Annotated in this window: 53 protein-coding genes (2 of these 53 running past the window's edge); 27 read left to right on the forward strand and 26 right to left on the reverse strand. The window is 59.6% G+C overall.

Annotated elements, in window-relative coordinates; translation table 11 throughout:
- Positions 1-754, reverse strand: partial view of a glycine--tRNA ligase subunit alpha gene (gene glyQ / locus QMK47_RS00960; protein WP_320389671.1) — the 5' portion only. It extends 200 nt beyond the left edge of the window; only the first 754 of its 954 coding nucleotides appear in the window; it begins with the start codon at positions 752-754; the stop codon falls past the left edge of the window.
- Positions 755-835: 81 nt separating this feature from the next.
- Between glyQ and QMK47_RS00965 the strand changes: the two genes are divergently transcribed.
- The 6 genes from QMK47_RS00965 (at position 836) to QMK47_RS00990 (ending at position 6,112) form a co-directional block, all read left to right on the forward strand.
- Positions 836-1,393 (forward strand): DNA-3-methyladenine glycosylase I, encoded by a 558-nt coding sequence (locus tag QMK47_RS00965; protein ID WP_258690094.1) that lies wholly within the window; start codon positions 836-838, stop codon positions 1,391-1,393.
- A 43-nt stretch (positions 1,394-1,436) separates the two neighbouring features.
- On the forward strand, positions 1,437-2,324 hold the full coding sequence (locus QMK47_RS00970; RefSeq protein WP_253470585.1) for a lysophospholipid acyltransferase: 888 nt from the start codon (positions 1,437-1,439) through the stop codon (positions 2,322-2,324).
- Positions 2,325-3,178: 854 nt separating this feature from the next.
- A complete protein-coding gene (locus QMK47_RS00975; RefSeq protein WP_320389672.1) occupies positions 3,179-4,225 on the forward strand; it encodes an FAD-binding oxidoreductase in 1,047 nt (348 codons plus the stop codon).
- Positions 4,226-4,279: 54 nt separating this feature from the next.
- Complete coding sequence (locus tag QMK47_RS00980; protein ID WP_320389673.1) at positions 4,280-4,633, forward strand: VOC family protein; 354 nt, start codon at positions 4,280-4,282, stop codon at positions 4,631-4,633.
- Positions 4,634-4,796: 163 nt separating this feature from the next.
- Positions 4,797-5,585, forward strand: coding sequence for an SDR family NAD(P)-dependent oxidoreductase (locus QMK47_RS00985; protein ID WP_214511140.1), 789 nt, complete (start codon positions 4,797-4,799; stop codon positions 5,583-5,585).
- Positions 5,586-5,746: 161 nt separating this feature from the next.
- Positions 5,747-6,112, forward strand: a complete 366-nt coding sequence (locus QMK47_RS00990; protein ID WP_014335799.1) for an NIPSNAP family protein — start codon at positions 5,747-5,749, stop codon at positions 6,110-6,112.
- Positions 6,113-6,220: 108 nt separating this feature from the next.
- Here the strand turns inward: QMK47_RS00990 and QMK47_RS00995 are convergent, their stop codons facing one another.
- The 3 genes from QMK47_RS00995 to QMK47_RS01005 form a co-directional block, all read right to left on the reverse strand.
- Positions 6,221-7,345, reverse strand: coding sequence for a sensor domain-containing diguanylate cyclase (locus QMK47_RS00995; RefSeq protein WP_253470592.1), 1,125 nt, complete (start codon positions 7,343-7,345; stop codon positions 6,221-6,223).
- 241 nt (positions 7,346-7,586) lie between these two features.
- A complete protein-coding gene (locus QMK47_RS01000; protein ID WP_033062452.1) occupies positions 7,587-7,961 on the reverse strand; it encodes a lysozyme inhibitor LprI family protein in 375 nt (124 codons plus the stop codon).
- Positions 7,962-8,088: 127 nt separating this feature from the next.
- Entirely contained in the window at positions 8,089-8,646 is a 558-nt protein-coding gene (locus QMK47_RS01005; RefSeq protein WP_253470593.1) for a hypothetical protein, read from the reverse strand.
- A gap of 756 nt (positions 8,647-9,402) precedes the next feature.
- Between QMK47_RS01005 and QMK47_RS01010 the strand changes: the two genes are divergently transcribed.
- The 6 genes from QMK47_RS01010 (at position 9,403) to QMK47_RS01035 (ending at position 13,834) form a co-directional block, all read left to right on the forward strand.
- Entirely contained in the window at positions 9,403-9,750 is a 348-nt protein-coding gene (locus tag QMK47_RS01010; protein WP_320389674.1) for a DUF6124 family protein, read from the forward strand.
- A gap of 676 nt (positions 9,751-10,426) precedes the next feature.
- Entirely contained in the window at positions 10,427-10,786 is a 360-nt protein-coding gene (locus QMK47_RS01015; RefSeq protein WP_320389675.1) for a DUF6124 family protein, read from the forward strand.
- Positions 10,787-10,892: 106 nt separating this feature from the next.
- A complete protein-coding gene (locus QMK47_RS01020) occupies positions 10,893-11,048 on the forward strand; it encodes a hypothetical protein (RefSeq protein WP_320389676.1) in 156 nt (51 codons plus the stop codon).
- Between the two features lie 243 nt (positions 11,049-11,291).
- Entirely contained in the window at positions 11,292-12,149 is an 858-nt protein-coding gene (locus tag QMK47_RS01025) for a hypothetical protein (RefSeq protein ID WP_320389677.1), read from the forward strand.
- On the forward strand, positions 12,146-12,511 hold the full coding sequence (locus QMK47_RS01030) for a hypothetical protein (protein WP_320389678.1): 366 nt from the start codon (positions 12,146-12,148) through the stop codon (positions 12,509-12,511). Before QMK47_RS01025 ends, QMK47_RS01030 begins: the two co-directional genes overlap by 4 nt.
- Positions 12,512-12,754: 243 nt before the next feature.
- Entirely contained in the window at positions 12,755-13,834 is a 1,080-nt protein-coding gene (locus tag QMK47_RS01035) for a reverse transcriptase family protein (RefSeq protein ID WP_320389679.1), read from the forward strand.
- A gap of 1,425 nt (positions 13,835-15,259) precedes the next feature.
- Here QMK47_RS01035 and QMK47_RS01040 read toward each other — a convergent pair.
- From QMK47_RS01040 to QMK47_RS01050, 3 genes are all read right to left on the reverse strand, one after another.
- On the reverse strand, positions 15,260-16,033 hold the full coding sequence (locus QMK47_RS01040) for a MetQ/NlpA family ABC transporter substrate-binding protein (protein WP_253470597.1): 774 nt from the start codon (positions 16,031-16,033) through the stop codon (positions 15,260-15,262).
- Positions 16,034-16,112: 79 nt separating this feature from the next.
- Complete coding sequence (locus tag QMK47_RS01045; protein WP_003196204.1) at positions 16,113-16,787, reverse strand: methionine ABC transporter permease; 675 nt, start codon at positions 16,785-16,787, stop codon at positions 16,113-16,115.
- Positions 16,787-17,794 carry a methionine ABC transporter ATP-binding protein gene (locus tag QMK47_RS01050; protein ID WP_320389680.1) on the reverse strand — a complete coding sequence of 336 codons (1,008 nt, stop codon included), beginning with the start codon at positions 17,792-17,794 and terminating at the stop codon, positions 16,787-16,789. The genes QMK47_RS01045 and QMK47_RS01050 overlap by 1 nt, the downstream gene beginning before the upstream one ends.
- A 187-nt stretch (positions 17,795-17,981) precedes the next feature.
- Here QMK47_RS01050 and katE point away from each other — a divergent pair, with 187 nt between their 5' ends.
- The gene (gene katE, locus QMK47_RS01055) at positions 17,982-20,198 is read left to right on the forward strand and encodes a catalase HPII (protein ID WP_320389681.1); all 2,217 of its coding nucleotides are present in this window, start codon (positions 17,982-17,984) and stop codon (positions 20,196-20,198) included.
- A gap of 105 nt (positions 20,199-20,303) precedes the next feature.
- On the opposite strand, the gene QMK47_RS01060 is transcribed toward katE, so the two are convergent.
- The 4 genes from QMK47_RS01060 to zur are packed head-to-tail and all read right to left on the reverse strand — an operon-like array spanning position 20,304 to position 23,100.
- Positions 20,304-21,017, reverse strand: a complete 714-nt coding sequence (locus tag QMK47_RS01060; RefSeq protein ID WP_253470603.1) for a PA5502 family lipoprotein — start codon at positions 21,015-21,017, stop codon at positions 20,304-20,306.
- Between the two features lie 37 nt (positions 21,018-21,054).
- A complete protein-coding gene (gene znuB / locus QMK47_RS01065) occupies positions 21,055-21,843 on the reverse strand; it encodes a zinc ABC transporter permease subunit ZnuB (RefSeq protein ID WP_003196213.1) in 789 nt (262 codons plus the stop codon).
- The gene (gene znuC, locus QMK47_RS01070; RefSeq protein ID WP_018602784.1) at positions 21,836-22,618 is read right to left on the reverse strand and encodes a zinc ABC transporter ATP-binding protein ZnuC; all 783 of its coding nucleotides are present in this window, start codon (positions 22,616-22,618) and stop codon (positions 21,836-21,838) included. Before znuC ends, znuB begins: the two co-directional genes overlap by 8 nt.
- A complete protein-coding gene (gene zur, locus QMK47_RS01075; protein WP_018602776.1) occupies positions 22,618-23,100 on the reverse strand; it encodes a zinc uptake transcriptional repressor Zur in 483 nt (160 codons plus the stop codon). The genes znuC and zur overlap by 1 nt, the downstream gene beginning before the upstream one ends.
- A 66-nt stretch (positions 23,101-23,166) precedes the next feature.
- Here zur and znuA point away from each other — a divergent pair, with 66 nt between their 5' ends.
- Entirely contained in the window at positions 23,167-24,096 is a 930-nt protein-coding gene (znuA, locus tag QMK47_RS01080; protein WP_320389682.1) for a zinc ABC transporter substrate-binding protein ZnuA, read from the forward strand.
- A gap of 134 nt (positions 24,097-24,230) precedes the next feature.
- Here znuA and QMK47_RS01085 read toward each other — a convergent pair whose 3' ends face one another.
- A complete protein-coding gene (locus QMK47_RS01085; protein ID WP_320389683.1) occupies positions 24,231-25,181 on the reverse strand; it encodes a homoserine kinase in 951 nt (316 codons plus the stop codon).
- A gap of 59 nt (positions 25,182-25,240) precedes the next feature.
- Positions 25,241-25,528 carry a DUF2782 domain-containing protein gene (locus QMK47_RS01090; RefSeq protein WP_018602771.1) on the reverse strand — a complete coding sequence of 96 codons (288 nt, stop codon included), beginning with the start codon at positions 25,526-25,528 and terminating at the stop codon, positions 25,241-25,243.
- 74 nt (positions 25,529-25,602) lie between these two features.
- Here QMK47_RS01090 and polA point away from each other — a divergent pair, with 74 nt between their 5' ends.
- Positions 25,603-28,371, forward strand: coding sequence for a DNA polymerase I (polA, locus tag QMK47_RS01095; protein ID WP_320389684.1), 2,769 nt, complete (start codon positions 25,603-25,605; stop codon positions 28,369-28,371).
- A gap of 460 nt (positions 28,372-28,831) precedes the next feature.
- Here polA and yihA read toward each other — a convergent pair whose 3' ends face one another.
- On the reverse strand, positions 28,832-29,473 hold the full coding sequence (gene yihA / locus QMK47_RS01100) for a ribosome biogenesis GTP-binding protein YihA/YsxC (RefSeq protein ID WP_003196227.1): 642 nt from the start codon (positions 29,471-29,473) through the stop codon (positions 28,832-28,834).
- Positions 29,474-29,664: 191 nt separating this feature from the next.
- Here yihA and QMK47_RS01105 point away from each other — a divergent pair, with 191 nt between their 5' ends.
- The 7 genes from QMK47_RS01105 to QMK47_RS01135 all read left to right on the forward strand — a co-directional run bounded on the left by QMK47_RS01105 (position 29,665) and on the right by QMK47_RS01135 (position 36,995).
- Positions 29,665-29,955 (forward strand): c-type cytochrome, encoded by a 291-nt coding sequence (locus QMK47_RS01105; RefSeq protein ID WP_003177141.1) that lies wholly within the window; start codon positions 29,665-29,667, stop codon positions 29,953-29,955.
- A 46-nt stretch (positions 29,956-30,001) separates the two neighbouring features.
- Entirely contained in the window at positions 30,002-30,613 is a 612-nt protein-coding gene (locus QMK47_RS01110; RefSeq protein WP_214511152.1) for a c-type cytochrome, read from the forward strand.
- Between the two features lie 198 nt (positions 30,614-30,811).
- The gene (locus QMK47_RS01115; protein ID WP_214511153.1) at positions 30,812-31,453 is read left to right on the forward strand and encodes a thiol:disulfide interchange protein DsbA/DsbL; all 642 of its coding nucleotides are present in this window, start codon (positions 30,812-30,814) and stop codon (positions 31,451-31,453) included.
- Between the two features lie 15 nt (positions 31,454-31,468).
- On the forward strand, positions 31,469-32,347 hold the full coding sequence (locus QMK47_RS01120; RefSeq protein WP_003196237.1) for an endonuclease/exonuclease/phosphatase family protein: 879 nt from the start codon (positions 31,469-31,471) through the stop codon (positions 32,345-32,347).
- On the forward strand, positions 32,344-34,422 hold the full coding sequence (locus QMK47_RS01125) for a diguanylate cyclase (RefSeq protein ID WP_320389685.1): 2,079 nt from the start codon (positions 32,344-32,346) through the stop codon (positions 34,420-34,422). The genes QMK47_RS01120 and QMK47_RS01125 overlap by 4 nt, the downstream gene beginning before the upstream one ends.
- A gap of 104 nt (positions 34,423-34,526) precedes the next feature.
- Positions 34,527-35,306 carry an N-acetylmuramoyl-L-alanine amidase gene (locus QMK47_RS01130; RefSeq protein ID WP_320389686.1) on the forward strand — a complete coding sequence of 260 codons (780 nt, stop codon included), beginning with the start codon at positions 34,527-34,529 and terminating at the stop codon, positions 35,304-35,306.
- A gap of 75 nt (positions 35,307-35,381) precedes the next feature.
- Entirely contained in the window at positions 35,382-36,995 is a 1,614-nt protein-coding gene (locus QMK47_RS01135) for an EAL domain-containing protein (RefSeq protein ID WP_214511227.1), read from the forward strand.
- A 19-nt stretch (positions 36,996-37,014) separates the two neighbouring features.
- On the opposite strand, the gene QMK47_RS01140 is transcribed toward QMK47_RS01135, so the two are convergent.
- Complete coding sequence (locus tag QMK47_RS01140; protein ID WP_320389687.1) at positions 37,015-38,805, reverse strand: ATP-binding protein; 1,791 nt, start codon at positions 38,803-38,805, stop codon at positions 37,015-37,017.
- 10 nt (positions 38,806-38,815) lie between these two features.
- Entirely contained in the window at positions 38,816-40,162 is a 1,347-nt protein-coding gene (gene algB, locus QMK47_RS01145; RefSeq protein WP_018602742.1) for a sigma-54-dependent response regulator transcription factor AlgB, read from the reverse strand.
- A 439-nt stretch (positions 40,163-40,601) separates the two neighbouring features.
- On the opposite strand from algB, the gene QMK47_RS01150 reads away from it, so the two are divergent.
- The 5 genes from QMK47_RS01150 (at position 40,602) to QMK47_RS01170 (ending at position 45,211) form a co-directional block, all read left to right on the forward strand.
- Positions 40,602-40,922, forward strand: a complete 321-nt coding sequence (locus QMK47_RS01150) for a hypothetical protein (RefSeq protein WP_320389688.1) — start codon at positions 40,602-40,604, stop codon at positions 40,920-40,922.
- 80 nt (positions 40,923-41,002) lie between these two features.
- Positions 41,003-41,167 carry a DUF1328 domain-containing protein gene (locus tag QMK47_RS01155; RefSeq protein WP_003177151.1) on the forward strand — a complete coding sequence of 55 codons (165 nt, stop codon included), beginning with the start codon at positions 41,003-41,005 and terminating at the stop codon, positions 41,165-41,167.
- 2 nt (positions 41,168-41,169) lie between these two features.
- Entirely contained in the window at positions 41,170-41,634 is a 465-nt protein-coding gene (locus QMK47_RS01160) for an inhibitor of vertebrate lysozyme family protein (protein WP_258690107.1), read from the forward strand.
- 702 nt (positions 41,635-42,336) lie between these two features.
- Positions 42,337-43,668 carry a glutamate/aspartate:proton symporter GltP gene (gltP, locus tag QMK47_RS01165; protein ID WP_214511159.1) on the forward strand — a complete coding sequence of 444 codons (1,332 nt, stop codon included), beginning with the start codon at positions 42,337-42,339 and terminating at the stop codon, positions 43,666-43,668.
- Between the two features lie 313 nt (positions 43,669-43,981).
- Complete coding sequence (locus QMK47_RS01170; RefSeq protein WP_253470621.1) at positions 43,982-45,211, forward strand: nucleoside recognition domain-containing protein; 1,230 nt, start codon at positions 43,982-43,984, stop codon at positions 45,209-45,211.
- A 20-nt stretch (positions 45,212-45,231) separates the two neighbouring features.
- Here QMK47_RS01170 and QMK47_RS01175 read toward each other — a convergent pair whose 3' ends face one another.
- From QMK47_RS01175 to QMK47_RS01220, 10 genes are all read right to left on the reverse strand, one after another.
- Complete coding sequence (locus QMK47_RS01175) at positions 45,232-45,867, reverse strand: ABC-type transport auxiliary lipoprotein family protein (RefSeq protein WP_320389689.1); 636 nt, start codon at positions 45,865-45,867, stop codon at positions 45,232-45,234.
- The gene (locus QMK47_RS01180; RefSeq protein WP_214511162.1) at positions 45,864-46,802 is read right to left on the reverse strand and encodes an MlaD family protein; all 939 of its coding nucleotides are present in this window, start codon (positions 46,800-46,802) and stop codon (positions 45,864-45,866) included. Before QMK47_RS01180 ends, QMK47_RS01175 begins: the two co-directional genes overlap by 4 nt.
- A 1-nt stretch (position 46,803) precedes the next feature.
- Positions 46,804-47,607, reverse strand: coding sequence for an ABC transporter ATP-binding protein (locus tag QMK47_RS01185; RefSeq protein WP_063323605.1), 804 nt, complete (start codon positions 47,605-47,607; stop codon positions 46,804-46,806).
- The gene (locus tag QMK47_RS01190; protein WP_214511163.1) at positions 47,604-48,752 is read right to left on the reverse strand and encodes an ABC transporter permease; all 1,149 of its coding nucleotides are present in this window, start codon (positions 48,750-48,752) and stop codon (positions 47,604-47,606) included. The genes QMK47_RS01185 and QMK47_RS01190 overlap by 4 nt, the downstream gene beginning before the upstream one ends.
- A 52-nt stretch (positions 48,753-48,804) precedes the next feature.
- Complete coding sequence (locus tag QMK47_RS01195) at positions 48,805-49,830, reverse strand: DUF5924 family protein (protein ID WP_003196268.1); 1,026 nt, start codon at positions 49,828-49,830, stop codon at positions 48,805-48,807.
- Between the two features lie 185 nt (positions 49,831-50,015).
- On the reverse strand, positions 50,016-51,398 hold the full coding sequence (locus QMK47_RS01200; RefSeq protein ID WP_258690109.1) for a M16 family metallopeptidase: 1,383 nt from the start codon (positions 51,396-51,398) through the stop codon (positions 50,016-50,018).
- A 186-nt stretch (positions 51,399-51,584) separates the two neighbouring features.
- Positions 51,585-53,243 (reverse strand): Na/Pi cotransporter family protein, encoded by a 1,659-nt coding sequence (locus QMK47_RS01205; RefSeq protein WP_253470633.1) that lies wholly within the window; start codon positions 53,241-53,243, stop codon positions 51,585-51,587.
- 335 nt (positions 53,244-53,578) lie between these two features.
- The gene (locus tag QMK47_RS01210; protein ID WP_253470635.1) at positions 53,579-54,346 is read right to left on the reverse strand and encodes a TerC family protein; all 768 of its coding nucleotides are present in this window, start codon (positions 54,344-54,346) and stop codon (positions 53,579-53,581) included.
- A 61-nt stretch (positions 54,347-54,407) separates the two neighbouring features.
- Positions 54,408-55,715, reverse strand: coding sequence for a CitMHS family transporter (locus QMK47_RS01215; protein WP_003196275.1), 1,308 nt, complete (start codon positions 55,713-55,715; stop codon positions 54,408-54,410).
- Positions 55,716-56,079: 364 nt separating this feature from the next.
- Positions 56,080-56,225: the 3' end of a DOPA 4,5-dioxygenase family protein gene (locus QMK47_RS01220; RefSeq protein ID WP_320389690.1), read on the reverse strand. The gene runs 193 nt beyond the window's last position; 146 of the gene's 339 nt are visible here — the last part of the coding sequence; its start codon lies beyond the right edge, outside the window; its stop codon occupies positions 56,080-56,082.

The raw sequence follows: 56,225 nt of genomic DNA on the forward strand, positions 1-56,225 counted from the left end.
TCAACACCATTTCATAGCTCGGCAACGGCAGCGGCTGGTCCAGCTCGATCAGGCGCTTGGCTTCGCTTTCGTAGAAATCGAACAGCTCGAACAGCTTCTCGACGTTGGCGTGTTCGAAGTTGTAGGTCGACTGTTCCACTTCGTTCTGGTGGAACACGTCGCCGTAGGTCACTTTGCCGAACGGACCGTCGGCCCACACCAGGTCGTAGACCGAGTCCACACCCTGCAGGTACATGGCCAGGCGTTCGAGGCCGTAGGTGATTTCGCCGGTGACCGGGTAGCACTCGATGCCGCCCGCCTGCTGGAAGTAGGTGAACTGGGTCACTTCCATGCCATTGAGCCAGACTTCCCAGCCCAGGCCCCAGGCGCCCAGGGTTGGCGACTCCCAGTTGTCTTCGACGAAACGAATGTCGTGCACCAGCGGGTCGAGGCCCACGTGCTTGAGCGAGCCCAGGTACAGCTCCTGGAAGTTTTCCGGGTTCGGCTTCAGCACGACCTGGAACTGGTAGTAGTGCTGCAGACGGTTCGGGTTTTCGCCGTAGCGGCCGTCAGTCGGGCGGCGGCTGGGCTGCACATAAGCGGCGTTCCAGGTTTCCGGGCCGATGGCACGCAGAAACGTGGCAGTGTGGAAAGTGCCGGCGCCTACTTCCATATCGTAGGGCTGAAGTACCACGCAACCTTGCTCGGCCCAGTATTGCTGGAGGGCGAGGATCAAGTCTTGGAAGGTACGCACGGCTGGCGTAGGCTGGCTCACGAAATTCACCTGTTTCTTGGGCTGCGATTTAAAGAGCGGGAGTATACCCGATTCGTTCGTGCGCACGCCCCCTGGAGCCTTATGCCACGCTGCTTTTGGTGTTCTGACGATCCGTTGTACATGGCTTATCACGATCAGGAGTGGGGCACGCCGCTGCGCGATGCGCAGGGTTTGTTCGAGTTGCTTTTGCTCGAAGGGTTCCAGGCCGGGTTGTCCTGGATCACCGTTTTGCGCAAACGCGAGCGCTACCGGGAGGTGCTGTACGGCTTCGATGTGCAGCGGGTGGCGCAGATGAGCGACGCCGAAATCGATGAACTGATGCTCGACCCCGGCATCATTCGCAACCGCCTCAAGCTCAAGGCCGCCCGCCGCAATGCCCAGGCCTGGCTGGCGTTGGAAGACCCGGTGGCATTTCTCTGGTCGTTCGTGGGCGACAAACCCATCATCAATCATTTCAAGGACCGCACCGAAGTGCCGGCCATCACGCCCGAGGCGCTGGCGATGAGCAAAGGCTTGAAAAAAGCCGGGTTCACCTTCGTCGGGCCGACCATTTGCTATGCCTTGATGCAAGCCTCGGGCATGGTCATGGACCACACCCAGGATTGCGACCGCTACGCCGAGTTGATAAACGGCGGTTAGAATAGCCGGCTCGCAACACGGCCCATACATTCAGGAGTGACCTGTGGATAAGTTGAAAGGCGCCTTGCTGGTCGGCGCTCTGCGGTTGTTTGCGTTGCTGCCCTGGCGGGCGGTGCAAGCGGTGGGCTCGGCCATTGGCTGGTTCATGTGGAAGCTGCCCAACCGCTCCCGCGACGTGGTGCGGATCAATCTCGCCAAATGTTTTCCCGAGATGGACCCGGCCGAGCGCGAACGCCTGGTGGGCCAGAGCCTCAAGGACATCGGCAAATCCCTGACCGAAAGCGCCTGCGCCTGGATCTGGCCGGCCCAGCGTTCCATCGATTTGGTACGTGAAGTCGAAGGCCTGGAGGTGCTGAAGCAAGCGCTGGCCTCCGGCAAAGGCGTGGTCGGCATCACCAGCCACCTGGGCAACTGGGAAGTGCTCAACCACTTCTATTGCAGCCAGTGCAAACCGATCATTTTCTACCGTCCGCCCAAGCTAAAGGCGGTGGATGAATTGCTGCGCAAACAGCGCGTGCAACTGGGCAACAAAGTCGCCGCATCGACCAAGGAAGGCATCCTCAGTGTCATCAAGGAAGTACGCAAGGGCGGCCAGGTGGGCATCCCCGCCGACCCGGAACCGGCCGAATCCGCCGGTATCTTCGTGCCCTTCTTCGCCACCCAGGCCCTGACCAGCAAGTTCGTGCCGAACATGCTCGCCGGCGGCAAAGCGGTCGGCGTCTTCCTTCACGCCCTGCGCCTACCGGATGGCTCCGGCTACAAAGTCATCCTCGAAGCCGCCCCGGACGCGATGTACAGCACCGACACCGAAACTTCGTGCGCCGCCATGAGCCAAGTGGTGGAACGCTACGTGCGGGCCTACCCGAGCCAATACATGTGGAGCATGAAACGCTTCAAGAAACGCCCGCCGGGCGAGGCGCGGTGGTACTGAAGGCCTTTTGCCTCCTATGAGTGGGATTGTTGGTGAATGCAGGATCTGTGAACACCCAAGAACCCCTGTGGGAGCGAGCTTGCTCGCGATGACGGCGGCACATTCAACATCGATGCAAGCAGACCCACCGCTATCGCGAGCAAGCTCGCTCCCACAGTTTTTTCGGGTTGTTCACAGACCTTGCATCCACCACAAATCCCTGTGGGAGCGAGCCTGCTCGCGATGGCGGCGGCACATCCAACATCGATGCAAGCAGACCCACCGCTATCGCGAGCAAGCTCAGCTCCCACAGTTTTTCCGGGTCTGTTCACAGCCATCGCATCCATCCCACTGGGGGAGTTTTTCGGAAGGGGGGGCATATTAAATATAGGTGAAAAGGGCCCCCCCCCAGCGGAGAGCAAAGCCAAAGCCATATGGGTCTTGGGTTTGTTTCCCACCCATCCCCCCATAACCCAGGGGGGGGGGTTGTGCTTTACGGGGGAACGTGGAAAAATGAGGTAGATAAAGTAAACCCGAGGCAATATGAGTAATAAAGCCCTACGGGTCTGGGTCTACCATCGCCACCACCTCCCACCCCAGGGGGAGAGAGTGTGGCGAGGGGGGGGGCGGTCCAACAAAACGAAAGAAGGAGGCCCACTGTTGCGGGGAGGAGCCCCCCCCCCCCCGGGCCTTCCGCCGGCCCGCGCCCCCCCCAATCCCTGTGGGAGCCGAGCTTGCTCGCGATGGCGCCCTGACAGCCGCAGCCTAACTAACTGACCCGACCCTCCAGTGGCGAGGGAGCTTGCTCCCGCTGGGCTGCGCAGCAGCCCCAACCGGGCTAACGTATTCCCCCAGGCAAACCCAACGGAGGCCGAATGGATAGCGCTCCAGGCAAACGCGTCGTCGTCATTGGTGCGGGCATCGTAGGCGCATCCCTGGCCTACCATCTGGCGACCCAAGGCGCGAAAGTCACGGTAGTCGAGGCCGAAGGCATCGCGTCAGGCGTGACCGGCAGCTCATTCGCCTGGATCAACACCTCCCATGACGAACCCGACCCCATTGCGCCATTGCGCGGTGCTGCCATCCAGGAATACCGCCGACTCGAAACACAGCTGCCCGGCCTGAAGATCCAATGGACTGGCGCCCTCTCTTACGGCGCGAGTTCAACAGCTACGGCAAACCGAATATCCCAATCACAGATCCGTGAACTTGAGCCAAACCTCAAGAACCCTCCTCAACAGGCTTCGTATGCGGCAGATCAAGGAGCACTGGACGCGGTAGCGGCAACCCATGCGCTGATCGCCGGTGCTCAAGCGAATGGCGCGAAAGTGCTCACTCAAACGCCGGTTCTCGGCTTTAAAACCCGGGGTTCCACCGTATTGGGCGTCGAAACCGCCGCGGGCGTCATCGAAGCCGATATCGTCGTATTGGCCGCCGGTACAGGCATCACGAAGCTGACCAACCTGCTTGAAGTCTGCCTGCCCATAGACGCCTCCCCAGCAATTTTCATCCGCTACACCTCGCCACCCAACCTGGTACGCACCCTCATCTCCAGCCCTGAAATGGAAGTGAGGCAAACCCCGGAGGGTGCGTTGCTGGCGGCCGAAGATTACCTGGACGACGCCCTGGAGAACCAACCATCGGGGATCGCGCTGCGCACCGCCAACGCCATCAAAAGCGAACTCCACGGCGTTGTCTCCCTGGATCTGCAATCGGCTCGTGTCGGATACAGACCCATGCCTGCCGATGACGTCCCCATCATTGGTTATCTTCCGCAGGTTGGCGGCGTATACGTGTGCGTCATGCACCCCGGCGTAACCCTGGCCGCGATCGTGGGTCGTCTGGCCAGTGAAGAGATCGTCGGCGACAAGGCTTGCCCTGCCCTCAACCCCTGCCGCCCAAATCGTTTTTTCCAAGCTTAGTGAGGGTTGAATGGCCTAAGCTCGCTTACTCCCAAATCAGCCAAGGAAGCGTCAATGGGCATTCAAGGTAAAGACCGTCAGATCGATAACATCGAGTTCAATGTCAGCGACATCGCCCGCAGCAAAGCCTTCTATGCAAGCGTATTCGGCTGGAATTTCGTCGAGTACGGCCCGACTTATACCGAATTCAGCGACGGTCGCCTGACCGGTGGCTTCACGACCGGTGAACCGGTGCGCCCGGGCGGCCCGTTGATCATCTTGTACGCGGATGACCTTGAGGCTACCCAACTCAGGCTCAAGGCCACAGGAGCGACCATCAGCCGTGAAGTGTTCGCGTTCCCGGGGGGCCGACGTTTTCACTTTATCGATCCGGATGGCTATGAGCTGGCGGTGTGGTCGCCTTCCTGATGGTTGATTGATCACGAGGAGGCGCAAAGCCTCAATCGTGTCCATGATTAAGGGCCTGCGATATCGGCGATGTCGGGATGCAAAGCCATCTCTAAATCCGTCGGACTACCGTCCAGTCAGCAATATCGCACTTCCTCTGGTTCATTAATCAAGGAGTCCCCTCATGAACATCGACTTCACCGGCCGTCACGTGTTGGTCACTGGATCCACCAGCGGTATCGGTTTCGCGACAGCCAAAGGCTTCCTGGAAGCCGGCGCCCACGTCGTTATCAACGGTCGCAGCGGGAGCAGCGTGGAGGATGCGCTGCAGCGCTTGGGCGCCCTCGCTTCAAGGGCTGATGGCTTCGTTGGCGATCTGAGCAACGCGCCGGGCTGCCAGGCACTGATCGCCAAATACCCACGCTTCGACATCGTCATCAACAACCTGGGCATTTTCAAACTGGAAGACTTTTTCGAGACGCCGGACAGCGAATGGCAGCGCTTCTTCGAAACCAACGTGATGTCCGGCGTGCGTGTTTCCAGGGCCTACGCGCCCGGGATGGTCGAGCGCGGTTGGGGGCGGATCGTGTTTGTCTCGTCGGAATCCGGCGTAAACATTCCCGCAGACATGATCCACTACGGCTTCACCAAAACCGCGCAACTGTCCATCGCTCGCGGCCTGGCCAAGCGCCTCGCCGGCACCGGCGTGACGGTAAACTCGGTGCTGCCTGGGCCCACACTTTCCGAGGGCGTTGCCCAGATGCTCCAGGCAGACGTCGAGCGCACCGGGGACAGCCTGGAAAAGGTCGCGGCAGACTTCGTCAATCAGCACCGCAGCACCTCGATCATCCAGCGCGCGGCACGCGTCGAGGAAGTCGCCAACATGATCATCTACGCCAGCTCGGAACAGGCCTCGGCCACCACTGGCGCGGCGCTGCGGGTTGATGGTGGGGTGGTGGATAGCATCATTTAGCGGAGTGCATTGCTACAAGTGGGAGCCTGCTTCCGGGAAAACCGCGCCGGCCGATTGACGACGGCTGCGCCGCCGAGCGGGAGCAAGCTCCCTCGCCACAAATCGCATGCGTCTTCAGGCTATGGCTTACTCACGTTGGAACTCCACATGGAAGACTTGGAATGACTCGAATTATTGAAATCCTGATGTACACCTTAAAGCCAGGATCGGGATTGGACTTTCATCAAATAATGCAGAATGTAAGTGTTCCGCTTCACCTGGAAGCGGGCATAGACGTTGTTTCGTATGGCTGCTCATTACACGATAGTGACAGCTATCACCTGATTCGCTCCTATGAAAGCGAGAGCCATCGCCAAGTATCTCAAGAGGCTTTTTACGCAAGCGCTGCCTGGAAACAGGGCCCGAGAGAAGACATTATCAATCGGATTGAAATCAGTACAACGACAGTTCTGGCGCTCGCTCAAGACGCAATTGATGCCATCAGAGCTTGCGTAGATCTATCTAGAGCCGAAGTTCGATCCGCGTAGCTGAGATCGACAAAGGCAGGCCTTGTAGCAAACGCGGGATCAGGGAAAAGTACTAAAGACCGCCAAATTGGCGGTTTTTTGGTTTCGCGCTGGGCAAAGCCAACCCGACTAAGCAACAGCCACTCGATTACGCCCCAACGCCTTCGCCCGATACAGGGCTTTATCCGCATCGTTCATCAAGCTGTGAAGATCCTTGTTGCAGGCCTCTGTCGATGCCACGCCGAGGCTGGCGGTTATGCAGTGGACAGGCTCGATCATCAAACCCGCAATCGTATCGACGAGCAGTTCTGCAATCTGGGTGGCAACCTCAATGGACGTGTCCGGAAGCAAAATAGCGAACTCTTCGCCACCGAGCCGACCGTGGATATCCGTTGCCCGAAACGACGAACTGATGACCGCCCCCATCTGGCGCAAAACCTGATCGCCGACCTGATGGCCGTAGGTGTCGTTGATGTGCTTGAAGTGATCCATGTCCAACATGACCGCGCACAACCCCAACCGGTTGGCCTTACATTCGTTGTAAAGCTGCTGGGCATGCTCGAAAAACGCCCGTCGACTCTTCAGGCCGGTCAGTTCATCGGTTTGAGCGGCGCGGGTTGAAATGCTGTTCGCCTGTTCCATTTCACGGGTGAGTCGAAAGGCGATTTCCAGTGCCTGGGACATTTTGTTCGTGGCGCGGGCCGCAAATGCCGCGAACACCAGAATCGAAAGGGCCATGCCGACTTGAGTCGGGGACGGTTGAAACAGCAGCCAGATCGTGCACGGCAACAGCACCACGCCAATGGAGACCAGTGTCATATCGCGATAGGCCGAGTAGCAGGACACCGCGCTGACCGACATGCCGACCGTAAAGAGCATGACCAACGCCTGCGACAACAGATCGTCCGCTGGCATGAGAACGAACGCGCCGCCGCCCCAGATGCTGGCGGATAGCACCAGCGTGACCCAGTATTTGCGCTCCCACTGTTGAGGCGTGCGCTGACTTTCGTCGCTGCGGAAATAGGCAACGAACATCGCGATACGCAACAGCGTCGATGCGGTCAGGATGGCCATCCACCAAAAAATAGCGCCGTGCTCAAAACGATCCCAACACAGCCAACTCAGCATGATGGCGGCAAGGTAGCTACCAAAAACCGCAGAAACGGATTGGCGAAACAGCTGCTGCAATCGGTCGGTGCGCACCTGCTCGGCTATTACAAAATCCTGGCCATTGCGCAATCTTGGGCCATACATTTGAACCACCTGGTTATGACGCGACAAAAAACGATTGTGGCACCCTGCCATTACCGTAAACAACTGAATTACTGTGACGAGGGGATTTATCCCCAAACGTTATGCAGGGACACAACCCCCGTGGCGAGGGAGCTTGCTCCCGCCGGGCTGCGAAGCGTCGAGCTGCGGTAGCGGGTGAACCCGCCAAAGAAAAACCCGACGCGTTACGTCGGGTTTTTCAGCGAGGGCAAGTTGTTACGGGTTACTCGACTTGCGACAGCTTGGCGTCATCGCAACCGGCAGCACGGCACTCGCGCTCGACAGCTTTGAGTATGACGATACGCGCCTCGGTCTTCTCGTTGGCACAGTCCAGGTAGAGCAGGCCATCGTTGGAACAGGCGCTGTCACGATTTTTGATCCACTGGATTTGAGCGGCTTTCACTTTTTTCTTTTGATCCGGGTTCAGCGCACTCATCGTCTTCTTGTATTGATCATTGATGTCCTGATCCGACTGAACCATTTTCAGCGACGCGCAATAGGTTCTGTCATAGGCGTTTCTAGGGTTATCGCAACTCATCGCAGATGCCGATGCTGATGCCATTGCCAGCAATGCCCCAACCAACAAAGACTTGATCACTTACTTCTCTCCCTGAATGCCCTCTATTGATTAGAGGTCGCGGCTGGGAATTTATCATGGGGGTTGTAGAACAATGAAGCACAACTGCAACGCCCTCGACCGCCGCGCTGCCGGCGACGGCCTTTCGTTACAACTTTGACTTTCTCGACCAGAGATCGAGGTCGCTGCCGCACGCCGCAACGATGTAGTTCCCACACCAGGAGAATCCGAACGCCCGCACGTGGTCCCTGTAGATCACCGTGCAATCTGCTTGGTGACCCTTAATCAGCGCATTTTTGAAGGGTTTGCTCAGGATAAGGCTGTTTTCAGGCCAATCCGGGGAAACCAACTCCAGTCCTTCTCCGGCAATGTTGCCGGTTGGCAAGCCACCGCCCTGTATGCCACACAGCGATATGACTTCATCGGCGATCACGCCAATGCCCTGGCAATGCAACCCAAGCTCGCTCAAGCCCGCATATTCTTCATAGTCGCGGTCAATTTTTTCGCCTGTGTCGCAGTGCACCACACTCCGACCCGAGCTTGAGACGACCAGCAAGTAGGGACCTTTTTGCGAAAACCCTACCGATAGCAGCCCGCCGACGGCTATCGAAGCAACATGGGTCCAACCCTCGGGGTTCTCATCAACAGGGATCTGGTCGATGAGTCGTATCAAGCGCTTTCGATTGTCTTCGCGTAATGAATTCATGAGTGCATTCGGATAAAAAGGGGCAAGTTTATTCTGCCCTCCGCCCCCCCTTTTCGGACCGAAAGACAAGCAACCATCAAGTATCGAGCGGTGCATGCCCAAGCCGGCCAAACATTCGTTTTTGATCGTTCCCACGCTCTGCGTGGGAATGCATCCCGTGACGCTCTGCGTCACCTTCCAGAAGCGGAACGCGGAGCGTCCCTGGCGACATTCCCACGCAGGAGCGTGGGAACGATCGATATGTATTTTCAGCCTTAAAAACCACAGGGTTGCAATTTGTTCCGTGAGAGCTTGCTCCCGCTGGGCTGCAAAGCAGCCCCCATCCACCCCGAAAAATGCCTACAGACAAAACCGCATCACCCACTTCAAAACCCAGCCGCAAACCCGTCTAGCCCCAATTTACGGGCCAAAACCAAGCCCTGTTTATTCCGCTGGCGTGATCCTTCCCTCAAGCTACACATCCTTGCGCCATTACCTACAACTACGCCAGAATCCGCCCGCTTGTGCGCCTTGTCCCTGGGTTCTATTGTCTTCCTGCCACTGCCCATCAGTGGTCGGGTTTAGTAGCTCGGTTAGTCATCTACGGTTGCATGAGTGTCATCCAGTCAGGCGTTTGCCTGCACTTGATGGTGGCTGTGCGCAAGGCGCCTTCGGGCGCGCCGGGTTTGGTGACTTTACCGGTCTACTAACTTGCGCACAGCTGCCTCCTTTCGTTTAGTAGCGAGATGGTGGCGGCCCTACTATAGGAAAGTCCCAATGTTCAAACCTACTCCGAACCCACCAGAGACAGGCCACGCCAAATCCAAAGCCAAGAAACACGACGAAGCCACCAATCGCGCCTTGGATTACTACCTTCTACCAAAACCGGAAAAGTCCGAAGATACGTCCCAACCGGACCAACTCTTCACCGTCGCAAAAAACGCCGACAACGAATCCCTCCTCGCGAACCTCAGCGAAACCCTGGCAGCAGCCGACGCGATGGTCAGCAACCTGGCTTTCGACCTGGAAGGACCGCGTCGTCACATCCTTCTCGGTATCCAGCAATTGATCGAATTGAGTTCATTGCTGGCGAATCGGGTGTTGGATAACGTTGATCCGCGATAGCAGATAAACATCCTTCCCAAAAGCAAACCCGACATATTTGATCGTTCCCACGCTCTGCGTGGGAATGCATCCCGTGACGCTCTGCGTCACCTTCCAGAAGCGGAACGCGGAGCGTCCCTGGCGACATTCCCACGCAGGAGCGTGGGAACGATCGACATGTATTTCCAGCCTTAAAAATCACATGGTTGCAATTTGTTCCATGAGAGCTTGCTCCCGCTGGGCAGCAAAGCAGCCCCCCACCCTCCCCGAAAAATGCCTACAGACTAAGCCGCATCATCCACTTCAAACCCTAACCGCGAACCCGTCTGGCCCCAATTTACGGGTTAAAACAAGCCCTGTTTATTCTACTGGCGTGATCCTTCCATCAAGCTACACATCCTTGCGCCATTACCTACAACTACGCCAGAATCCGCCCGCTTGTGCGCCTTGCCCCTGGGCTCTATCGTTTTCCTGCCACTGCCCATCAGTGGTCGGGTTTAGTAGCCCGAGGTTTTCCGCAAGATGCATGAGCTCTCCACTCAGGCAGGTGTTCCAGTTCCTGTCCTTGATGGTGGCTGTGCGCAGGGCGCTTCGGCGCGCCGGCAATGCTGGAATCCCCGGTCTACTAACCTGCGTACAGCCGCCACCCTTCTTTTAGTAGGGAAGAGGTCGCGGCCTAACTCGAGGATTCCAGCTTATGTTCAAAATAACTCCAAACCCTCCGGAAACGGACCAAGCTTCCCCGCACACCAAATCCAAAGCCAAAAAGCACGACGAAGCCGCCAAACGCGCCTTGGATCACTACCTGCTACCGAAACCGGAAAAGTCCGAAGATGCGTCCCAACCGGGCCAACTCTTCACCGTCGCAAAAAACGCCGACAACGAATCCCTCCTCGTCAACCTCAGCGAAACCCTGGCGGCAGCTGATGCGATGGTCAGCAACCTGGCCTTCGACCTGGAAGGCCCTCGCCGTCACATCCTTCTAGGCGTCCAGCAACTGATTGAGCTGAGTTCATTGCTGGCGAACCGAGTGTTGGATAACGTCGATCCGCGATAGCAGGTAAACATCCGTCTAATAAAACAAGCCCGGCACATGTGTCGGGTTTGTTTTATTTCGCCTCACTGTCGCTCCTCTCAACCGTCGCATGAAGAAACAGTGATCTATGAAGATCGAGGATTATGAGAGGCAGCTTGCGGCCGATTCTGTTGAAAAAGTCGGTCCTCCAAAAAAGGTCAACGGCGACCCGGTCACGCTGTACTACGTCGTGCCAAACCACCTCGAAGCGTTTATGCACCGATTCAAATGGACTCAGCTCTAACTAATTGTTCATATTGCAAAAAAAGCCCGCCTTGAGCCTCTGAGCAATATGCAGCACCCCTCAGACCCGTTCACCTGTAGCGCACCGCGCCTTGACTCTCAGTGAGTCGGTGAAAATCTGGTTGCGTTGTACGTCAATTCTAATATAGCGTATTGCCACTGCTTTTTTTCAAGGTTTTTAAAGTAGGTAGGTTGATAGTCGGATTTAATCTTCGCTTCACAGGGCAGGTAGTGTGAAAATATTATGAATAAAGACTCGTTTGTTTTAGTGTCAAAGCTTGTGCTTAAGCAGCCTTGGTTGATACCTAAGCTGGACGATCTTTATGATATTTTGTATTTAGACTGCTCAGAAGACCTGTCGAGAAACTTGATTTATGAGTTATTAGATAGGTTTTTGTATGTTGATACAGCTATGCATCATGCGCACATGCTTGATCTGGCTCTTGAAATTGTATCAGAGCCAGGTATCAGCGATGAAAACACCCAAATTGTGGCGATGTCTGCGGACTGGAATGCAGATAGCTCGCTGGAGATTATTTATAATCTGAAGCCATTGATGGAAGGGCATGGTTGGAGAAAGTACTCTCTCGTCAATCGATATACCCATGCGCTAAAGACATATAATGCTAAAGGGCAAAATAATATTATTCTGGTTGATGATTTTGTTGGTTCTGGTCAAACAGTACTTGGTCGGATCAAGACAATCAAAGCTCAGTTTGATGGCTCTGGGATTACTGATTATACAATTAGGGTTAAAGTTCTGTCTTCTACTCAAGCTGGGTTGGATAATCTTATTGCAGCAGGAGTTCATATTACAGCTCAAAAAATAATAAAAAAAGGTATCGATGATTTTTATGACGCCCCCACCGCTGCTGAGCATAGGGCTCGGATGCTGGCTATAGAATCATTGCTGTCTCCCCGCTATATATTCGGAGGAGAGGAAAGGGAAATGCCAAGCTTGGGTTATAATGGGGCTCAAGCTGTGTACTGTCGAGAGAATACCAATACCCCAAATAGCGTATTCCCTATATTTTGGTGGCCATTCAAGGCAGATGGGGCTGAGCGGAAAGTTATTCTTGTTAGGGCCATGGGGGATGCATGAGTAGTGATCGCACTGATACTTACTGCCCAACAATTACGGACTTGAAGATACTTGGCATACTATTATCTTCGTCTGGAGCTCTTGATTCATTTACCATTTTTAAGCGAAGTAAATTTGGATTGAGATTGTTTTTTGAGCGCTACTCAAAGCTCTTAAACTTGTCATTTGTTATTGAAGAAGACGGCGTAGCAAGGCTTACTGCCGCAGGTAGAAATTTGATAAAGTATAATTTACCTCGGATGGGCAATGTGAAAAAGCAATGGCGTGAGGTCCCGGAGAGATTCATTGGGACACGCCTACGGGATGGTGAACTTTATATCCCAAATCTTGAACTATTAAGTATTAGTACCTTTCCAGGTTGATTTTTTTATGTATAATTGTGATGCCTGCAGAGGCTAGTACGTAGGAGTGTAGTCGCTCCCCGGGTCAGGTTCCCGATAACCAAGAATCATGCACTCAGCGGTGAAGCATGCTGAGCGCATGATGCTTACAAAACGCTTCGCGTTTTGACGCAGTAATCTCCAGCGAGAATTCCGCTTCGCGCAATTATCACTGGAGATTATCTGACCATGCTAAAGTATAGAAGGTAGCCTCTGTAGGTTTTTATGAATGAAGCCGTTATTAAAACTTGGCGTAAGCATTTTGAACGGCGCGGGATCTCGCATGCGTTAATAGAATCTTATCTGCCATACATACGGAAGCTTTGCGAAACGTCCTCTCCGGTTGTTTTTGAGTTTGAGCATTTATCGCTCCTAATTGGTGTTGAGCAACATGAGTTGCGCAAGATGGTTAACGCACCTCATGCATTTTATCGCTCGTTTCAAATAAAGAAGCGCTCCGGTGGTTTACGTAGAATTTACGCCCCCTATCCATCAATGTTGATGTGCCAAGATTGGATATATAAAAACATTCTTATCAATAAACCGGTGCACTCAGCTGCGCACGGATTTGTGCCTGGTCGATCTATTTTTAGCAATGCTTCGGCGCACTTGAATTCGAAGTGTTTAATGAAAATGGACTTAAAGGATTTTTTCCCGTCTATTCCTATTAACTGGGTCGTGAACTATTTTATAAGCTTGGGATATGCTGACAATATTTCTTTTTACTTGTCTGCTCTATGTTGTAGTGAAGGTCGCTTGGTTCAAGGCTCATCAACTAGCCCCTACCTTACAAATATTTTATTGAAACATCTGGATGAGCGAATTTCGTTACTTGCAAAATCCTATGGTTTGAATTTTACTCGATACGCTGATGATTTGACTTTTTCTGGCGAGTATATTCCGCACAAGTTGATCGGTATTGTGACGGAAATAATTGTTCAGTATGGGTTAGCTGTAAATGATAAGAAAACCAGGCTTCAGATTGGTTCGAATCAAAGAATTGTGACTGGTCTCTCTGTGACAGGCAGCACGTTAGCAGTGCCAAGAGCCTTTAAAAGGGATCTAAAGCTGGAGCTTCACTTCATTAAAAAGTACGGGTATAGCTCTCATATCTCTAAAATGAAAATTCGAAATCCTTATTATATTGAATCATTGATAGGTAAGTTGAATTTTTGGTTGCAGGTGGAACCGCTAAATCTGGATGCCTTGTCGGGGATTAAATTGTTGAAAGGGATTCAGCAAGGTGAAGTTTCGCTGCTTCAGCGTTCCGTGGGAGATAGTGATCAGTTAAATTTTCACGCTTGACTCTGATGCTATTCAGAAGTAAGGCGAAAATATTAGTTCTCTTCGCTTCCTACCTAGAATAATATCGTCGCAAGTCAAGCCGTATGCATTGATGAGATAGATATTTCGCTCATCCCTCCCGAGTATCTCGATTTTACATAGAAGTGGAGAGCAAGGTTGTAGTCAAAGGACTCAAGGACAGACCACTTTAGAAATTTGTCTATTCTATATTGATCCCTTGATGGAGACTAATCGACAACCCTCCAGGCCACCAGTTGGTTAATAGTCCGGCTGATTGTCTTCTACTTATCCGAGCCAATCATACGTTCCCTTAAGCCAAAGAAAAATGCTATAGAGCACATCTCGTAAGTGCCGAATTTTGATGTATGTGACGCCAGGAAGATGATTTTTCCCATATCTGGTCGTCGCGTAGCGGAATGCCATGGAATCTGGATCAATATTGTCTAATTGGCGAATAAAGTCATGAGCCGCGATGAGTTCAGTCTCTGGTTGGTTTGGGTGAAGCTCTTTTAGCAGCTTGCGTAACTCCGACCATATTGGTATTAATGAATGCTTGTCATAGTTCTTGGGCTCTAAGCCTGCTAAGTTACGGGGCTGTTGATAGCATGAGTTTCAACTGTAGCTCAAGGACATGGCGGTATAGAAACAACAAGGGATAGATACCGCTAGCTAGCGGGATATCGCGGTTTGCCATCGCCTCCACCAAACCGTCTGCAGCGTCTTGTACACGAAAGCGTAGAGATCTACTCGGAATGCGACCAATTTAGTATGGCGTTGTTCTGCCAGTCTTCCCCTTTGATAAACAGTTGCTGTCCGGAAAGGTCTGATGGCCATCGGGCGTTCTCCAACCGCGGATCAAGAAGACTCTGGCTTTCATCGGTCATGACGTTTTCTCGCTATGATGAAGTTACTGAGTAAAACTTCCCTTAGTTTAGAAGACCTTTCGAGTGCCTGCTTCTGGCCGGTAGGAATCAGTCACGATCAGCTGATTTCGAGCCAAGGAGGACAGCTACCTGGCGTATTTTCCTGGACTCTGAGCGATCTATCGCTGCTCGTAAGTTGAGCACGAACTTGGCCAGTTCACCAAAGACTCGCTCGAACTCATCATCGGCAAGATTGAGGCTACGAGAAATCAATTGGATTACCTCAGTATCGAACTTTTATCCTGATCAAATACGATAGGAACGAGGCGGTCTTGCGATGGTGCTCCTCGGATCCTGATCCTGTTGCTTTTCAAAAAGTGACCACTTTTTACCGATTGCACAGGCTGCGTTAAAACAATGGAAATAGGAGAAAGCACGACCGATTTACCCTTCGCCACTGAACAGAAGCAAGTTCCTTCTCTACGGATTAATCAACATTCCAAGCATAAAAAAACGGGCCTGCATTCCCACGCAGCCCCGTTTTTTTCACCACCCGATCAGATCAAAACGCCGGCAAAACCGCGCCTTTGTACTTCTCAAGAATAAAAGCCTTCACTTCCGGGCTATGCAACGCCGCCACCAGCTTCTTCATCGCCTCACTGTCCTTATCATCCTCACGAGCCACCAGGATGTTCACATAAGGCGAGTCGTTACCTTCGATGACCAGCGCATCCTTGGAAGGATCAAGCTTGGCTTCCAACGCATAGTTGGTATTGATCAACGCCAGATCCACCTGGGTCAGCACCCGCGGAATGGTCGCTGCTTCCAGTTCACGGAATTTCAGATCCTTCGGGTTCTCAACAATGTCCTTGGTCGTCGACAGGATGTTGTTCGAATCCTTCAGCTTGATCACCCCAGCCTTCGCCAGCAGCAACAGCGCACGGCCGCCGTTGGTGGCGTCGTTCGGGATCACCACGTTGGCGCCGCCCGGCAGTTCTGTCAGTGCCTTGTACTTGCTGGAGTACGCGCCCAGTGGTTCCAGGTGCACACCGGCCACGCTCACCAGGTGCGTGCCCTTGGCCTTGTTGAACTCATCCAGGTACGGCTGGTGCTGGAAGAAGTTGGCGTCCAGGCGCTTTTCCGCAACTTGTACGTTCGGCTGGATGTAGTCGGTGAAGACTTTGACCTTGAGGTCCACGCCTTCTTTGGCCAATGCCGGTTTGACGAATTCGAGGATTTCCGCGTGCGGGACCGGGGTGGCCGCGACGGTCAGGGTGTCGGCGGCGTGGGCGGAAAACGCTGCGGCGGCAGCGAAGGCAACCAGTAGTTTCTTCATTCAGCTAACTCCTTGTGGGGCGCCTGCTCTTGGCGCCTGCCAGCGAATGGCCGGCTCATGGTTTATTGGCCGCGAGGCCTTATTTTCTAGAAAAATGCACAACCAGTTTGTCGCCTACGGTCTGCAGGACCTGCACCAGCACCAGCAGCAACACCACCGTGACCACCATCACATCGGTCTGGAAACGCTGGTAACCGAACCGGATTGCCAAGTCGCCCAAACCACCGGCGCCGACTACACCGGCCATGGCCGTGTAGGACACCAGCGTAATTGCTGTCACCGTAATCGCTGCAAAAATGCCTGGGCGGGCTTCCGGCAGCAAGGCGTTGACGATGATCTGCCGCGTCGTTGCGCCCATGGCTTGGGTCGCTTCGATGATGCCGCGGTCGACTTCGCGCAGGGCGGTTTCCACCAGGCGGGCGAAGAACGGTGTGGCGCCGACCACCAGCGGTGGGATCGCGCCGGCCACGCCCAGGGAGGTGCCGGTGATCAATACCGTGAACGGGATCATCACGATCAACAGGATGATGAACGGCAGCGAACGCAGGATGTTCACGATCAGCGACAGCAGCGCATAAACACCCCGGGCTTCGAGCAACTGGCGCGGGCTGCACAGGAACAGCAGCACGCCCAGGGGCAGGCCGAGCAGCACGGTGAACAACAGCGAACCGAACAGCATCAGGAAGGTGTCGCCGGTGGCCAGCCAGATTTCCAGCCAGTCGATGTTGGAGAAGAACGAACTCAACAGTTCCATTAGCGCAGCACCTCCATGTGGACATCGGCCGCGGTGAAGCGGGCAAACGCCGCCTCCATGTCACCGCCGGTGATGGCGAGGGTCAGTTGCCCGTAGGGGGTGTCTTTGATGCGGTCGATACGACCGGCCAGGATGCTGTAGTCCACGCCGGTTTCCCGGGCGATGGTGCCGAGCAATGGCGCGTAGGTCGCGTCGCCCTGGAACGTCAGACGCACGATGCGCCCTGGGACGTGAGCGAAATCGTCGCGCTGTTCGCTTTCGTCGATCTGCTCGTCTTCCTGGACGAAACGCTTGGTGGTCGGGTGCTTGGGGTGCAGGAACACCTGGGCCACCGGGCCTTGCTCGACGATCACGCCGGCGTCCATCACCGCCACTTGATCGCAAACGCGGCGGATCACGTCCATTTCATGGGTAATCAGCACGATGGTCAGCTTCAGTTCGCGGTTGATCTCCGCCAATAGTTGCAGCACCGAGGCGGTGGTCTGTGGGTCGAGGGCGCTGGTGGCCTCGTCGCACAGCAGGATCTTGGGTTTGGTCGCCAGGGCGCGGGCGATGCCGACGCGCTGCTTCTGGCCGCCGGACAATTGCGCCGGGTATTTCTTGGCGTGGTCGGACAGGCCCACCCGCGCCAGCAACTCGGCGACGCGCTGGTCGATTTCGCTGCGGGACAATTCGCCGGCCAGCGTCAGCGGCAGCGCCACGTTGTCGGCGACGGTCTTGGACGCCAGCAGGTTGAAGTGCTGGAAAATCATCCCGACTTGCTGGCGGAAGCGGCGCAGGCCGCTGGCGTCCAGGGCGGTGACTTCCTCGCCGTCGACGATGATCTTGCCGCCCGTGGAATCTTCCAGGCGATTGATCAGGCGCAGCAGGGTACTTTTTCCCGCACCGGAATGGCCAATCAGGCCGAAGACCTGACCGTTCTCAATCGTCAGACTGGTCGGGTGCAGGGCGGGGATATCCTTACCGGCGACCCGGTAGGTTTTATGGACGTCTTGAAACTCGATCACGTAGCGAACCTTGTGGGGCGCGTTGGAAAAGGGTCAGCGGTTAGCCGGGCGCGCATTTTAGCCTGTCCGTATAGAGGTTCTTAGCATTTATTTGCGATCAGACCTTTCATTTGGCAATAACGCGATCAAAGGCCATAAAAAAGGAACACGGCCAAACGGCATCGGTCACTCATTAAGCCACTCGAAAATGCCCAGGTGCCGAACCTGCGGTATCGAACTCAAGAGTCCCGGCCATGGCGGGGATTGCAAAGAGGAGTCATGCCTGATGAGTACCAAGAAGCCCACGGTCAACAAGAGCCAACTGGCCGGGACCGACACGCTGGATCGCGGCAACACCAACGCCAAGCTCGAGAGCCTGGAACAGTTTCGCTCCGACGCCACCGAACAGGCGTTGCGCACCAACCAGGGCGTGAAGATCGCCGATAACCAGAACACCCTGCGCGCCGGCCCCCGCGGCCCTTCGTTGCTGGAAGACTTCATCATGCGTGAAAAAATCACGCACTTTGACCATGAACGCATTCCGGAACGCATCGTCCACGCCCGCGGGACCGGCGCCCATGGCTATTTTCAGAGCTATGACGCGCATTCGGCATTGACCAAGGCCGGTTTCCTACAAGATCCGAGCAAGAAAACTCCGGTGTTCGTGCGTTTTTCCACTGTGCAAGGCCCACGCGGCTCCGGCGACACCGTGCGGGACGTGCGTGGCTTTGCGGTGAAGTTCTTCACCGACGAAGGCAACTTCGACCTGGTGGGCAACAACATGCCGGTGTTTTTCATTCAGGACGCGGTGAAGTTTCCGGACTTTGTCCACGCGGTAAAACCCGAGCCCCATAACGAAATGCCTACAGGCGGCTCGGCCCACGACACGTTCTGGGATTTTGTCTCGCTGGTGCCGGAATCGGCTCACATGGTGATCTGGGCGATGTCTGACCGGGCCATTCCAAAAAGCCTACGTGCGATGCAGGGTTTTGGTGTGCACACCTTCCGCATGATCAACGCCGAAGGCAAAAGCAGCTTCGTCAAATTCCACTGGCGCCCTACCGTCGGCACCTGCTCGTTGGTATGGGACGAAGCGCAGAAACTGGCGGGTAAAGATACGGACTACCACCGTCGCGATCTCTGGGAGTCGATCGAGATGGGCGACTACCCGGAATGGGAGTTCGGCGTGCAGGTTGTCGCCGAGGAAGACGAGCACAAATTCGACTTCGACCTGCTCGACCCGACCAAGATCATCCCTGAAGAGCTGGTGCCCATCACGCCCCTGGGCAAGATGGTGCTGAACCGCAACCCGGACAATTTCTTCGCCGAGGTCGAGCAAGTTGCGTTCTGCCCCGGGCACATCGTGCCGGGCATCGACTTTTCCAATGACCCGTTGCTGCAAGGGCGGCTGTTTTCCTACACCGATACGCAGATCAGCCGACTCGGTGGGCCGAATTTTCATGAGCTGCCGATCAACCGGGCGATCACGCCGGTACACAACGGCCAGCGTGACGCCATGCACCGCACCACCATCGACAAGGGGCGTGCTTCCTACGAACCGAATTCAATCGATGGCGGCTGGCCGAAGGAAACCCCGTCCGGCCCGGAAGATGGCGGCTTCGAAAGTTATCCAGAGCGCATCGACGCCTACAAGATCCGCCAACGCAGCGATTCGTTCGGTGATCATTTCTCCCAGGCGCGGTTGTTCTACAAGAGCATGAGCCCTCATGAGCAGGAGCACATCGTTGCTGCCTACAGCTTCGAGCTGGGCAAGGTGGAGCGTGAGTTCATCCGGGCGCGGCAGGTCAATGAGATCCTCGCCAATATCGACCTGGAACTGGCCGGGCGAGTGGCGAAAAACCTCGGGTTGCCGGCGCCTACCGCGGGCACCGTCGATGTGCCAACGCCATCGCTGCAGCAGTCACCGGCCTTGAGCCAGGCGAACCTGCTGTCCGGCGACATCAAGACGCGAAAAGTGGCGGTGTTGGTGGCTAACGGTGTCGATGGGGCGATCATCGATGCGCTCAAGAAGGCCCTGAAGGCCGAGGGCGCCCACGCCAAAGTGCTGGGGCCGACCTCCGCACCGGTGACCACGGCCGATGGGAAAACGCTGGCGGTGGATGCGTCCATGGAAGGGTTGCCGTCGATTGCCTTTGACGCGGTGTTCGTGCCCGGTGGCGCGGAGTCGATCAAGGCCTTGAGTCGCGACGGCGTGGCGTTGCATTACGTGCTGGAGGCCTACAAGCATCTGAAAGCCATTGGGCTTCATGGCGAGGCCCGGCAGTTGTTGGTGGAGTTGAAGCTGGAGGTGGATGCGGGGTTGATCGAAGACGCGGATGCGAGCGGTTTTTCGCGGTTTTTTGCGGCGATTGCCCAGCATCGGGTTTGGGCGCGGGAGCCGAGGGCCAAGGCGGTTCCGGCCTAAAGAGATTTGTTGTCTGGTAGGGCGCTATCGCGAGCAAGCTCGCTCCCACATGGGGTTTAGTGATCGACACCTAACCCTGTGGGAGCGAGCTTGCTCGCGATGCTTTTAAGGCTTACGCGGAGTCAGCACCATCTGCGCCGGCACACTGCGCAAGATCTGCTTCTGCAGTTTCAAATCAAACCCCGGGTCCAGTTTCTTGACCCGCTTGGTCAGCAACGTCTCCAACCAAGGATAATCATCAGTACGCGGCGCCTGGATGCTGACGTCACACTGATAATTCACCACGTCGGCGGCGATGGCATCCAGTTGTCGACGCATTTGCTGTATATCGGCGAGGTTGAGTGCAACCGTGGTGCTGGGGGCGCTCGGGTCGATCACTTTGGCGACCGGTTTGGCTTCGGCGGCCTTGAGGTCGGCCTCGGCTTTATCCAGGTCGGCCTTGCGGGCTTCGGCAATGGCGCTGTTGACCTCGCCGGTGAGCGCTGGGGCCTTGGGCATCAAGGCTCGGGCACGGCTCAGGGCGGTGGCGGCGGCGTTGACGTCGCCTTTTTGCAGATCGATCTGACTGCGGCGCAAATACGCCTCGGCCAGTTGCCGCTGATAGGGTTCCAGCGACCGGTCTTCGGGCGACTGGGCTTGCAAGGCGGCCAACTGGTCTTCGGCGGTGGCCAGCTCATTGCTGGCAAGGCTTTGCTCGAGCTGCGCGATGGCCGGGCCCCGCGTATCGGGGGCCTGGGTGACCGGCGGTGTACTCTGGCAGGCGCCCAGCAGCAGGGAAAATGCGACAAGGAGCAGATAACGGGAGGCGAACGGCTTCATTCCTGCGACTCTCTATTTGCGCAAAAAGCGAGCAAGTCTACACCCCTCGACGAGGCAGGACAAAACTCAGCAGAAACAGCGCGGCGGCGCTGACCACGATCGACGGGCCGGCCGGGGTGTCCTTGAACCAGGAAAGTGCCAGGCCGCCACACACCGCGAGCATGCCCAGCAGGCTCGCGCCCAGGGCCATCTGCTCGGGTGAGCGGGCGTGACGCTGTGCCGCAGCCGCCGGGATGATCAGCAATGACGTGATCAGCAACACCCCGACGATTTTCATCGCCACCGCGATGACCACCGCAATCAGCAGCATCAGCGCCAGGCGCAAGCCCAGCACGGGCAGGCCTTCGACCCGGGCCAGCTCCTCGTGCACGGTGACGGCCAGCAAGGGACGCCAGAGCGCCACCAGCAACAGCAGCACCGCGGCGCTACCGCCGAGGATCCACGACAGGTCTGTAGGACTGATCGCCAACAGGTCGCCGAACAGATAGGCCATCAGGTCAATCCGCACGTCATGCATGAAGCTTAGTACCACCAGCCCGAGGGACAGGGTGCTCGGCGCCAAAATACCCAGCAGCGTGTCGGACGCCAGCGGTTGGCGGTGTTGCAAGGTCACCAGTACCACCGCCAGCAACAGGCAGCCAACGGTCACCGCCACCGCCGGGCTGACGTCTAACAGAAACCCCAAGGCCACGCCGAGCAACGCTGCGTGGGACAAGGTGTCGCCGAAATAGGCCATGCGCCGCCAGACCACGAACGAACCCAAGGGACCGGCTACCAGGGCAAGTGCCAAGCCTGCGAGCAGGGCGTACAACAGAAAATCAGCCATGCTTGCAGCCATCTCCATGAACATGATTGGAAGCAGAAGGGGCGCTGACCACCGAACCATGCAGGTCATGGGCGTGGTCATGGTGGTGGTGATAAATCGCCAGGCTTTGTGCGTTTTTTCCGAACAGCTCGACGAAAGCCGGATCGCCGCTGACTTGCTCGGGATGCCCGGAACAGCAGACGTGGCGATTGAGGCAGACCACCTGGTCGGTGGTGCTCATCACCAGGTGCAAGTCGTGGGAGACCATCAGCACGCCGCAGCCGTGGCGGTCGCGCAGGCGCGTGATCAGGCTGTACAGCTCGGCCTGCCCCGCCACATCGACCCCTTGCACCGGCTCGTCGAGCACCAGCAGCTCAGGCTCACGCAGCAGGGCGCGAGCCAGCAATACGCGTTGCATCTCGCCCCCGGACACGCTTTGCACCGGGCTGTCGATCACCTGTTCGGCGCCGACTTCCTTGAGCGCGGCCAAGGCGCGTGCGCGGTCCACGCCTGGCACCAGGCGCAGGAAGCGCAGCACCGACAGCGGCAGCGTCGGGTCTACGTGGAGTTTTTGCGGCATGTAGCCGACGCGCAACCTGGGCTTGCGCCAGACGCTGCCGCTGTCGGGCTTGAGCAAACCCAGCACGGCGCGCACCAGGGTGGTCTTGCCGGCGCCGTTGGGGCCGATCAAGGTCACGATCTGCCCCGGTTCGACGCTCAGGTGGATGTTGTCCAGCACGCTCTGCCCGGCGAACGTCACGGCCACCTGTTCGAGGCGGATCAACGCATTGCTCATCAGGCCCCCTGGCAGCCGGAGCAGAGACCGACCACCTCGACGGTCTGGGTGTCGACCACGAAGCCGACGTCCTTGGCGCTGGCGATGATGGCATCGCTGATGGACTTCTGTTCCAGCTCGATGGCGGCGTGGCATTCGCGGCAGATCAGGAACTGGCCTTGGTGGGCGTGCTCCGGATGGTTGCAGCCGACGAAGGCGTTCAGCGACGAAATGCGATGCACCAGGCCGTTTTCCAAGAGGAAATCCAGCGCCCGGTAGACCGTCGGCGGTGCGGCGCGGCGGCCGTCCTGCTCGCTGAGCACGGCGAGGATGTCGTAGGCGCCCAGTGGCTTGTGGCTTTGCCAGACCAATTCCAGCACGCGCCGACGCAGGGCGGTCAGGCGCAACCCTTGGCGCGCGCAGATGGCGTCGGCCTCGGACAGTGCGCTGTGCACGCAGTGGGAGTGATCGTGGGGGCGACTGGCAAGGGGTGTAATAGGCATGGGCAGCGACGAGTTTAGTGAGAGACGTTATTATGTTACCCGTTCTCGCCTCTACGAGTGGTCATCGTGTCCCGATTTTTTTCGCTCTTTGTCGCTTTTGTCGCAAGTTCTCTACTGATTGGCTCGGCCCAGGCCGACGTCAAGGTGCTCACCAGCATCAAGCCGCTGCAACTGATTGCTGCCGCCGTGCAGGACGGCGTGGCCGTGCCAGAGGTGTTGCTGCCGCCAGGGGCTTCGCCGCATCACTATGCGTTGCGGCCATCGGATGTACGCAAGGTGCAGTCGGTGGACCTGCTGTATTGGATCGGCCCCGATATGGAAGGCTTTCTACCGCGCGTGCTCAACGGTCGCACGCTGCCTTCCGTCGCCATCCAGGATTTGCCGGGGCTCAAGTTGCGTCATTTTGCCCAGGACAGCGCGTCCCACGAGGATGATGACCATGACGGCGATGAACACGATCACGACCATCGCCCCGGCACAGTGGATGCCCACCTGTGGCTCTCGCCGCTCAATGCGCGGGTGATCGCCGCCAAGATGGCGGCTGACCTGAGTGCGGCGGATCCGGCCAATGCGGCCCGCTATCAAAGCAACCTCAAGGGCTTCAACCAGCGTCTCGATGCCTTGGACATACGCCTCAAGGCGCGTCTGGCCGGGGTCGCGGGCAAGCCGTATTTCGTCTTCCACGAGGCGTTCGACTATTTCGAAGACAACTACGGCCTCAAGCACGCCGGGGTGTTCGCCGTGGCCGCCGAAGTCCAGCCCGGTGCCCAGCATGTGGCGGCAATGCGCACGCGCTTGCAGGCCGTGGGCAAGACCTGCGTCTTCAGCGAACCGCCCCTGCGCCCGCGCCTGGCCGAAACCCTGGTGGCCGGGCTGCCGGTGAAGCTGGCGGAGCTCGATGCACTGGGCGGCTATACCCCGGCGACGGCGCAGGGGTATGAGCAGTTGCTGGAGAAGTTGGGCAATGATCTGGCGGGGTGCCTGGAGTCGTTGTAACCCCGGCTGCTCTTGTGGCGAGGGAGCTTGCTCCCGCTGGGCCGCGAAGCGACCCTGAAATCTTGCGGTCGCTGCGCAACCGAGCGGGAGCAAGCTCCCTCGCCACAAAAGCCTTCGCGCGCGCTTGCCAGTTGTTACAGGGCGAAAGGCAACACCGTGTGAACCGTCTGCCGCTGCGCCAAGCGCTGCTGGAACTCCGTCGGATCGTGAATCAACACGTCCTGCCCGGCAAAGGATTCAGCGGCGATCAACCGTGACAGCCAGAACCGCACGCACGCCACGCGCAGCATGGTTGGCCATAACTCCGCTTCGGCGGCAGTGAACGGTCGCAGCGCCGCATAGGCGCCCAGCAACGCCCGCGCCCTGGCGCCATCGAGCACGCCGTCGTCGTCCGAGCACCAGTCGTTCAAGGCAATGGCGACGTCATACAGCATCGGCCCGGAGCAGGCGTTGTAGAAGTCGATCAGCCCGGTCAGGTGCGTGCCTTCGAACATCGCATTGTCGCGGAACAGATCGGCATGGATGTTGGCGCGCGGCAGCGCCAGGATGCCGACTTTCTGCAACGAGATCTCATCCAGCGCCGCCTCGAGCAGCCGACGCGGCTCGGCGTCGAGGTGCGAGAGCAGCTTGGCGCCCTCCTCCTGCATCCAGTCCAGGCCGCGATCGGTCTTGCGCTTGATCATGTTGTCGCGGGTTGCCAGATGCAGATGCGCCAGCAACTCGCCGACCTGGGCGCAGTGCTGGGCGTTGGCCTGCTTGATGTGCTTGCCGGCCAGGCGCGGTTGCAGCAGCGCCGGCTTGCCCGCCAGTTCCCGCAGCGCGACGCCGTCGGTGGTGCGCAAGGCGTAAGGCACCGGCAGGTCGGCGTCATGCAGCACGTCCAGCAGTTCGATGAAGAACGGCATTTCCTGCACCGGACCGCGCTCGACCAGGGTCAGGACGAATTCGCCCTGCTCCAGGCTGATAAAGAAATTGGTGTTTTCGCTGCCGGCGGCGATCCCCTGGAAATCAAGCAGGCGGCCAAGCCCATAAGGGGCGAGAAAGGTTTCCAGCTCGGGCCGAGCCAGGGGCGTGAACACAGACATGGTTAAAACTGCCAGTACGGGCGCCCTTCAGCGGGCGCCGGTTGAAGTGCAGAGCGGTACTACCACTCAAAGATTTTCCACGAAGGGATCAGCATATCCGGCTGGTCCGAGCGGATGAAGTTTGCATCGGTACCGTCGGCGCGTACCAGGAAATAAGGCTTGCCATTCTTGGGCGTGACCTTGATCGCGTACAAAAATCCGTTTTGCCGATACTCCTGAATGGTTTTATCTCCTTCGGTCCGGATGGTGACGTCCGGGTCCGCCGAGGGGGCGTCATCCGCCGCCATGACGGCCAACGGGGTGATTGCAAACAAGCCAGCCAGTAACAGGCGATTTAGTGTACGCATGATAACCTTGTCCCTTTGTCGTCAACGGTCCCGCTATTCTAGCCCCGGACCCGCCGAAAAGGTTGATCCTGCTCATGAGCCAAGCCCCCCTCGTCCTGGTGGACGGTTCTTCTTATCTGTACCGCGCCTTTCATGCGCTGCCACCGCTGACCACGTCCAAAGGCCTGCCGACCGGTGCGGTCAAGGGCGTGCTGAACATGCTCAAGAGCCTGCGCAAGCAGTATCCGGACAGCCCGTTTGCCGTGGTCTTCGACGCCAAGGGTGGGACGTTTCGCGATGAGCTGTACGCCGAATACAAGGCCAACCGCCCGAGCATGCCCGACGACATGCGCGTGCAGATCGAGCCGTTGCACGCCAGCGTCAAGGCCCTGGGCTTCCCGCTGCTGTGCGTGGACAACGTCGAGGCCGATGACGTGATCGGCACCCTGGCCCGCAGCAGCGCGGCGGCCGACCGTCCGGTGGTGATCTCCACCGGCGACAAAGACATGGCGCAATTGGTCGATGGGCACATTACCTTGGTCAATACCATGACCGGTAGCGCCCTGGACGTGGCTGGCGTGAAGGAGAAGTTTGGCGTCGCTCCCGAGCAGATCATCGATTACCTGGCGTTGATGGGCGATTCGTCCGACAACATCCCGGGCGTCCCGGGTATCGGACCGAAGACTGCTTCCGGCCTGCTGGTGGGCGTCAATGGCGGCCTGACCGAGCTGTATGCGCAACTGGACATCGTCGCCACCTTGCCGATCCGTGGCGCCAAGACCCTGGCCGCCAAGCTCGAAGAGCACAAGGAAATGGCGTTGCTTTCCTACGAGCTGGCGACCATCAAGACCGACGTACCGCTGGATGTCGGCCTCGACGACCTGCAAATGGGCCAACCGGATCACGAGAAGCTCGCCGAGCTGTACACGCTGTTGGAATTCAAGAGCTGGTTCGAAGACAACCAGCGGGACGCCAAGCGTGCCGGCCAGGAGATCGTCGAAGTTGCCGAAGAACAGCCCGGCGCTGCCGAGGCCAAGTACGAGGTCATCCTCGATCAGGCGCGCTTCGACGCGTGGCTGGCCAAGCTGGACAAGGCGCCGTTGTTTGCCTTCGTCACCGAAACCAATGGCGGCGATGCCCAGCATTCGCAACTCGTCGGCTTGTCGTTCGCCGTGGCCCCTTTCGAGGCGGCCTACATCCCGCTGACCCACTCCTACATGGGCGTGCCGGAGCAACTGGACCGCGACATGGTGCTCAAGGCACTCAAGCCGCTGCTGGAAAACCCGAACAAGCTCAAGGTCGGCCAGCACGCCAAGTTCGAAACCAACATCCTGGCCAACTGCGCCATTGGTGGCGATCAGAACAACGGCATCCTGGTCCAGGGCATCGCCTTCGACACCATGCTTGAGTCCTACGTGCTGGACTCCACCGCGACCCGCCACGACATGGACAGCCTGGCGCTCAAGTACCTGGGCCAGAGCAAGACCGATTTCCAGGACATCGCGGGCAAAGGGGTCAAGCAACTGACCTTCGACCAGATCTCCCTGGAACTGGCCGGCCCCTACGCCGCCGAAGACGCCGACGTGACCTTCCGCCTGCATCAGGCACTGCAGGAAAAACTGGCCGCCACGCCAAGCCTGGGCACGGTGCTCAACGACATCGAAATGCCGCTGATGCCGGTCCTGGCGCGCATCGAGCGCCAAGGGGCGTTGGTCGATGCCAACCTGCTGGGCGTACAAAGTGTCGAGTTGGGCGAGAAACTGGTGGCGCTGGAGCGTGAGGCGTTTGCCATCGCCGGCGAGGAATTCAACCTGGGCTCGCCGAAGCAATTGGGCGTGATCTTGTACGAAAAGCTCGGCTTGCCGGTGCTCAGCAAAACCGCCAAGGGCCAGGCGTCTACCGCCGAAGCAGTGCTCGCCGAGCTGGCAGAGCAGGATTACCCGCTGCCCAAGGTGCTGATGCAGTACCGCTCGCTGAGCAAGCTCAAGAGCACCTACACCGATCGCCTGCCGGAACAGATCAACAGCCGCACGGGCCGCGTCCATACCAATTATCAACAGGCCGTCGCCGCGACCGGGCGCCTGTCGTCCATCGACCCGAACCTGCAGAACATTCCGATCCGCACGGCCGAAGGCCGACGCATCCGCCAGGCGTTTGTCGCGCCGAAAGGCTACAAGCTGCTGGCGGCGGACTACTCGCAGATCGAACTGCGGATCATGGCGCACCTGGCCAAGGACGAAGGCTTGCTCTATGCGTTTCGCCACAACCTGGATGTGCACCGGGCCACTGCTGCCGAGGTTTTCGGCGTCGAGCTGGAGGCCGTCACCCAGGACCAGCGCCGCAGCGCCAAGGCGATCAACTTCGGTTTGATCTATGGCATGAGCGCGTTCGGCCTGGCCAAGCAGATCGGCGTCGATCGCAAGCAGTCCCAGGCTTACATCGACCGCTACTTCGCCCGCTACCCGGGTGTGCTGGCGTACATGGAGCGCACCCGCGCCCAGGCGGCCGAGCAAGGTTTTGTCGAAACCATTTTCGGTCGCCGGCTGTACCTGCCGGACATCAACGCGAAAAACCCGGCCCTGCGCAAAGGTGCCGAGCGCACCGCCATCAACGCGCCGATGCAGGGCACGGCGGCTGACATCATCAAGAAAGCCATGGTGGCTGTGGATCGCTGGCTGACGACGTCCGGGCTGGATGCGAAGGTCATCCTGCAGGTACACGACGAACTGGTGCTGGAAGTGCGTGAAGACCTGGTCGATCAAGTCCGTGAGGAAATCCGCCAGCACATGAGCGCCGCCGCCAAGCTGGACGTGCCGCTGCTGGTGGAAGTGGGCGTGGGTAATAACTGGGACGAGGCGCACTGATCCTTTCGTCCTGAGGCTTCGGGCCTTTGTGGCGAGGGAGCTTGCTCCCGCTGGCCTGCGCCCTGTAGGAGCTGCCGAAGGCTGCGATCTTTTGATCTTGATCCTTCACTTGAGATTCAAGCGTCAGGGGAAAGATCGCAGCCTCGTTGCACTCGACAGCTCCTACGGGGTCGCTTTGAGCCTCAGCAGGAGCAAGCGTCCTCACCACATCGACTCACCGAAAACCCAGGCGCAGCCTCATTAGCTCTGAAGATTCCTACGGTTATTTCCAAAAATAATCTGAACTAAACCCGTGAATCGCCACTCAGAGATTTTGAATGGCTGGTGAAGCCCTTCAATGCTCCTATGTTGTGTTAAGTGTTGGCAGATATCTGGACCCCGCCCTAGCGGTCCGGAACTTGGACCCCGAACTTCCCCCTCCCCATAAGAAGTCCGGGGTTTTTTTTGCCTGCGATTTGGCTTATTCGGCCTCTTCGCTGCCCTTGTCCGCCAATTCCATCCAGTCGGCCAGCACCGTGTAGGCTTCTTCCAGGCCCATGCGCTTGGGCGCCGAGAACAGCTGGATGGTGATCGCGTCACCCCAGCCCTTGCGAATTTCCGACTGCACTTTGAGCAAGGTATTTTTCGCCGCGCCGTAGGTGAGCTTGTCAGCCTTGGTCAACAGGATGTGCATCGGCATACCGCTGGCGACCGCCCAATCAAGCATCAACAGGTCGAAGTCGGTCATCGGATGGCGAATGTCCATCATCAGGATCAGGCCTTTCAAACTCTCGCGGCTGCCCAGGTAGGCTTCCAGGTGACGCTGCCAGTGTTGCTTGAGCGGGATCGGTACCTTGGCGTAGCCGTAGCCGGGCAGGTCGACCAAACGCCGTTCATCGTCTAGCTTGAAGAAGTTCAAGAGCTGCGTGCGACCCGGGGTTTTCGAGGTGCGTGCCAGGCTCGCATGGGTCAAGGTGTTCAGTGCGCTGGATTTGCCGGCATTGGAACGCCCGGCAAAAGCCACTTCGAAGCCTTCGTCGTCTGGGCATTGATCGACTTTGGCGGCGCTGAGCATGAAGGTGGACTGTTGGCACAGGCCGAGGATGGGGTTCTTCAGTTGCATGGGATTTCCGATGTGGGCGGCGTCGGGAATGGACGCGGCAAGCTGTGTCGTTTCCGTTTCAGTGACGCCAGTATATAATGCCGCAGATTTTGTGTGCGCTTTGTCCCAGCGTAGGATGAAGTTCACGGGAGCGACCGACCGAAATTGCGCGTTAGAACGCAGCTCGTTCCCAACCCTGAAAAGGTCGTTTTATGACGAAATGGCTGCTAGCTGCCGGTGTCTTGATGCCGCTTTACAGCGCTCAGGCTACACAGGATCCGGAAGCTGTGTACAACCGTGTTTGTGGTGCCTGTCATTCCGGCCAACTCCCCACGGCGCCCCGCAAGGGCGATCAGGAAGCTTGGACGCCGAGGTTGGCGAAAGGTATGGAGACGCTGGTGCAACACGTGACCCAGGGTTTCAAGGCGATGCCGCCGCGTGGTTTGTGCATGGACTGCAGTGCCGAGGATTACCGAGCCATCATCCAGTGGATGAGCGAGTGAACCCGGTCCATAACTCTTTAACCCTTAGCCGTAGTTGGATTAGCTGATGAACAAACTGATCGTGAGTCTGCTGTTGACCTTGGGGATATCCGGCGTAGCCCACGCCGCTGGCAATGCCACTGCCGGTCAGGCGAAGGCGGCCGTATGCGGAGCCTGCCACGGCCCGGATGGCAATAGCATGGCGCCCAACTTTCCGAAACTGGCGGGCCAGGGCGAACGTTACCTGACCAAGCAACTGCACGACATCAAGTCCGGCAAGCGCACGGTGCTGGAAATGACCGGCCTGCTGACCAACCTGAGCGATCAGGACCTGGAGGACATCGCGGCATATTTCGCCAGCCAGAAGGGCAGCGTCGGCGCCGCCGATCCGAAGCTCGTGGCCCGTGGTGAAGCGCTCTTTCGCGGTGGCAACCTGGACAAAGGGCTTCCAGCCTGCACCGGCTGCCACTCGCCTGACGGCAAAGGCAACGCCGCAGCCGGCTTCCCACACTTGGGCGGCCAGCATGCCCAGTACGTGGGCAAGCAGCTGACCGACTTCCGCAAAGAAGACGGTGGCCGGACCAACGACGGCGATACCAAGCCGATGCAGAGCATTGCGAAGAAGCTGAGCGACGAAGATATCGCCGCGGTATCCAGCTACATCCAGGGCCTGCACTGAGGCCTTTGGCTGGCGTTGCAAGGGGCGTACATCCCTTGCAACGTTAACGCTCGATTAATCTGTCGATGCGAGCATCAAAAGGGTGGCTTTGGCCGCCCTTTTTTGTGGCCGCTGCCGTTACACTAGAGAACTTGAACCCGCCACGGCCTGTCTTAGAAACAGGCCTCGCGAGGCCCCCTCATTGTCCAGGAGTAAAGCATGCGTAATCTGATCATCAGCGCCGCGCTCGTCGCCGCCAGCCTGTTCGGCGTCACTGCCCAAGCGGCTGAAAAGCCAGCCGCACCTTATGTCGAATTGACCAACCCCGTTCCGGTGGCGGCGCCTGGTAAGATCGAAGTCGTGGAGCTGTTCTGGTACGGCTGCCCGCATTGCTACGCTTTTGAACCGGTTATCAACCCATGGGTCGAGAAACTGCCTTCGGACGTTAACTTCGTGCGCATTCCCGCCATGTTCGGCGGCCCATGGGACGCCCACGGCCAGATGTTCCTGACCCTCGAAGCCATGGGCGTCGAGCACCAGGTTCACGCCGCGGTATTCAACGCGATCCAGAAAGAAGGCAAGAAGCTGGTCAAGAAAGAAGAGATGGCCGATTTCCTCGCCACCCAGGGCGTCGACAAGGACAAGTTCCTCGCCACGTTCGACTCCTTTGCCATCCAGGGCCAGATCAAGAAGGCCCGCGAGCTGGCGAAGAAATACGAAATCACGGGCGTACCGACCATGATCGTCAACGGCAAATACCGCTTTGACATCGGCTCCGCCGGTGGCGCAAATGAAGCCCTGCAACTGGCCGACCAGCTGATCGCCAAAGAGCGAGCGGCCACCAAGGCTGCTGCCAACTAAGCGCGGCCCACGCCCATGGCCCGCTGGAGCACCGAACGCATCGTTGGCCTGCATGAACCGCGGGTCAACGAGCATCATGTCATGTCCACGGGCCTGCCTGGCGACAGCCGCTTGCGGCTGCTCAGCTTCAATATCCAGGTGGGCATCAGCACCGAGCGCTACCGGCATTACCTGACTCGCGGCTGGCAACATTTGCTGCCGCACACCGGGCGTGCCGGTAACCTGCAGAAAATCGGCGACCTGCTCAAGGACTTCGACCTGGTGGCCCTGCAAGAAGCCGACGGCGGAAGCTTGCGCTCAGGCTACGTCAACCAGGTGGAACACCTGGCCCAATTGGGCGCCTTTCCCTACTGGTATCAGCAACTCAATCGCAACCTCGGCCGTCTCGGCCAGCACAGCAATGGTGTGTTGAGTCGCTTGCGCCCGTGGGCGATCGAAGACCATCCGTTGCCGGGACCCAAGGGTCGCGGGGCGATCCTCGCGCGTTTCGGCGAAGGTCCCGAGGCGCTGGTCGTGGTCATGATGCACCTGGCGCTCGGGGCGCGTACCCGGACGATGCAGCTGGCGTACATTCGCGAGTTGATCGGTGGCTACAAGCACCAGGTGCTGATGGGCGACATGAACACCCATGCCACCGATTTGCTGCAGACTTCGCCCCTGCGCGATCTCGGTCTGCTTGCGCCACAACTGGAAGCGACATTCCCCAGCTGGCGCCCCCAGCGCTGCCTGGACCATATTCTGTTGAGCCCGACCCTGACCCTCGAACGCGTCGAGGTGCTGGCCCAACCCATTTCCGATCACCTGCCGGTCGCGGTAGAAATTCGTTTGCCTGGTTCGCTCACGGCCGATGCATTCCCCGCGCTGAGTCCTGCCCCTCGCGGATCCGATGAATGAGCGACGACGCCGAACGCTGGAGAGAGAAGTACCTCAAGAGTATCGAACAGCAGGAAAAGCTTGAGCGCCGTTGGGAGGCTCGGCTCGACTTGCTGCGTCGTGGCCTGGTGCGCAGCACCCTGGCCGCTGAGGGCACTGACAGGGCTGTCGATCAATGCATGAAAGAGATGCGCGATGTGGTGCGCACCGATGACATGGATGCCGGCCTCGCCGCCCTGCTGCCGCGCCTGGAGAAAGCCGTACTCGATTCCGAGCAGCGCCGCGAGACCCGGGTCGAGCAGACGAGCGCCGCGTTGGCCGCCCTGGTTGCCCAGTTGCAGAGCCTGCCGCTGCCCAAGGAAGTCAGTCGGCCGCTGAAGAAGTTTGCCAAGCAACTGGAGGATCGGGCCGGCCAGGCTCGGGAGATTCCGCTGCTGCTCAGCGAATTGAGCGGCTTGCAAGGCAAGGCACTCAATGCCCTGGATGCCCCTGTCGAACCGAGTCGCCCCGGCCTGCTGCAACGGCTGTTTGGTGGCCAAGGCCATGAGGACGTGGCGCCCCAGCCCCACGAGCCTACCCAGGCCAGCGTGGCACCTGCGTCGGAAATGGCCCTGCCCGTAGCCGTGGCGCCGGCAACGGCCGCAGAATCCGTCGCACCAGCACCAGCACCAGCACCAGCACCAGCACCAGCACCGCAGCCCTCGGTGGCGGAGCAAGCGCCAGCGTTGGAGACGACGCCTGAACCGGTTGCCCTGACTGCGCCGCAGCTCGAGATCGCTCCAGCGCCCGCTCCAACACCTGCAGCCGAATTGGCTCAGCCCGCCATTGAGCCGGACGACCAAGCAACCGAGCCCGCGCCGCTGCCGACGCCGGTCGCCGAAGAACCCCCGGTTGTGGCGCCCGCACTCGAGAATCCCGACGAGCTGATGCCCGAGGAGCCTAGCCAGGCCCTGCCCGCCCCCTCGCTGCCGACTGCGGAGCTCGACGAGCCTCTGGAAGGCGCCGATGTGGCTGACGCCCAGTACGCCCTGCCCGACTCGCCGGAGCCGTCCTACAGCTCGGTCGCCAAGCATATCGAAGACACGCTGTTGGGCCTCTTGGGCGACCTGACCTTGCCCGAGCGTCATCGACCCCAAGCCGAAGCCATGTGTGAGCGTCTGCGCAATGGCTTGAACTGGTATGAATTGCTGCCGATCCTCGATGATCTGGCCGTGCTGATGCTGGCCATCACGGACACCGGCCAGCATGAATTCGAAGCGTACCTGCAGCGCCTCAACGATCGGCTCGAGTCATTCCAGAGCAGCCTGCAGGCCGCCAGTGAAGACCACGCCGAAAACCTGTCGGCCTCCAGGGAAATGGACACCCAGATTCGTGAGCAGGTGGACGGCCTGCAAAGCAGCGTGAAGGAAGCCGATGACCTGGAAGGCCTCAAGCAGGTGCTCGAGAATCACCTCGAAGGCTTGCTCGGGACGATGGACCACCACCGCCAGCAACGTGATCAACGCGAGCAGGAGGTCTCGGTTCGCCTGAAAAGCCTGGCCGATCGCGTCGCGCTGATGGAGCAGGATGCCCAGGTCGTGCGGGAGAATCTCGAGGAGCAGCGGCAAAAAGCCCTGATCGATCCGCTCACCGGGCTGCCCAACCGCGCCGCCTGGTCCGAGCGCCTGGAGCATGAAGTCGCCCAGTGGCAACAACACGGCAACAGCTTGCTGCTGGCCATGCTCGATCTCGATCATTTCAAGCGCATCAATGACAACTATGGCCATCTGGCCGGTGACCGGGTGTTGAAACTCATTGCCTCGGTCCTGCGTAAACGCCTGCGTGGCGGCGATTTCATTGCGCGTTTTGGTGGCGAGGAGTTTGTGCTGCTGGTGCCCAATACCTCCCTGGCGGCCGGCGCCAAGCTGGCCGAGGCGCTGCGCCTGGCCATCGAAGCCTGTCCGTTTCATTTCAAGGGCGAGCCGGTGACGGTGACGGTATCCATTGGCCTGACCGCCTTCAAACCTGGCGAACACAGCGACTTGGTGCTTAAAAGAGCCGATAAGGCGCTTTATCGGGCAAAAAATTCCGGGCGCAACCATGTGGAATTGGGCTAGGGGCCTAATTGTTCCAATTTGTTTAATATCGCCGCGCGCACCGGATCATCGCGAGGCGATACGTTACACTGTTGCATTACTCCCAGTGCGTATTGCCTTCCGCCATGAAATATTTCTCGCTCATTGTTTCTTTATTTATCTTGGCCGGCTGCGCCAGCGGCCCGCGGCTCGACACCAGTCATCCTTCCGTCAACCATGACAACCGTATCCAATTCGTGGTGGTGCATTACACCTCGGCCTCCCTGGAGCGCTCACTGGCCCTGCTGACCCACGGCGAAGTCAGTTCCCATTACCTGATCGGCGACGATAAAGGCGCCACCATCTACAAACTGGTGGATGAAAGCCGACGCGCCTGGCACGCCGGGGAAAGTGAATGGGAAGGCCGGACCTGGCTCAACTCCAGTTCCATTGGCATCGAAATCGTCAATCCGGGTTTTGTCGACACGCCCACCGGCCGCCTCTGGTATCCCTACAGCGAAGCCCAGGTCCAGGCCTTGATCGTATTGCTCAAGGACATCATCCAGCGCAACGGCATCAACCCGCGCAGCATCATCGGCCACAGCGACATCGCGCCCCTGCGCAAGCTCGACCCAGGCCCGCTGTTCCCTTGGAAGCGCCTGGCGCAAGCTGGTTTAGGAGTCTGGCCAGACGAACAGGCCGTCGCCCGCCAGCAGGCCGTCTTCGCGCCGCAGCTGCCGCCTGCCAGTTGGTTCCAGGCCGAGCTGGCCCGCCTGGGCTACCCGACGCCGCAGACCGGCGAGTGGGACGTGGCCACCCACCATGTGCTGGCCGCCTTCCAGATGCACTACCGACCGACTCGCTTCGATGGCATGCCGGATGCGCAAAGCGCGGCGATCCTGCAGGTGCTCAACCAGACAAAATAATGACGCCCGTCCGACGAATCGGGCCAAATCCAAATCAGAAGCTATAACTCATTGGTAACTTTCGGATTACCCATGATGACGGCTGCCCGCGAAACTCTACATAGCTGGCTCCATCGCCCCGTTTTCCTGGCGCTGGTGGCAACTGCCCTAAGTACCGTCCTGTTGCTGGCGGGGAGTCTGCTCGTGGTCGTGCAGCAGATCCAGCAGCGCGAAAGCGACCAGATGAACGCCCAGGGCGAACGCTTCCTGCAGCGCCTGGAACAGCTTTTCGGGCAGCTGCGTGAAAGCCTCGACGACCTGCAAAACCAGCCGTTGCGCGGATGCAACGACGACATGATCGCCACATTGCGGCAGGTCAGCTTCAACTACCGTTTTGTCTACGAGGCGGCGTATATCGATGGCAGCGGCGTCTGCTCCAATCGTCCACGCCAGGGCGGCTTGTCAGTGACCCGCCCGCCCGACATCCGCGGGCCGACCTACAATTACTGGCTCAACACCACCACAGAGCCCGACGAAGACCGCGCCGCATTGATGCTGGGCCGCGGCAACTTTCGGGTGGCCACGTCCCGCGGGCATTTGACCGATGTGGTCGATTTACCACCGGGCAGCAGCCTGCTGGTCGTCCTGGATAACGGTAAACGGGCCATTCCCGTGCTCGGGACGGACCAACACTGGCCGCCGGTCGAGCCTTGGCCACCGAAAAGCCACAATGCCTTGCAAGTGACGCAGAATCGGTTGATCTATCGAATGCCGACCGATAGCCCGGTCTATCAACTGGTGCTGATCGCCCAGCGCAACGGTTTCAAGGTTCCGGCCAATGCCTGGTGGATGCTGCCCATCAGCCTGATGCTGGGCCTGGGGATTGGTTTCCAGGTGTTTCTGCTGGCGCGTCAGCGCCAGTCCATGGACGCCGAACTGCACGGGGCCATCCGGCGTGGTGAATTGCAGGTGCTTTACCAGCCGATTTTCGACCTGAGCAGCCGCAACTGTGTCGGGGCGGAGGCCTTGCTGCGCTGGCGACGACCGGACGGCACCCTGACCAGCCCGGACCTGTTTATCCCGATGGCCGAGAACACCGGGCAGATCCGCCAGATCACCGATTTCGTGCTGCAGCGGCTGTTCGATCAATTGGGCCAAGTGTTGCGGGCCAATCCGCAGCTGTATATCTCGGTGAATCTGGCGGCCTGCGATGTGATGGTGCCGCGTATTGGCGAAGTGATCGCCCGCCTGCTGGCGTTGCATCGTGTGTCGGCGCACCAGATTGCCTTCGAAGTGACCGAGCGTGGGTTGGTCGATGTGTTGGTCGCCCGGGATAACCTGCAATCGCTGCGCGACGTCGGGCACCAGGTGTTGATCGACGATTTCGGCACCGGTTATTGCAGCCTGGCCTACCTGCAAACCCTGCCGGTGGACTGCTTGAAAATCGACAAGGCCTTCATCGACGCCTTGGGCCACGATGCCGCCAGCAGCGGCGTGGCCCCGCATATCATTCGCATGGCCCATGCGCTGGAACTCAAGGTGATCGCCGAAGGCATCGAGCATGAAGCCCAGGCTTCCTATTTGAGCAGCGAAGGGGTGAAGTTCGGCCAGGGTTGGCTGTTCGCCCATGCCCTCAGCGCGGTGCAGCTCATTGAACTGATTACCCGTGGCCGGCGCCTGCGTGGCCGGCGCCTCGATGACGAAGCCTGAGTCTCCTCAGGCCATGAGCTCAGACCGCCAGCGCCATGTAGAACTGCGTGCCCTGCCCCGGCCTTGAATAAACGCCCATGCGCCCGCCGTGGAGCTGGACGATCTCCTTGCACAGCGCCAGGCCGAGGCCGGCACCACCCTTCTTGCGTCCGACCTGGACGAAAGGTTCGAAGATCCGTCCCTGCTGGCCGTAGGCAATGCCTTCACCGTTGTCTTCGACGCTGATGATCACCCGCTCGCCATGGCGCCGGGCCTGCAGGCGAATCTGGCCGTTTTCGCCGGTGTGACGCATGGCGTTGTCGATCAGGTTATCGAGCACGCGATCCAGTTGCGCAGCATCGGCATGCAGGCGCGGGAGCGGGCCCTGGATCGCCACGAGCAGCTCGATACCCTTGGTTTGGGCCTGCTCGGAAAACCGCAGCCGGGCCGCTTCCAGTAGATCGTCGATGGAACAAGGCGCCAAGGTCAGCTTCTGCAGGCCGTTCTGGTAGCGAGAGAAGTTCAGCAGGTCATTGATGAGCTGCATCAGTCGCTGCATTTCTTCCGTGACGGTGTTGAGCAGGTCGGCTTCGCGCGACTTTTCTGAAAAATGCAGGCGCTCCTGTAACAGGCCGAAGGCCATGTGCATGCCCGTCACGGGCGTGCGCAGCTCATGGGAGGCACGCAAGACGAACTCGCTGCGCACCCGTTCGAAGGCGCGTTGTTCGGTGACGTCATGCAGCACCATGACCGCGCCGAGAATGTGGCCCTGGGTATGGCTGACCGGGGTGAGGCTGTAGGTGAGCACCCGCGACTCGCCATCCACTTCGATGCTCAGGTCTTCCGGCGCGCGCTCCAGGCTTCCACCGCGCAGGACCAGGTGCAATTCTTCATCCAGTTCAAGGCGTCCCAGCGCCTCGCCCAGTCCTTGGCCAAGGCGTTCCTCATCCCAGCCCAATTGACGCTGGGCCACCGGGTTGAGGTGCTCCAGCTGGCCTTGGCGGTCGATCATCAGCAAGCCGTCGTCGATGCTGTCGAGCACCGCTTGCAAACGTTGCTGGCCGGCGAGCAGCTCATCGACGTTGGTGGCCTGATGCTCACGCAGCGCCTCGGCCATGACCCCGAAACGACGGGTCAGGAGATTCAACTCAGCGGCCGAGGAAACGGGTAGCGTGACCTCGAAATTGCCTTGGCCGATGTCGTCCGCCGCTGCGGCCAGTGCCTCGATCGGCACGCCGAAACGCCGGGCAATGCCATGGGCCGTGATAAACCCGATGATCAGCACCGCAAACCCCACCAACCCCAGCAGTCCGGAAATCCACATCGCGCGTTCACGGGCGCGGTCCTGGGTTTCACTGATGTTGGTCAGGGCCTGGCGATAGCCCTCGATCAGTCCATTGCGCAGCACGTTGAATTTTTCGGTGAGGTCCTTGAGGTTCGTGAGCTGGCTCGGCTGCTGGCGAGATGCAGTGAAGGCTTCAAAAAACTCAATGTAATCGGTCTTGGCCCTGCTGAAGCTGACTGCCGCTTCGTCCAGCCCCTGTTCGTGGGCGATGCCCTCGTCGATCAGCGCCAGGTATTGCTGCTTGGAGGCCTCCAGCGCCGCCAGGTCGGGCTTGTCGTCGAGCATGATCATCAACTGATCGCCGAGGGTCTGGCGCAGCTTGAGGCCCAGGTCCAGCAGGATGAAGTTGTCGCGTACCGATTGCTCCTGGGTATTGGCCATTTGCATCACGCTGACCAGGCCAAGCACCAATCCCAGCAAGGCCACGGTGATCAGGGCCGAGATGCTGAGAAACAGTCGTGTGCGCAGCTTCATCGCCAGTTTCATAAGGTGTCGCTCACAGGTTGTACTGCTTGCGTTTGCGGTACAGCGTGGAGGCATCGATACCCAGGGTCTTGGCCGCCTGGTCGAGGGTGTCGGCCGTGGCCAGCACCGCGCCGATGTGGGCTTTTTCCAATTCGTCGAGGCTCAGTGCGGCGCCGATGCGTGGCGCATTGTTGACCGGTTGCTCGGCCATGCCCAAGTGACTGATTTCGACTTTTTCCTGAGGGCAGATGATGCTGGCGCGCTCGACCACGTTGCGCAGTTCCCGGATGTTGCCCGGCCAGCGATAGCCTAGCAGCGCTTCGCGGGCTTCGTCGCTGAAGCCCCGGGCCGGACGCGCGTATTCCTTGACGAAGCGAGCCAGGAAGCGGTCGGCCAGGGTCAGGATGTCTTCGGCGCGCTCTCGCAATGGCGGCAGGTGCAGGGTGATGACGTTCAGGCGATACAGCAGGTCTTCGCGAAAGCGTCCGTCGCGCACCATGTCTTCGAGGTTGAGGTTGGTCGCGGCGAGAATCCGCACGTCGGCGCGACGGGTGACTGGGTCCCCTACCCGTTCATATTCCTTGTCCTGGATGAAACGCAATAACTTTGGCTGTAACGTCAGGGGAAAATCGCCGATCTCGTCGAGAAACAGCGTACCGCCGTCGGCCTGGTTGACCCGACCCAAGGTACTCTCGCTGGCGCCGGTGAAAGCCCCACGGCTATGGCCGAACAATTCGCTTTCCATCAGTTCAGCGGTCAGCGACGGGCAATTGATGGTGACGCAGGATTTTTTCGCCCGCTTGCTCCAGGCATGGATCGCGCGGGCCAACTCGCCTTTACCGGTGCCGGACTCGCCGAGGATCAGGATGTTGGCATCGGTGCTGGCGACCTGGCGCGCGGTTTCCAGGACGACTTTCATTGCCGGGCTGTGGGAGTCGAGGCCGTCCTTGGGTTTGCGCACTTCCCCTTCAAGGGCTTCGAGCCTGGCCGACAGCTGGCGTACTTCCAATTGCTTGGCGGTCGCCAGGCGCAATTGATCGGGGCTGCACGGTTTGACCAGATAGTCGGCCGCCCCGGCCTGGATCGCATCGACCGCGGTATCGACTGCCGAGTGGGCGGTGACGATGACCACGCGCATCCAGGGTGCCTGGATCCGCATTTGTGCCAGGACATCCAGGCCGTTGTCCTCCCCCAGGCGCAGGTCGAGGAAACACAGGTCGAACACCTGGCGTTGCAGCAGTGCGTCGGCCTGGGCGGCGCTGTTGGCGGTGGCGACGCTATAGCCTTCGTCTTCCAGGCAGTATCGGAACGTACGCAGGATGGCGGACTCGTCGTCTACCAGCAGAATGCGGCCTTGGTGCTCAGTGGCGGATTCCATTTTTCCTACGCTCCTTTAATGAATGATGTTGGTTAGTGTCAGAAAAATCGGGCAAGTTGCATGGTCGATTCTGAGGGGATATTACTCACCGAGAATGACCCTGTGGACGTGTGACTCCTAAAAGCCTGATTTGAGTTCCTTTTTTTATGATTCGTCCGGTTCGGACGGTTCACATCGCTCATTCCGACAGCTGTGTCTGACAGCCAATTCAAAAACAATCTAACGTCTTTTCCTCCTGATTCGTGCAATACGCACGACCGGCGCCTGCGCCATCGTGCAGGATGCGCTCCCGGCACGTTGCATTTATTTATTAACTTATTGATTTTAAAGGTGTTTACCCAACAAAAAATCCTGGCACGGCGACTGCAATGCTCTGATCAACGTGGCGTTAGTGCGCCTCAACCAGATCACCGCACCTCGGGTGGGGAGGAATTCCAGGATGAATCGTCAAAGTGTCGCTCAATTCGGCCCCGCCCACTTTAAAAGTGCCGCCCAATTGCGCCTCTCGTCCCTGCACGTCCAGCAGGGCGCATGGGCTGCCTTGGCGCTGCTGGTCACCCTCGTAACGGGCCAGCAATGGTTGTTCTGGCAGGAAAGCCAACAGCCCGAGGCGCCGCAGGTGTCGATTCACCGTGCCCCACAAACCCATTTCAGCGCCGTCAGCAGCCTTGAAGAAGCGTCCGCTCCAATGCGCATGATGGATGTCGACCAGACCCAGCCATTGAGCGCCATGCCGCGTGAAGAGCGCTGGGTGTTTTAACCCGATGAACCGGTCGTCCATTGCGCCGGAACCATCACCGCAAGACCTTCACTAAATAGAAAAGCGTAAGGAGAATCATCATGTTGAGCTGGGCAATTACCTTCCTGATCATTGCCATCATCGCCGCCGTACTGGGCTTCGGTGGTATCGCAGGCACCGCCACGGGCATCGCCAAGATTCTCTTTGTCGTGTTCCTGGTGATGTTCATTGCTTCCTTCTTCTTTGGCCGTCGTGGCCGAGGCTGACCATGAGCGTTTCATTCAAAGGACTGGCCGCCGCCCTGTTGCTGGGCGGCAGTGCCATGGCAATGGCTGCCAATGACGGGCAGATGCGCGTCAACCAGTTGCTGGAGTCCGACCCGCAATACCGCCAGACCTGGCAGCACGTCGTGAAAAAAGAAGAACGCCTGCCCGAATGGGTGATGAACCTGTCGGGCGATTCGGACCAGATGAATGCTGTCGAGGAAGATGGCGACAAGTATTTGGTGGGACCGCTGTGTGAAACCCAGGCAACGTGTCGCAGCAAGCGCCTGATCGTCGCCTTCAGTTTCGACAAGGACGAAGCCTATGCCATGTTGGTGGAAGTCCCTGCGGGGCTGCCGGCCGACAAGTCCCCGACGCGGCATGCCGACTACCGATTCCTCGGCAAGCCCGATGAAGGTATGCAGAAACTGTTAATGGAACAACTCAAGAAAGATCCGAACTGGTACTGATTCTGAAAATGGGAAAAGCAGCCCTGCTTTTCTCTGCTGCACAGCCCGAGGAGGGCCGGTGCATGACCAGGGGGCTGGGACGTTCTGACGGATGAGCGTCGGAGTGACCTACGGGCACAAGGGGTGCCTGCGAAAGGGCCGGGTCAGGTAAAAGCTGCGACGCAAGTTCGCAAAGCCATCACGGCTTGGCGAACTTGCGTAGAGCTTCGTGACGCACAATGCTTGGGCCAGAGCGGTTGGTGGATTGGCCGCGGCCATTCGCTCCGCGATGCGGCATTTTGTCTCCTCCCGCCGATTTATCCCCCACTTGCTGACCGTATATCGGAGAATGCCGAGGCAATTTCTCCCATGGGCCGCGTCTTGATTCGCTGCCGTTTCATCGATTCCCCACACTTGCGAGAGAAAGCCCAGCTACGCTGAAATGGCCGGTTCACGGCACTTATGCCTGCATAAATGTCGTATTCGAGCCGCTTGGAAGGCGGGTTTCGTTTGAAAAATCTCATGCCGATTCGGCATAGGGTAGGCGTTTACGGCATTAGACGAGCCCCCCTTGCATCGCAATAGTTGCGCCTTTTTTCGCCTGCCAGTAAGCCGCTAACGCGCTCGGGGTGACCTTATACGGGGGCAGGGGCGCGAATGTTTTTCGTCATCGACGATCCATTCGCGCCACTGCCCGAGTCCAACTGAAGTAAGGGTAACGATATGAAGAAGGCACGACTAAGCCTCGCCTGGCAGATCCTCATCGGTCTGGTGCTCGGGATTGCATTGGGCGCGCTGCTCAACCATTTCAGTGCCGAGAAGGCCTGGTGGATCAGCAATGTGCTGCAACCGGCGGGCGATATCTTTATCCGTCTGATCAAGATGATCGTGATCCCGATCGTGATTTCCTCGCTGATCGTCGGCATTGCCGGGGTTGGTGATGCCAAGAAGCTCGGGCGCATCGGTCTCAAGACCATCCTTTACTTCGAAGTCGTCACCACCATCGCCATCGTCGTCGGCCTGCTGCTGGCCAACTTCTTCCAGCCGGGCAGCGGCATCGACATGAGCACCCTGGGTACGGTGGATATTTCCAAGTACCAGGCCACGGCGGCGGAAGTCCGGCATGAACACGCGTTCATCGAGACCATCCTCAACCTGATCCCGTCGAACATCTTTGCCGCCGTCGCCCGTGGCGAGATGCTGCCGATCATTTTCTTCTCCGTCTTGTTCGGCCTGGGCCTGTCCAGCCTGCAATCGGACCTGCGCGAGCCGCTGGTGAAGATGTTCCAGGGCGTGTCGGAAAGCATGTTCAAGGTCACCCACATGATCATGCAATACGCCCCGATCGGCGTGTTCGCCCTGATCGCGGTGACCGTCGCCAACTTCGGTTTCGCGTCGCTGCTGCCGCTGGCGAAACTGGTGATCCTGGTTTACGTCGCCATCGCTTTCTTCGCCTTTGTGGTGATGGGCCTGATCGCCCGCCTGTTCGGCTTCTCGGTGCTCAAGCTGATGCGCATCTTCAAGGATGAGCTGGTGCTGGCCTATTCCACCGCCAGTTCCGAAACCGTGCTGCCGCGCGTGATCGAGAAGATGGAAGCCTACGGCGCGCCGAAAGCCATCTGCAGCTTCGTGGTGCCCACCGGTTATTCGTTCAACCTCGACGGTTCGACCCTGTACCAGAGCATCGCGGCGATTTTCATCGCCCAGCTGTACGGCATCGACCTGTCCATCAGCCAGCAATTGCTGCTGGTGCTGACCTTGATGGTCACCTCCAAAGGCATCGCCGGTGTGCCGGGCGTGTCGTTCGTGGTGTTGCTGGCGACCCTGGGCAGCGTGGGCATTCCGCTGGAAGGCCTGGCCTTCATCGCCGGCGCCGACCGCATCATGGACATGGCTCGTACCGCGCTGAACGTCATCGGCAACGCCCTGGCCGTGCTGGTCATCTCCCGCTGGGAAGGCATGTACGACGATGCCAAGGGCCAGCGCTACTGGAACTCCCTGCCGCACTGGCGCAGCAAAGAGCCGCTGCCGGCGGGGGAAACTTCCAGCCGTTGAGATCCATTGTGGGAGTTTGGGCCAGCAGCAAAGAGCCTGAACCACCCCGGTCATTGTGGGAGCGAGCTTGCTCGCGATAGCGGTGTGTCAGCCAGCATCAATGCTGACTGATCCGACGCCATCGCGAGCAAGCTCGGCTCCCACAGGAATTTGTGCCGGGCGCAAAGATTCTGAACAACCCGGCTCCCACAGGATCTGCCATAGGACTTTTTGTAGGCCCTGCGCGGTGCCAAGCAAACCCCGGAGAAATCCGGGGTTTGTCGTTTCTGCCAGCCCCGCTATCATTCGCGGCATCTTCCGGGGGATTTGACTGATGCTCAATGGCCTGTGGCTTGGCTTCTTTATCGTGGCTGCCGTGTCGGCGCTGGCGCAGTGGTTGGTCGGCGGCAACGCCGGGATCTTCGCGGCCATGGTGGAAAGTATTTTCGCCATGGCCAAGCTGTCGGTGGAGGTGATGGTCCTGCTGTTCGGCACCTTGACCCTGTGGCTGGGCTTCCTGCGCATCGCTGAAAAGGCCGGCATCGTCGACTGGCTGGCCAAGGCCCTCGGGCCGTTGTTCTTGCGCTTGATGCCGGAAGTGCCTGCCGGCCACCCGGCGATCGGCCTGATCACCCTCAACTTCGCCGCCAACGGCCTGGGACTGGACAACGCGGCCACCCCCATCGGCCTCAAGGCCATGCGCGCCCTGCAAGACCTCAACCCCAGCCCGACTATCGCCAGCAATGCGCAGATCCTGTTCCTGGTGCTCAACGCCTCGTCGCTGACGCTGCTGCCGGTGACGATCTTCATGTACCGCGCCCAGCAAGGCGCGCCGGACCCGACCCTGGTGTTCCTGCCGATCCTGCTCGCCACCAGCGCCTCGACGCTGATGGGGCTGCTGTCGGTGGCGTTCATGCAGCGCCTGCGCTTGTGGGACCCGGTGGTGCTGGCTTATCTGATCCCAGGCGCGCTGGTGCTGGGCGGTTTCATGGCGCTGCTGGCAACGCTCTCGGCCACGGCGCTGGCGGGGCTGTCGTCGATCCTCGGTAACCTGACGCTGTTTGGCCTGATCATCCTGTTCCTGGTGGTGGGTGCCCTGCGCAAGGTCAAGGTGTACGAAGCCTTCATCGAAGGCGCCAAGGAGGGCTTCGACGTCGCCAAGACGTTGCTGCCATATCTGGTAGCGATGCTCTGCGCCGTCGGCGTGCTGCGGGCTTCGGGGGCGCTGGATTTCGGCCTCGACGGCATCCGGCACCTGGTGCAGTGGGCCGGCTGGGACACGCGCTTCGTCGATGCCCTGCCGACCGCCATGGTCAAGCCGTTCTCCGGCAGCGCCGCCCGGGCGATGCTGATCGAGACCATGAAGACTTCCGGCGTGGACAGCTTCCCGGCCTTGGTGGCGGCGACCATCCAGGGCAGCACCGAGACCACGTTCTACGTGCTGGCGGTCTATTTCGGCGCCGTGGGCATCCAGCGGGCGCGCCATGCCGTGGGGTGCGCGCTGCTGGCGGAGTTGGCCGGGGTCGTGGCGGCGATTGGCGTTTGCTACTGGTTCTTCGGTTGACCTGAGTCGCCCGGCGGACCCTAGGGTTGGGTCGGCGTTGCGAAACGCTGGCCTTGCTCCACTGTCCAGGCCACCACGTCGGCCGTCAGTCGGTCACCGGCCCGACCGAAGCCGTCTACCACCGCCGGCACTTTCACATCGCTCAGCGGCTGGCGCACTTCAAAACGGCGACTGGCCAGGATGCGCTGGTCGAAGCCGCGCACCAGCAGCGCGTCCAGGCGAATCACCACGCTGGCCGCAGTGCCCTGGTATTCGGTCTGGAACGCCTGCAATTGCCCGCCCAGCTCCAGGTCCGCTTGCAGGTTGCTGTCGGCAACGCTCAACAACCTGACGCGTCCATCCTGGGCGAAGCCATCGAGCAGGCGGTTGCGCAACAGCACCGGGGCTGGGTCGCTCCAGCGCGAGGCGGCGTAGCTGCTGAACAGATTGCCCTGGGGGATCACCGCGATTTTCGGGCTGTTGAGCACTTCGCTGGCCTGGGGGTTGGCCAGGCGCAGCGACCAGCTCACCGCCGTGCCCGCAGACGCCGGGGCCTGGGTGGCGGGCAAGCGATACACATCCGAAGGTTCGGCCTTGGGCAAAATCGAGCAACCGCCCACCAGGACAAATCCTGCCAGCAAGAGAAGAGGGCGGATAAACCGGTTGGACGGCTTCATGGCGTGAACTCCTTGTCCTTGTCATTGCCCAGCAAATAGCCGCTGGGGTTGGCATCCAGGCGCCGGGAGATGCCCCGCAGGGCGCTCAGGGTTTCGCGCAGTTCACGCACGGCTGGCGCCAGGGCATTGAGGCCCTGCATGCCGTTATTCAACGAATCGCGGTTGTCGTCCAGCAGCTTGTCGAGGGTCGCGGTGCTGCGAGCCAGGGACTGCATGGCCTGGCCGGCGTTGCCGAACGCCTGTTTGCCCTGGTCGTTGAGCAAGCCATTGGCGTTGCGCATCAACGCCGTGGTCTGTTCCAGCGTGGCGCTGGCCTGTTTGCCGATGGACGCCAGTTGCTGCATGGCCTGGCGAATATCGCCGCGCTGCTCGGCAATGACCCCGGTGGTTTGTTCCAGATGCTCGAGGGTCTTGCCCAGGCTTTGGACGTTGTCCGAGGAAAACACCTCATTGGCGTTGTGCAGCAGCAGGTTGATGCTGGTCATCAAGTCATCGCTGTTGTTGAGCAGGCGGGCAATAGGCGAGGGCGCAGCGATGATCACCGGCGGTTCCCCGTCGTGCCCGGTCAGTGCCGGGCTCTGGGGCGTGCCGCCACTGAGCTGGATAATCGAGGTGCCGGTGATGCCGGTCAGTGCCAGCTTGGCCTGGGTGTCTTGCTTGACCGGTGTTTCCCCGCTCAAGCGCACCCGCGCCAGCACCCGACGCGGGTCGTTCGGGTCCAGGCGCAGGTTGACGACGTCGCCGACCTTGATCCCGCTGTACTCCACCGAGCTGCCCCGGGACAACCCGCTGACCGCCTCGTTGAACACCACTTCGTAATACTTGAATTCGCTGTCCACGTTGGACTTGGCCAGCCACAGGCCAAACAGCAGGGCGCCAGCCACTACTATGACGGTGAACAGGCCGATCAGCACATGATGGGCTCGGGTTTCCATGTCAAACCTCGTTGGATTGTGTAGCGGCCGATAACGCCGCGCGGCCGCGAGGGCCATGGAAGTATTCGTGAATCCAGGCGTCGTCGGTTTCCGACACCTTGTCGATAACATCGGCCACCAGTACTTTTTTCTGCGCCAGCACCGCCACCCGGTCGGTGATGGTGTAGAGAGTGTCCAGGTCGTGGGTGACCAGGAACACGCTGAGGCCCAGGGCATCGCGCAGTGTCAGGATCAACTGGTCGAACGCCGCCGCACCGATGGGATCGAGGCCGGCGGTGGGTTCGTCGAGAAACAGGATGTCCGGGTCCAGGGCCAGAGCACGGGCCAGGGCGGCACGCTTGATCATGCCGCCGGACAGCGAGGCGGGGTACTTGTCGGCGGCCGATAACGGCAGGCCGGCCAAGGCCAGCTTCACCGCCGCCAGGTGCTCGGCGTCGGCCCGGCTGAGCCCGGCGTGTTCGATCAGTGGCAGGGCGACGTTTTCTGTCACGGTCAGTGACGAGAACAGCGCGCCTTTCTGGAACAACACGCCAAAGCGCCGTTCCACCCGCGAACGTTGTTCCGGGGGCAGGCTCGGCAAGTCCTCGCCGAACACCCGTACGGAACCTTCGCTGGGCCGGTTCAGGCCGACGATGCTGCGCAGCAGCACCGATTTGCCGCTGCCGGAGCCGCCGACCACGGCAAGGATCTCGCCCTTGTACACGTCCAGGTCGAGGTTTTCATGCACGCTCTGGCGGCCAAAGCGATTGCACAGGCCGCGCACCTGAATCACCGCCTCGGTGGGTGGTCGCAAGGGTTGGCTCACCAGTTCATCTCCATGAAAAACAGCGCGGCCACGGCATCGAGCACAATCACCACGAAAATCGACTGCACCACGCTGGACGTGGTGTGAGCACCGACCGATTCGGCGCTGCCACTGACCTTGAAACCTTCCAGGCAGCCCACGGCGGCGATCAGGAAGGCAAAGATCGGCGCCTTGACCATCCCCACCAGGAAATGCTGCACACCAATGTCCGACTGCAACAGCGTCAGGAACATGGCCGGGGAAATACCCAGCGACAGGGCACACACGACACCGCCGCCGATAATGCCCGAGAGCATGGCCAGGAAGGTCAGCATCGGCAGCGCCACCAACAGCGCCAGCACCCGTGGGATCACCAGCAACTCGACCGGATCGAGGCCCAGGGTGCGGATCGCGTCGATTTCTTCGTTGGCCTTCATCGAGCCGATCTGCGCGGTGAACGCGCTGGCGGTGCGGCCCGCCATGAGGATCGCCGTCAGCAACACGCCGAACTCACGCAGGAACGAGAACGCCACCAGGTCCACGGTAAAGATGCTGGCGCCGAAATCGGCCAGCACCGTTGCGCCGAGAAAGGCCACCACCGCGCCCACCAAAAACGTCAGCAGGGCGACGATGGGGGCTGCGTCCAGGCCGGTCTGTTCGATGTGAACGACCATCGGCGTCATGCGCCAACGCCTGGGGCGAAACAGGTTGCGGGCCAGGGTTTCCAGGATCAGGCCGACAAAACCCAGCAGTTGCAGGGTGTCTTGCCAGACTTTTTCCACGGCGCGGCCAATACGCGTCAGCAGTTGTGTCAGCACGCTGACCTGCGGCTCTTTCACCGGCACACAGAAGTCCGTCAGCGAGCAATAGACCGTCTGCAACAGCGCCCGCTCGGCGGCCGGCAAGCTGCAATCGGGGTGCTCGGCGGTCTTGCCCAGCCGCTCGGACCCCAGCAGTTCCACCAGCAACGAAGCCCCGGCGGTGTCGAGGGCGCCGAGGCCGTTGAGGTCGATCAGGGTGTTCTCGTCGTATTGGCCGCGCAAGGATTCGCTCAAGCGCTTGAGCTGCGCGTAATGGGCCAGCGTCCAGTCGCCGCCGACCCAGAGCTGCGCCGGAGAGCGAGACGTGTCCAGCCGGGCTGTGCCGGTGTGGGATCCGGGGGTCATAAGCTCCATGCTCGTTCGACTTGAACAGCGCTACCTAATAGCACGACCGCCGTTATTTTGCCTCGGGTGCGTCAGCGCTCACGTTGAAACGCAGCACGCCGATCATCTGGCCATTTTCCGTCAGCACCCGCACTTGCCATTTGCCCGTCGGGTCTTGCGGGAAGTTCTGCTTGTGGGTCCAGGCGCGATAGCCTTCCTTGCGCCCGCCGTGGATGTCCAGGGCGATGCGGTCGACTTCTTTACCGTTGAACTGCCAGACGTGATAAATCCGCTCATCAAGCCCTCGCGGCGCGTTGATGGCGGTGTAGGCGTACAGGCCGTTGCCGCGAATCTGGGCCGCGCTGACTTCCTTGAGGCTGGCGCCCGGTGTGCGATCTTCCAGTTGGGTGCTGATCGCCACTTCGGTCATCCACAGCGTGGCCGGTGGCACCCAGGAGCGCAGCACCCAGCCGGCGGCGCCAATCCCCAGGGTGATGCACAGGATCGCCAGGGCGTTGCGCACGGTGCGGATCGGGAAGATCGAGGCCAGGCTGGGAAACGACAGCAGCATGGCAATGCCCAGCGCCAGCTTGAAGCTCTGGTCGGTGGTCAGGTGCAGGATCACCGGCAGCGCAGTGAGCAGGGCGGCGAACAGCGTCAGCGTGTGCAACGCCAGGAACGCCCAGCGCCGGGGCGCCAGCCATTTGTAGTACAGCGGGTCGGTGATCGAAATCAGCGCCGCGATCGTCAGCAGGCCGGTGAAAATCAGCTGGCTGCTGTTCCAGGTGGTGGTAATGAAGAAAAACGGCAGGACGAAAAACAGGCTTTCCTGGTGAATCATCTGCGTGGCGTAGCGCAACAGCGGCTGGGGGATTTCCCGTTTGAAAATCCGCGCGAACAGCCGGGTCATGCTGTTCTCGACCATCAGCCAGAGCCAGCTCACCAGCATCATGATGGCGATCCACGTCGCCAGGCCCTGCTGGCGGTCCACCAGCATGAAACTGCCGACCCCGGAAATGAAACCACCGAGCGCGATGACCCCTGGATAGCGCTTCATCAGTTCAAGGATGCGCTGGATGTAGAGAGTCAGGTTTTGCATTCAGTGGTTTCACAGTAAGTCGTAGGAAATATCCCTGACAGAGTATCGTCAGGACATCGATGTGACGAGCATTGTTGTGGCTTGGCACCGCCCTGTAGGAGCTGCCGAAGGCTGCGATCTTTTGATCTTGATCTTTCACTTGAGATTCAAGCGCCAGGGGAAAGATCGCAGCCTCGTTGCACTCGTCAGCTCCTACGTCGGCGGCGTACCTGCCACATCACCATTGCGAGCAACAACAACCCCAGCAGACCGCTCAGCCCCCAGACGAGCTCATCGTCACTGAGCAACGGTTTCTCGATGCGCAGGTAACCCGGGTCCTTGAGCAGTTCGCGCAGGGCCACGTTGGCCTGTTCCAGGCTTACCTCCTGCAGGCGCAGGGCCGGGTTGGCGAAACGGCCGTCTTCATAATCGCCCAGGGCACCCCAGTAGTAATCGGCCAGTGCGCTGTTGCCTTGAACCGCCCAGGACTGATGGGCAATGGCCGCGCGCTTGATGCGCACGAAATCGGCGGGGTCCAGGCCGTCCTTGAGCAATCTCTTGCGCAGTTCTTCCAGCGCCTGTTCGGCTTCGGGCAAGTCTTCGCGGGACAGGTCGGCGTTCAGGCTGAAGAAGCCAACGCCGCCGAACACCTCGCGCTCGGTCCACGGTCCGTAGGACAAGCCACGGGCCAGGCGCAATTGACGGTAGAGCGCCCAGTCCAGGTAATCCTTGAGCAGGTCGAAGGTTTCGTCATGCTGCTCGTCCAGCACCGGCTCCGGGAACAGCCAGTGAAGCTTGGCGCTGTTGCCGACCAGGCCATGGATCAGGTTGCGCTTGGTGACCGCCTTGTAGCGAATCTGCGGCAGCGCCTCGTGTGGGCTGGGCTCCACCGGCTCGAGTTCGCCAAAGGCGCGCTCCAGGTAGGCCGGCAGCAGTCGGTCAAGGTCGCCGACCACGATCAGGGTCATATTGTTCGGTGCATACCAGTCCTTGCGCACCTGTTCGAGGCGGGCGAGGGTATGGCGCTCGACCTCGGCCCGTTCCGCGCACCGCAGGCCCAGCTCAACCGCCAGCTGGTTGCTGGCCTTGTGGCCCAGGTCCTGATGATCGAGCCAGCGTTGCAGGTGGGTGTAGTGGCCACCGTCCTCGCGTTCCACCACCCGCTTGGCCGCCTCCAGGGCTTTTTCATCGATACGGGTGCGGGTCAACAGCGCCAGCAGCAGGTCCAGGATCTTGCGTTGATTGCGCGCTGGCGCCTCGATCACGAACGTGGTGTCGGCGTTGCTCGTGAAGGCATTCCACTCGCCACCCAAGGCCTGCATGCGCTCTTCCAGGCCGCCTTCACCGCCCTCATCGACGCCGCTGAACAGCAGGTGTTCGAGCAGATGCGGCAGTTCCTTGTCGGCGCAACTGAAGTCGTCCAGGCCCACGCCGACCACCAAGCGGATCGCCACATGCCCGCGCTCGCTGCCCGGTTTGAGCATCAGCTGCAGGCCGTTGGGCAACGTATAGCCTTCGACCTGGAACCGGTCCAGGGCGAACACGGGCAGTGAACCGAGCAAAAGAAAGGCGAACAACAGACAACGCATAAGGGCTTCCTGGCGGCTGAGTGGAGGTCCATGGTGCCGGGCAGGCCGTCATCGGCGGATCGTCGCCCGGAGTTGGCTCGCTCCCCCTATCGAATCTATGCGGTGTTCATGACAACGGGAGCAGGCGGGCCAGCGAACGGTTTCAGGCCCGAGCCATTGTTACTGACTGACCAATGCGCCAGTCGTTCACGGCGAATGGGTAATGTCGCTAATTTCATCCGCCGCCAGCGCGCCGATCTCGGCGGTCTCCAGGACCACATAGGCACTGCCGCAAAACAGCGAATTGAGGCGCCTCATGTCGGCGATCAGCTCCAGGTGCAGGGAACTGGTCTCCAGGCTTTGCACGACCTTGCGCTGCAGGCGGCTGACATGGGCATGGGCCATGCGCCGTTCCTGCGCCCGAAAGCGACGTTTCTCACGCAGCAACTGACGGGCGCTTTCCCGGTCGGCACTGAGAAATACCGACAGCCCCAGCCGCAGGTTGGCGATCAGGTGGCTGTGCAGCCCCGCCAATTCCTCCAGGCCTACCTCGGAAAAGGAGCGACGTTGCGAGGTCTTCTGCTGCTGGACCTTGCGCAACATGCGCTCGATCAGGTCGCTGGCCAGTTTCAGATTGATCGCCAGCTCGATGATTTCCGCCCAGCGGCGGCTGTCCTGTTCGCTGAGGTCCTCGCGGGGCATTTGCGCCATGTACAACTTGATTGCGCTGCACAACGCTTCGACGTCGTCACTCATGCGCCGCACGTCCTGGGTCACCGCCGTCTGCGTACCCCGCAGCACGTCCAGCATGGCTTCGAGCATGCTTTCGATCAGATCGCCGATGCGCAAGGTTTCCCGGGCCGCGTTCGCCAGCGCCAGGCTTGGGGTGACGAGGGCGGTAGGGTCCAGATGTCGCGGCTTGGCCGTGCCGTTGGTGTCCGGACGTTCCGGCAGCAACCAGGCACAGAGCCGCGCCATGGGGGCGACGCTGGGCAGCAGCACCAGGCAACGCACGGTGTTGTAGAGCAGATGGAACCCAATCACCGTTTCCTGGGGGCTGAAATCCAGGCTGTCGAGCCAGCCCACCAGCGGGTCGAGCACTGGAATGATCAACAACAGCCCGATCAGCTTGTACAGCAGGCTGCCCAGTGCCACCTGGCGCCCGGCGGTGTTCTGCATGCTGGTGCTGAGGAACGCCAGTATGCCGCTGCCGATGTTGGCGCCGATCACCAGGCCGATGGCCACCGGCAGGCTGATCACCGCGGCGCCGGCCAGCGTCGCGGTCAACAGCACGGCGGCCAGGCTGGAATAGGAGATCATCGCGAACAACGCGCCGACCAAGGCATCGAGCAGGATGTCGCCGGTCAGCGAGGCGAAGATCACTTTCACGCCCTGGGCGTGGGTGATGGGCGCCGCGGCTTCGACGATCAATTGCAGGGCCAGGATGATCAGGCCCAGGCCGATGCCGACCCGACCCATTTGCCCGACGCGGGTCTGTTTGCGCGAGAGGAAAAAAATCACCCCGAGGAAAATCAGCAGCGGCGACAGCCACGACAGGTCGAGGGTCAGCACCCGTGCCATCAGCGCGGTGCCGACGTCGGCGCCGAGCATGGTCGCCAGGGCCGGGGTCAGCGCCATCAGGCCCTGGCCGACGAACGAGGTGACGAGCATGGCCGTGGCGTTGCTGCTCTGGACCATGGCCGTGACCATGATGCCGGCGACAAACGCCAGCCAGCGCCGGGACATGTTCTGGCCGATGACATGGCGCAGGTTCGAGCCATAGACCCGCAAGATCCCGGTACGCACGATATGCGTGCCCCAGATCAGCAGGGCGACGGCGGAGAGCAAATTCAGCAGGGTCAGCATGAGGAGCCCCCTGTTAGCGTCCCAAAGGGACAAATTGGCGATGCCACATTCTTCTTTCTTGTACTTAAGCTGTAGTTGGCGAACGGTTCGGGCGCCAGCATTGCACAGCTAAAGAATCGTTTGAAACAAAACTGTCATAAAAATACATCCCTCGAAACCACCAAACCCCCTGTGGGAGCGAGCTTGCTCGCGATAGCGGTAGGTCAGTCACATTAATGCTGTCTGATCCACCGCTTTCGCGAGCAAGCTCGCTCCCACAGGTTTTGCATTCGGCCACTTTTTCGCGGGCATGAAAAAGGGGCTCCAAGAGCCCCTTCATTCATTGCCCTGTACAGTTACTGACCAGGAACGTCCTTGCGCAGTTTCACCGGGTCCTGCTGCTTGCGCTTGCGTGCAATCGCGGTGCGCATCTTGATGTTGATGGCTTCCACCGCCAGGGAGAACGCCATGGCGAAGTAGACGTAGCCTTTTGGCACATGCACGTCGAACGACTCGGCGATCAGCACGGTACCGACCACCAGCAGGAACGACAGCGCCAGCATCTTCAGCGACGGGTGCTTGTCGATGAACTCACTGATAGTGGCCGAGGCCAGCATCATCACCAGCACGGCGACGATGATCGCTGCCACCATCACCGGTACATGGGAGACCATGCCGACGGCGGTAATGACCGAGTCCAGGGAGAACACGATGTCGATGATCGCGATCTGGACGATGGTGTAGATGAATTTGCCGCCCTTGCCCGAAGGTTCGTCGTTGGTTTCATCTTCGCCTTCCAGCGCGTGGTACATCTCCTGGGAGCTTTTCCACAGCAGGAACAGGCCACCGAAGAACAGGATCAGGTCACGACCGGAGATGCCCTGGCCGAACACTTCGAACAAATCGGCGGTCAGGCGCATGACCCAGGTGATGGACAGCAGCAACAGGATCCGCGTGACCATGGCCAGAGCCAGGCCGAAGATCCGGGTGCGCGCCTGCATGTGCTTGGGCATGCGGCTGACCAGGATCGAGATCATGATGATGTTGTCGATGCCCAGGACAATTTCCAGGGCGGTCAGGGTAAAGAAGGCAACCCAGATTTCCGGGTTGGTCAGCCATTCCATGTGAGTTCCTTTGAGCGAGTGTTAGGCCGCGCCGCCGATGGCGGCGCAGCGGGCATTGCTTTTATAGAGTGCTGAACAGCGGAAAGATCCCCATCAGCAAGGCGGCGAACATTATGCACAGGCAAACCAGTACTGCCCACTTCAGGGTGAAGCGCTGGTGATCACCGAATTCGATCCCGGCCAGGGCTACCAGCAGGTAGGTCGACGGAACCAGCGGGCTTAACAGGTGGACGGGCTGGCCGACGATGGAGGCACGGGCCATTTCAACGGCAGTGATGCCGTAATGGCTGGCTGCCTCGGCGAGAACTGGTAACACCCCGTAATAAAATGCATCGTTCGACATGAAGAACGTGAACGGCATGCTCACCAGCGCGGTAATCACTGCCAGGTACGGGCCGAGGAAGTCCGGGATCACTGCCAGCAGGCTCTTGGACATGGCGTCGACCATGCCGGTGCCGGACAGGATACCGGTAAAGATACCGGCTGCGAAAATCAGCCCGACCACCGCTAACACGCTGCCGGCGTGGGCCGCAACGCGGTCTTTCTGCTGTTGCAGGCAAGGGTAGTTGACGATCATCGCGATACTGAAGGCCACCATGAACAGCACCGGCAGCGGCAACAGGCCGGCGATCAGGGTGCCCATCAGGCCCAGGGTCAACGCGCCGTTGAACCAGATCAGCTTCGGACGACGGGCGTCCGGGAACTGGGAAACGCTGATTTCGCTGTGGTCGATTTCATCACCGACCAGATGCAATTCACCCAGGCGTGCGCGCTCGCGCTTGCCGTACATGTAGGCAATCAGCAGGATCGCCACCACACCGGCGGCCATCGCCGGAATCATCGGCACGAAGATGTCGGACGGGTCCACGTGCAGGGCACTGGCCGCACGGGCCGTCGGGCCGCCCCACGGGGTCATGTTCATCACGCCGCCGGCGAGGATGATCAGGCCAGCCATGATGCGTGGGCTCATGCCGATGCGGCTGTAGAGCGGCAGCATCGCGGCCACGCAGATCATGTAAGTGGTCGCGCCGTCACCATCAAGGGAAACGACGAGCGCCAGAACGGCGGTACCGACCGAAACTTTCAACGGGTCGCCCTTGACCAGCTTGAGGATCTTGCGCACGGCCGGGTCGAACAGGCCGGAGTCGATCATCAGGGCAAAATACAGAATCGCGAACATCAGCATCACCCCGGTCGGGGCGAGCTTGGTGATGCCTTCGAGCATCATCGGGCCGATCTTCGGCGCAAAGCCACCGAACAGGGCGAACAGGATCGGGATGATGATCAGGGCGATCAGCGCGGACAGGCGCTTGGTCATGATCAGGAACATGAACGTGATGACCATGGCGAAGCCAAGGAAAGTCAGCATAGGAAATACTCCAGGCGTGGCGCGGCGGGCAAAGGCGAACCGGACAGGTCAGCGCGAGATGCAGGGCACGGGACGGACGGATGGAGTGGGTGCAGCGGGACGGGTAGCAGCGGACATCAGAATCACCATTGTTGTTGTTAAAAGGGCCGAACGAGCCTTGAAAACTCGCTTTGGCCGACCGGTCTTTTGCCGGTAGTGGGGGTGATCCTAATCGCGCTAGCTTTCAGCAAGCTTTCGCCGGTGATATTGGTTGGTCCAGCTTTTGTGGCGAGGGAGCTTGCTCCCGCTCGGTTGCGCAGCGACCGCAAAATCCTGGGGCCGCTTCGCAGCCCAGCGGGAGCAAGCTCCCTCGCCACAAAAGCCGTCAGGTGCTTGCTTTGAATGCTGAAAGATTCAACGGCCGCACCGCGCCCATCCAGATCGCATGCTCGGTGTGGTCCGTCAGGTCATCGCCGGTCTCCGGGTGCAGGAAAATCACCAGGCCCTTGCGATTGAGCGCCAGCCACGGCA

Source organism: Pseudomonas sp. P9_35 (assembly GCF_034008205.1).
Classification (GTDB): Bacteria; Pseudomonadota; Gammaproteobacteria; order Pseudomonadales; family Pseudomonadaceae; genus Aquipseudomonas; species Aquipseudomonas kilonensis.

What these genes read in the sequence shown, in the direction of transcription:
- QMK47_RS01215 (WP_003196275.1), bottom strand. Translation starts at nt 55,715, where the DNA reads ATGCTGACTTTCCTTGGCTTCGCCATGGTCATCACGTTCATGTTCCTG.
- QMK47_RS01005 (WP_253470593.1), bottom strand. Translation starts at nt 8,646, where the DNA reads ATGAATTCATTACGCGAAGACAATCGAAAGCGCTTGATACGACTCATC.
- QMK47_RS00995 (WP_253470592.1), bottom strand. Translation starts at nt 7,345, where the DNA reads ATGTATGGCCCAAGATTGCGCAATGGCCAGGATTTTGTAATAGCCGAG.
- QMK47_RS01045 (WP_003196204.1), bottom strand. Translation starts at nt 16,787, where the DNA reads ATGGAACTGTTGAGTTCGTTCTTCTCCAACATCGACTGGCTGGAAATC.
- QMK47_RS01125 (WP_320389685.1), top strand. Translation starts at nt 32,344, where the DNA reads ATGAGCGACGACGCCGAACGCTGGAGAGAGAAGTACCTCAAGAGTATC.
- gltP (WP_214511159.1), top strand. Translation starts at nt 42,337, where the DNA reads ATGAAGAAGGCACGACTAAGCCTCGCCTGGCAGATCCTCATCGGTCTG.
- QMK47_RS01170 (WP_253470621.1), top strand. Translation starts at nt 43,982, where the DNA reads ATGCTCAATGGCCTGTGGCTTGGCTTCTTTATCGTGGCTGCCGTGTCG.
- znuB (WP_003196213.1), bottom strand. Translation starts at nt 21,843, where the DNA reads ATGGCTGATTTTCTGTTGTACGCCCTGCTCGCAGGCTTGGCACTTGCC.
- QMK47_RS00965 (WP_258690094.1), top strand. Translation starts at nt 836, where the DNA reads ATGCCACGCTGCTTTTGGTGTTCTGACGATCCGTTGTACATGGCTTAT.
- QMK47_RS01205 (WP_253470633.1), bottom strand. Translation starts at nt 53,243, where the DNA reads ATGCTGACCCTGCTGAATTTGCTCTCCGCCGTCGCCCTGCTGATCTGG.
- katE (WP_320389681.1), top strand. Translation starts at nt 17,982, where the DNA reads ATGCCCAGGTGCCGAACCTGCGGTATCGAACTCAAGAGTCCCGGCCAT.
- QMK47_RS00980 (WP_320389673.1), top strand. Translation starts at nt 4,280, where the DNA reads ATGGGCATTCAAGGTAAAGACCGTCAGATCGATAACATCGAGTTCAAT.
- QMK47_RS01135 (WP_214511227.1), top strand. Translation starts at nt 35,382, where the DNA reads ATGACGGCTGCCCGCGAAACTCTACATAGCTGGCTCCATCGCCCCGTT.
- QMK47_RS01025 (WP_320389677.1), top strand. Translation starts at nt 11,292, where the DNA reads ATGAATAAAGACTCGTTTGTTTTAGTGTCAAAGCTTGTGCTTAAGCAG.
- QMK47_RS01175 (WP_320389689.1), bottom strand. Translation starts at nt 45,867, where the DNA reads ATGAAGCCGTCCAACCGGTTTATCCGCCCTCTTCTCTTGCTGGCAGGA.
- QMK47_RS01110 (WP_214511152.1), top strand. Translation starts at nt 30,002, where the DNA reads ATGAACAAACTGATCGTGAGTCTGCTGTTGACCTTGGGGATATCCGGC.
- QMK47_RS00975 (WP_320389672.1), top strand. Translation starts at nt 3,179, where the DNA reads ATGGATAGCGCTCCAGGCAAACGCGTCGTCGTCATTGGTGCGGGCATC.
- yihA (WP_003196227.1), bottom strand. Translation starts at nt 29,473, where the DNA reads ATGCAACTGAAGAACCCCATCCTCGGCCTGTGCCAACAGTCCACCTTC.
- QMK47_RS01150 (WP_320389688.1), top strand. Translation starts at nt 40,602, where the DNA reads ATGAATCGTCAAAGTGTCGCTCAATTCGGCCCCGCCCACTTTAAAAGT.
- QMK47_RS01120 (WP_003196237.1), top strand. Translation starts at nt 31,469, where the DNA reads ATGGCCCGCTGGAGCACCGAACGCATCGTTGGCCTGCATGAACCGCGG.
- znuC (WP_018602784.1), bottom strand. Translation starts at nt 22,618, where the DNA reads ATGAGCAATGCGTTGATCCGCCTCGAACAGGTGGCCGTGACGTTCGCC.
- QMK47_RS01200 (WP_258690109.1), bottom strand. Translation starts at nt 51,398, where the DNA reads ATGCGTTGTCTGTTGTTCGCCTTTCTTTTGCTCGGTTCACTGCCCGTG.
- QMK47_RS00985 (WP_214511140.1), top strand. Translation starts at nt 4,797, where the DNA reads ATGAACATCGACTTCACCGGCCGTCACGTGTTGGTCACTGGATCCACC.
- QMK47_RS01140 (WP_320389687.1), bottom strand. Translation starts at nt 38,805, where the DNA reads ATGAAACTGGCGATGAAGCTGCGCACACGACTGTTTCTCAGCATCTCG.
- QMK47_RS01030 (WP_320389678.1), top strand. Translation starts at nt 12,146, where the DNA reads ATGAGTAGTGATCGCACTGATACTTACTGCCCAACAATTACGGACTTG.
- QMK47_RS01105 (WP_003177141.1), top strand. Translation starts at nt 29,665, where the DNA reads ATGACGAAATGGCTGCTAGCTGCCGGTGTCTTGATGCCGCTTTACAGC.
- QMK47_RS01160 (WP_258690107.1), top strand. Translation starts at nt 41,170, where the DNA reads ATGAGCGTTTCATTCAAAGGACTGGCCGCCGCCCTGTTGCTGGGCGGC.
- algB (WP_018602742.1), bottom strand. Translation starts at nt 40,162, where the DNA reads ATGGAATCCGCCACTGAGCACCAAGGCCGCATTCTGCTGGTAGACGAC.
- QMK47_RS00990 (WP_014335799.1), top strand. Translation starts at nt 5,747, where the DNA reads ATGACTCGAATTATTGAAATCCTGATGTACACCTTAAAGCCAGGATCG.
- QMK47_RS01180 (WP_214511162.1), bottom strand. Translation starts at nt 46,802, where the DNA reads ATGGAAACCCGAGCCCATCATGTGCTGATCGGCCTGTTCACCGTCATA.
- zur (WP_018602776.1), bottom strand. Translation starts at nt 23,100, where the DNA reads ATGCCTATTACACCCCTTGCCAGTCGCCCCCACGATCACTCCCACTGC.
- QMK47_RS01085 (WP_320389683.1), bottom strand. Translation starts at nt 25,181, where the DNA reads ATGTCTGTGTTCACGCCCCTGGCTCGGCCCGAGCTGGAAACCTTTCTC.
- QMK47_RS01020 (WP_320389676.1), top strand. Translation starts at nt 10,893, where the DNA reads ATGAAGATCGAGGATTATGAGAGGCAGCTTGCGGCCGATTCTGTTGAA.
- QMK47_RS01060 (WP_253470603.1), bottom strand. Translation starts at nt 21,017, where the DNA reads ATGAAGCCGTTCGCCTCCCGTTATCTGCTCCTTGTCGCATTTTCCCTG.
- QMK47_RS01010 (WP_320389674.1), top strand. Translation starts at nt 9,403, where the DNA reads ATGTTCAAACCTACTCCGAACCCACCAGAGACAGGCCACGCCAAATCC.
- QMK47_RS01115 (WP_214511153.1), top strand. Translation starts at nt 30,812, where the DNA reads ATGCGTAATCTGATCATCAGCGCCGCGCTCGTCGCCGCCAGCCTGTTC.
- QMK47_RS01155 (WP_003177151.1), top strand. Translation starts at nt 41,003, where the DNA reads ATGTTGAGCTGGGCAATTACCTTCCTGATCATTGCCATCATCGCCGCC.
- QMK47_RS01210 (WP_253470635.1), bottom strand. Translation starts at nt 54,346, where the DNA reads ATGGAATGGCTGACCAACCCGGAAATCTGGGTTGCCTTCTTTACCCTG.
- QMK47_RS01040 (WP_253470597.1), bottom strand. Translation starts at nt 16,033, where the DNA reads ATGAAGAAACTACTGGTTGCCTTCGCTGCCGCCGCAGCGTTTTCCGCC.
- QMK47_RS01090 (WP_018602771.1), bottom strand. Translation starts at nt 25,528, where the DNA reads ATGCGTACACTAAATCGCCTGTTACTGGCTGGCTTGTTTGCAATCACC.
- QMK47_RS01195 (WP_003196268.1), bottom strand. Translation starts at nt 49,830, where the DNA reads ATGCAAAACCTGACTCTCTACATCCAGCGCATCCTTGAACTGATGAAG.
- QMK47_RS01190 (WP_214511163.1), bottom strand. Translation starts at nt 48,752, where the DNA reads ATGACCCCCGGATCCCACACCGGCACAGCCCGGCTGGACACGTCTCGC.
- QMK47_RS01035 (WP_320389679.1), top strand. Translation starts at nt 12,755, where the DNA reads ATGAATGAAGCCGTTATTAAAACTTGGCGTAAGCATTTTGAACGGCGC.
- QMK47_RS01130 (WP_320389686.1), top strand. Translation starts at nt 34,527, where the DNA reads ATGAAATATTTCTCGCTCATTGTTTCTTTATTTATCTTGGCCGGCTGC.
- QMK47_RS01015 (WP_320389675.1), top strand. Translation starts at nt 10,427, where the DNA reads ATGTTCAAAATAACTCCAAACCCTCCGGAAACGGACCAAGCTTCCCCG.
- polA (WP_320389684.1), top strand. Translation starts at nt 25,603, where the DNA reads ATGAGCCAAGCCCCCCTCGTCCTGGTGGACGGTTCTTCTTATCTGTAC.